Origin of the sequence: Ruegeria sp. HKCCD6157, assembly GCF_013110685.1 — a bacterium.
Lineage (GTDB): Bacteria > Pseudomonadota > Alphaproteobacteria > Rhodobacterales > Rhodobacteraceae > Ruegeria.
The window spans coordinates 740,299-795,477 of record NZ_WVRB01000001.1 but is presented as its reverse complement, the minus strand read 5'-3'; the positions used below and the strand labels follow the sequence as shown (position 1 = coordinate 795,477).

The following is a 55,179-nucleotide window of genomic DNA, read 5'->3' as shown; positions in this document are numbered from 1 at the left end:
AGCGCCTCAACCCCATCTTCGGCTTGGCGCATCCGCTTGGCACCTTCGAACTGGAAGGGCTTGGTGACGACACCGACGGTCAGTACACCCAGCTCACGCGCGGCTTGCGCGATGATCGGAGCAGCCCCCGTTCCGGTACCGCCGCCCATACCGGCGGTGATGAAGCACATATGAGCGCCGGCAAGGTGGTCCACGATCTGTTCGATGCTTTCCTCGGCGGCGGCTGCGCCTACGGTCGGGCGGGCCCCTGCCCCCAGACCTTCGGTGACTTTCACGCCCAGCTGCACCCGCGCCGAGGACTGGCTTTGTTGCAGTGCCTGTGCGTCGGTGTTGGCGACCACGAAATCAACGCCGTCCAACTGTTTTTCAATCATGTTGTTGACGGCGTTCCCGCCTGCGCCGCCAACGCCAAATACTGTAATCCGAGGCTTCAGTTCGTCGTGCCCGGGCATCGAAAGATTCAATGTCATGCTCTGTCCGCCTGTATTTATGTCCCGCCAAAGCGGTGTTTTTCTTACCTATCCTTGTTCGATTCTAGCGGCCTGATGCCAAAAGGTCACGTCAAAAATCGCGTTTTCCCACAAAATATGGAGGAAATAAGGCAGAAACCGGCGGCATTTCGCAGGTCATGCCAGATATAGCGGAAACAACGGCGACCATCACTAGACAACCGGCATGAACGCGAGGACACATTCGTTCATCACGCTCTGATCGACTGTCATCTACACTGCGGAAAACTGCTCAGGTCCTGCCGCGAGGCCTCTTTCGGGCCCTGTGGATATCTTGCGGGATAAATCGAAACGCTGCAACCGGTTTCTTCAGCTGAGCGGTGCATTTGGACAGTCCAGGCCGCGGTCCGTCATGGATCGCACTTCCTGTATTTCCCCATCGACGAATGAGGCAAGCCGAACCATTAAACGACCTTCATGCAAAAACGGCCACCAACAGACCGGAATGCCGTCCGGGTCATTGTCATACAGAAAACACAACTGACCGTTCGGCGTCGTGATCTGCCCGTAGACACAGCCCTGCCCCTCTTCGCGCCAGACCGACATGCGGCGGTTCAGGAATTGCTCGGTTCCCACCAGGCCACCGCTGCGGATTTCGTAGAATGTCAGAGTTTTGCCGACCGCCGCGTCCAGAAACGCCTCGGGCGTGATCATGGTCTGGGCCGAGGCCCAGCAAGGCAGCAGCGCCGCGCACAGAGCGCCCCCGCGCAGGTGTCTACCAGTTGTCACGGAACCACCGTACGGCGCGCTTGAACGGGCGCGCGGCATAGGTGTCGACCGGGATTTCAAAATCCCACCATTCATCCTGGGGATGGGCCGCGAACAGGCTGAGGCCGACAGCGGACGAGAATCCGGGCCCGGTGGCCGATTGCGGCAGGCCATGCACCCGCAAGGGGCGGCCCAGGCGCACGCGTTGACCGAGGATGCGCGTGGCCAGCCCGTCCAGCCCCATGATCTGGCTGCCGCCGCCGGTCAGCACGATCTGCTGGCTTGGCATATGTTCAAACCCGGCGGCGTCCAGCCGGACGCGGACCTCTTCAAGAATTTCCTCGACACGCGGGCGCATGATGCCGATCAGTTCGGCGCGGCTGACGGTGCGGCGGTCGTGTTCCCAATCGCCGGTATCACCACCGATATCAATCATATCCCTGTCGTCGGCCCCGGTGGCATGAACGCCGCCATTGAATGTCTTGATCCGTTCCGCCACGGCGGCAGGCACACCCAGGCCCATCGAGATATCGGCGGTCACGTGATCGCCGCCCATGCGCACGCAATCGGCATAGATCATGTGCTTTTTCATGAAGATCGACACGCTTGTGGTGCCGCCGCCCATGTCGATACAGGCCGCGCCCAGTTCCTGCTCGTCTTCGACCAGCGCCGAGATGCCCGAGACATAGGCCGAGTTGGCAATACCCGCGAGTTCAAGATCGCAGCGCTTGATGCAGCGCACGATGTTCTGGATCGCTGACGAATCCACGGTAAGCATATGCATGTCGACCGCAAGGCTCTGGCCCATCTGCCCGCGCGGGTCGATCAAGCCCGATCGGTTGTCGAGCGCGAAATTCACCGGTTGAGCATGCAGCACTTCGCGCCCGTCACCATAATCCGGCACGTCGCAGGCGTTCAGAACCCGGCCCACTTCGGCCTCGGTCACGATCTGACCGTCCAGATCGACTTGTGCATCCAGCCCGTAAGACCGCGGGTTCGCGCCCGAGAAACAGGCGATCACATGGTCGACGCGGATGTCGGCCATCTTCTGTGCGGCCTGAAGCGCGGTGCGGATGGCACGTTCGGTTTCCTGCATGGCGGTGACTTCGCCAAACTGGACACCCCGCGACCGGGTGGTCGCGGCACCGATGACGCGAAAACCGGTCTGCCCTGCCATGGAACCGATGGTATTGTCCTCGCTCAGCCGACCGGTTCCGTCAAAGCGCAGCACAAGACAGGCAATTTTCGAGCTGCCCACATCCAGAATCGCAATCACACCGCGTTGCAAAGCCTGCCGCCGCATCTGACGCATGGCGCGTTGGGACTGATAAAGATCGGTCATCATGGTCGTTACTGCCCGTTACTCACTGTCACTTTCGTGTTCCACCAGTCTTCGCTGGCGGCTTTGGTCATTCGGATGGTCGGACGCTGCCCGAGGCGCATGTCGACCACGGCCACGTCACGTTCCAGAAGGTCCTGCACCTCGTTCACCGCAAGCACGCGTTCCAGCGCACGCACCGGGCGTTCGGTCGGCAGCATGATGCGCTGACCGCGGTCCAGCACCAGATCCCAGCGCCGCTCTCCCACGCGCACCAAGCCGCGCACGCGGTTGCCCAGGCTGCGCGAAGTCCGCAGAAGCTCCAGCGCTTCTCCGACGTGATCGTCGGCGCCCGTCCCCGCGATCAGCGGCAGATCGGCGTGATCCTTGCGAGAGGTGGCTTCCTTGACATGCGCGCCTGTCTCATCCAGCAGTTCAAGCCCCTCGCGCGTTCGCCAGACGATGACCGGCTGCCGCTCCACCACATCGACTTGCAGGATGCCTCCGGGGCGAATCCGGACGGTTGCGGATTTCACCGGGTCCAGCCCGGTGATCGTGTCGCGGATCTGTTCCACATCCAGATCCCAGGAACTGATCGGGAAATCCAGCGGCACGATTTCGCGGATGTCTTCGGACAGGTCGGTTCCCGCCCCATCGATGGCCATCAGGTTGACCATGAATTCGGGGCGTTCCTGAATCGAAGTGCGCACATCGGCGATGTAAGCGGCAAGTGCGTCGCGACGCTCCTGCGAGGCAAAGAAAATGCCAACCGCGGCAGCGATGGCGCAGATCGGCAGGCCGACCTTGACACCAAGGCGAATGCCCGGCGTCAGCATCCAGCGTTGCAGCCGATAGCTGAGACGGGACGGCGCAGGGTCACTGCGTCTTGCAGAACGGGAAAACACACGCGCCCCGCGCAGGCGCAGAAGCGGTTCGGCCTCGTGCGTGTCCGTGTCGGCCGAGGCGAAATCGGCATCCGGCCCCGCAAGTGGTTTGCTGCGGTGGATTTCCAGTGAACGGCTTGCGGTCAGCGGTCGCATGAGGCGTCCTCCACCATCCAGGCGCAGAGCTGGCCGAATGTCATTCCAAGATGAGCGGCCTGCTCCGGAACCAGAGAGGTTGGCGTCATGCCGGGCTGGGTATTGGTTTCCAGCAGGAACAACCCATCGGCACCCTTGCTGTCATCCCAGCGGTAATCCGTGCGGGACACACCCTTGCACCCCAGCACGTTATGCGCCCGCACGGCATAGTCCATGCAGCGGTCGAAAATGTCCTGCGGAATGTCGGCGGGCAGGACATGCCACGAGCCGCCGGGCTTGTACTTGGCGTCATAGTCGTACCAGCCGCCATCTGTCATGATTTCAGTCACGGTCAGGGCGCGGTCGCCCATCACGGTCACGGTCAACTCGCGGCCTGCCACGTATTTCTCGACCATCACCTGATCGGGCATCGCCTCGTCCAGCTGCGGCGGGCCATTGGCATTTTCGTGGACGATGTAAATCCCGACGCTGGAGCCTTCGTTGTTGGGCTTGGCCACGTAGGGCGGTTCCATCACGTGAGCTTCGACCACCTCGACCTTGGGCACGATCACGCTGGGCACGACGGGCAGCCCTTCGGTCTGGTAAATCTCTTTGCTGCGCTGCTTGTCCATTGCCAGCGCCGAGGCCAGAACACCGGAATGGGTGTACGGGATACGCATCCATTCCAGCAGGCCCTGCACACACCCATCTTCGCCCCAGCGGCCATGCAGGGCGTTGAAAACCACATCCGGCTTGATGTCCACAAGGCGCGCGCAGAGGTCGGGACCTGCGTCCAGCTCGACCACTTCAAAGCCTTCTCCCACAAGGGCGGCCGCGCATTCGCGCCCAGAGCTGAGAGACACCTCGCGTTCCGCCGAGGGTCCACCCATCAATACCGCCACTTTGGGGTTTGTCCTGCTCGACATACCCAATGTGCGCCTCAATGTCCCCGGACCTTATGTGGTGGTCCGTACTGCGTTTATGCCTTTGATCCGTCGCCTGAATTTGCCTGTTATGGTCTGACGGTTGGGGCTTTATTCTGTCAGCGGATCACCGACCCGCATGATTTCCCACTCTAGCGTGATGCCGCTTGTTTCGTAAACCTTTTTTCGCACCTCTTCGCCAAGACCTTCGAGGTCGGCAGCGGTGGCCAAGCCGGTATTGATCAGGAAATTCGAGTGCTTCGGGCTCATCTGCGCACCGCCAAGCGTCGCGCCGCGCATTCCGGCGTCGTCGATCACTTTCCACGCCTTGAGGTCATGCACGTCATCCGCCTGCCCGGTCGAAGAAAACCCGGCTGGATTGCGAAAGGTCGACCCCGCACTGCGATCTTTGGTCGGCTGGGTTTCGTCGCGCTTTTTCAACTGCGCCGCCATACGGGCATGGAGATCTTGGGGATTGCCTGAAGGGCCCTCGAACACAGCCGAAATCAGCACTGCGCCTTCCGGCAGGTCCGTCTGGCGATAACGAAAATTCAACTCTTCGGGTGTCAGGTCCACAAGCTCGCCTTGCCGGGTGACAATCGTGGCCTTGCGCAGAACATCCGCCGTGTAGCTGCCGTAACAGCCCGCGTTCATCCGCACCGCGCCGCCGATCGAGCCCGGAATGGTGCGCAGAAAGGTCAGGTCGACACCGGCATCCGCCGCCTTGCGCGCAACATGCGCGTCCAGCGCAGCGGCTCCTGCGGTGACTGTGTTGCCCTCGACCGAGATAGTATTGAACCCGCGCCCCAGCCGGATCACCACGGCCCGCAGCCCCCCATCCCGAACGATCAGGTTCGAACCGACACCCATTGGAAAGACCGGGGTTTGTGCCGGCAGTTCCCGCAGGAACGCTTGCAGGTCTTCGATATCGGCAGGCTGGAACAGGTAATCGGCCGGGCCGCCAACGCGAAGCCATGTGAGCTCAGAGAGAGGCCGCGCCCGAGACAGGCGCCCTTTCGGAACGGGAAACGTTGTCATGCGTCTGCACGCACCGCCAGGCTACGTCCGCCCACACCGCCCATGATTGCAGCGAACAGAAAGGGAAGAACGCCGGCGGTCAGCCAGACCAGCGGGCCGAACGCCTGTTCTTCTTCGCCGGTGCCAATACCGGCCAGCACCACGATCAACGCCAGCCCGACGGCCGAGGCCAGACCGATCAGCCACAACAAGCCGCGCAGGCCCAGCCAACGGCCCGCCGTGAAACCGGCGGCGGCACCTAGCAGGAAAGAAAGAATTGGCAGATAGGCAAATGTGGCGACGGACGCCATGGCGGACCTCCTGAAACTGGCCGGTTATTCGTCAGCCGCCTTCATGCCCTGCATTTTCATCTTTGTCCAACGGGTCAGATAAATCACGGGCCAGCGCAGCACGGACATACCCATGGCCAGCACCAGCAAGCCGATCCACGGGCCGTTCTGATAGGTGACATACCCCAGAATCGGAATGCCCACGGCGATCAGGATATAGGCGCGTGTCCAGTGGTTGTCTTTGCTTGGGATCATTGCCAGCAGATTCGCGGAAACGCCCCACAGACCAGCAAGGGCGATGGACCAGTTCATTCCATGACCTCCCCTCGCACCCATTTTCGCCAGTAATACCGGATGGGGTTGCGGAACATCGAAACGAATCCGCCGAAGGCGAAAACCGACCAGAACCAACCGTGATCATAACCCAGCCAGACGATCAGAACCGGAGCGCAGATCAGCAGGGTCACGCCCGGTGGAAACTGCATTCGCATCGGCAAGAACGCCACGATCGTGGCGCAGATCACCCAAAGGGCGGCAAGGATCATCGAATAGTCCATCTGTCCCCTCCGAGGACATGCGGCGGCTGCGGGCATTTGCTACACCTTCAGGTTGTGCACCAAACAGAAGAGAAGTCAAACAGCTTGTTTTCGTTGCAATCTCTCAGGCAGACCATTGGCCCAGGCGCTGATTGTACCGGCCCCGAGGCAGACGACGATATCGCCTGGGCGGGCCTGCTCGCGCACAAGCCGCTCAAGATCGTTTTCGTCAAACAGCGCGCGGGCGTGGCGGTGGCCGTGACGGATCAGGCCCTGCACCAGATCGTCGCGCGATGCGCCTTCGATCGGGTCCTCTCCGGCGGCGAAGATATCGGCGATGGCCACGACGTCGGCGTCATTGAAGCAGGTGCAGAAATCGTCAAACAGGTTGGACAGGCGCGAGTAGCGGTGCGGCTGGTGCACGGCGATCACGCGGCCTTCGGTCGCCTGTCGCGCGGCCTTCAGGACTGCGGTGATTTCAACGGGGTGGTGGCCATAGTCGTCGATGATGGTGACACCGTCGACTTCTCCGACCTTGGTAAACCTGCGATTGACGCCACCGAAATTGGCCAGCGCGTCGCGAATTTCCGAGGCTTTCATGCCCAGATGGCGGGCAACAGCCACGGCGGACAAAGCGTTGGAAACGTTGTGGTCGCCGGGCATCGGCAAGGTGCAACCTTCAATCACCTTGTCTTCGTATTGCAGGTGAATGTCGAAATGCGCGACGCCGCCCTTGTAGGTCAGGTTCTCGGCCCGTACATCGGCCTGCGCGTTGAAGCCATAGGTGCGCACGCGGCGGTCGGTGATGCGGCCGACAAGCGCCTGCACCTCGGCATGGTCGGTGCAACACACGGCCAGCCCGTAGAAGGGGATATTCGAGACGAATTCATGGAAACCCGCGCGCAGTTTGTCGAAATCGCCCCAATGCTCCATATGTTCGGGGTCGATATTGGTGACGATGGCGATGGTCGCGGGCAGGCGGTTGAACGAGCCGTCGCTCTCGTCGGCTTCGACCACCATCCATTCGCCCTGCCCCATCCGGGCGTTCGAGCCGTAGGCATGGATGATGCCGCCATTGATCACGGTCGGGTCAAAATCCCCCGCCACCATCAGTTCGGCCATCATCGTGGTCGTGGTGGTCTTGCCGTGAGTCCCGGCGATGGCGATGTTGGATTTCAGCCGCATCAGTTCGGCCAGCATGTCAGCCCGGCGCACCACCGGAAGGCCGCGGGCACGGGCGCCGTCAAGCTCGGGGTTGCCCGGTTTGATCGCGGTCGAGACCACCACAACGGCTGCGTTTTCAAGGTTTTCCGCGCGCTGACCGACAAAGATTTCGGCCCCCAGTCTCGCCAGCCGGTCGGTGATCTTCGATGCCTTCAGGTCCGAGCCCTGCACCTGGTACCCCAGATTGAGCAGCACCTCGGCGATACCTGACATTCCGATCCCGCCGATCCCCACAAAGTGAATCGGCCCTACGTCCTGCGGCAGTTTGGTTGCTGGGTTCATGTGGTCTCCTTCTGCGCCAATTGTTCGACAAGAGCGGTCAGACGCTCGGTGGCGTCAGGTGCCCCGACGGACAAGGCGGCATGGGCCATTTTCTGTGCGGCTTCGGGGTTCGTGAGAACCGTGGTGATTTGCTGTGTCAGCGCGGGAACGTCAAGAGCCTTTTCCGGGATCATGATGGCCCCGCCCGCCTGCACCAAGCCCCGCGCGTTGGCTGTCTGGTGATCTCCGGCGGCGGCGGCAAAGGGGATCAGGATCGACGGGCGCCCGATGACCGAGATATCGGCAACACTGGACGCGCCAGACCGCGAGATCACCAGTTGGGCATCCGACATGCGACGGGGGACATCATCAAAGAAGGGCTGCACGTCGGCGCGGATGCCGTGTTCGTTGTAGAAGGCTGTGACGCGCTCGCCATCCTCGTCCCGGGCCTGATGTGCCACGCGGATGTGAGTGCGGATTTCTTCGGGCAGTGCGGCGATGGCACCGGGCACCACATCGCTGAGGATGCGTGCGCCTTGCGAACCGCCCATGACAAGGACCGACATCGGATAATCACCGGGTGGAATATAACCGGCCGCGGCGCGGTCCAGAACGGCGGACCGGACCGGGTTGCCGGTGTGGATGCCATGCGCGCCCTCGGGCAGGTCCGTGGGCCACACACCGCAGGCCACCTGCGCGACACGGGTGGCGAACAACTGGTTCACACGCCCCAGCACCCCGTTCTGTTCGTGGATCATGCGGGGGATTTTGAGCATGGTCGCAGCGCTCAGCGCCGGGATCGAGGGATACCCGCCGAAACCGACAACGACGTCGGGCTTGTCCCGCATCATCTGGAACACCATGCCAGCCACGCCACCGGCAATCTTGGGGCCGGCCATGGCCTTGGCCGCCAGACCGCCACGCGCGAAAGTGGCCGATGATGCCTCTACGATCTCGGTCGAATGCGGGAAACCACCGGTATAGCGGGCGCCGCGCGGGTCGGTAGACAGGCGCACACGCCAGCCCTTGTTCAGCATCGCCTCGGCCAGCGCCTGAGCCGGGAACATGTGCCCCCCGGTACCGCCAGCCGCAATCAACAGGTATGGAGTCCCCATTATCCTCGTCCGCGCAGAATTTCGCCAAGCTCGCCCTGTGGGCGGGTTCGGGTGAAGGCCAGCAGCATTCCGATCGCAATACCCCCTGCAATCAGGGATGAGCCGCCATAGCTGACAAAAGGCAGCGTCATGCCCTTCGCGGGCAACAGACGAACGGCAACACCCATGTTGATCATCGCCTGCACGCCGAACATGCAGGCCAGACCGGTGCCCGCCAGACGGATGAACATGTCGCGTTCCCGCATCAGGCGCAGCAACGAGCGTACCACGACCAACGAGTAAAGCGCGATGATGATCAGCACCAGGATCAGGCCGTATTCTTCGGCCGCGACGGCAATGATGAAATCGGTATGCGCGTCCGGCAGCGACCACTTGACCTGCCCCTCACCCACACCGACGCCGAACAGCCCCCCTTCGCGGATGGCGTTGGTGGCATAGCCCAACTGGGTGGTCGGATCGACCTCTTGATTCAGAAAGCCATCGATACGGCGGGCAAAATGTTCAGAATTGGAATAGGCGAACATACCGCCCAGAACAACAAACCCGGCCATTCCAACCAGCAGCAGCATCGGCGCCCCGGCGACAAAATACATCACCCCCCAGCCGAACAGGATCAGGCAGGCCTGACCGAAATCAGGTTGCATCACCAGCATGCCGACAATCGCCATGCACAGGGCAAATGACCAGATCCGCCCCGGCGGGCCGTTGATCTCTTGTGAAGCAGCCAGCAGCCATGCAGCAACGACGATGAAGCCGGGCTTCAGAAACTCGGACGGCTGAAGCGAGGCGAACCCCAGCGAATACCAGCGCACCGCGCCCTTGCCAAAGTCGGTCCCGAACACGGGCAGGAAAACCAGTGCCACGAAGGCCCCCAGGAAACCCAGCACCGCCAAACGACGCACCAGCGTCGGCGACATCATCGAGGTCAGAAGCATCGCAATCAGCGCCAATCCGCCGAAGATGGCCTGACGTTCGACATAGTGGAACGGATCGAACCCGTTTCGCCCGGCCAGCGGCGGCGAAGACGCCAGCCCCAGCAACAGACCGATGGCAAACAGGATCAGAACGCAGGACATCGTCCAGCGATCGATTGTGCGCCACCATTTCGGTAGAATCGGTTCTCCGCGCTGGTCCTGGACCGCGCCATACACCATCTCAGTCATGAGATACCGCCACTCTCTGCCTCGTCAACGCCCCGTTTTCGGGGTCTGGTTGAGACTCTACAGGGATTTTTGTGTTTGGGCTAGTAGGATGAAGCCACAAGGCATAAATCGACCTTCCAGGCCCAAAGCACCCCCGGCTGCACGTGGCGGCCTGTGGTTATTGCAGCTTTGGACACGCCGCTCAGCGGAGTGGCGCGCGTTGGTCCACAAGGCGGGTTGCTATGCGTTATTCCTTGATCGCATATCGGTCGGGTTCCTCAAACACGTCAATGACACGAGACCCCGCCTTGATGGTCCCTCCGTGCGCGACTCCACTTGGGATCGAGTAGCTGTCGCCGGGGCGGTAGATGCGGGTCTGGCCACCGATCGTGAGTTCAATTTCACCCTCAACCACCGTCCCCCATTGGGCACCATGCGAATGCAGGGGAAGCTCCATGTCTTTGAGAAAAGTGAAGAAAGCGACCAGCCCTGCATCTGATCGAATGACGGCCGTCTGCACCACATCTTCAGGAAAAGGCACATCCAGTTTTGGAAATGACGAAATAAATTCGGGGAATTGCATTCAGAGTTCCTTTTGCCAGTTTGTCTTGTCAAAACATCTTTGCGGTATGGCCACAGAATGTCAGTGCGCTGAAACTCTGGCAATCGCCCTGTCAGCCGACCTGAGATTTGCGAGAACGCGGCGAGCGCGCGCCGCGCGACTTCGGCATGGGCTCTTGCCATCTTGTTTAATCCACGCCATCCCCCGCGCATGACCTACGACACGATCATCCTTGGGGCCGGGGCTGCCGGCATGATGTGTGCGGCCCATTGCGGGGGGCGCGTGCTGGTGATTGACCACGCCAAGGCACCCGGCGAGAAAATCCGCATCTCGGGCGGGGGGCGCTGCAATTTCACCAACATGCATGCCGGGCCGGGCAACTTCCTGTCGCGAAACCCGCATTTCTGCAAATCCGCCCTTGCACGGTACACGCAATGGGATTTCATCGATCTGGTCGGACGTCACAACATCGCCTGGCATGAGAAAACCCTGGGCCAATTATTCTGCGATGGCTCTTCGAAACAGATCATCCGGATGTTGCTGGATGAAATGAGCAGTGCGGGAGCAGAGCTGTGGGTTCAAACCTCGCTGCGCGATCTGCGCAAGACCGAAAGCGGCTTTGCACTGGAGGTGGAACGTGACGGGCAAAGGCAGCACCTGACCTGCACCAATCTGGTGCTGGCAACAGGCGGGAAATCGATTCCCAAGATGGGCGCAACCGGGCTGGCCTATGACATCGCGCGCCAGTTCGGGTTGCGGATGACCGAGACGCGGGCGGCGCTGGTGCCGTTCACCTTCTCGGACGGGCGGTTCAAGGACCTGTCCGGCGTTTCACTGCCCGTGCGACTGTCGAATGATCGCGCCAGCTTCGACGAGGCGCTGCTGTTCACCCATCGCGGTCTCAGCGGGCCGTCGGTGTTGCAACTGTCGTCATACTGGCGCGAAGGTGAGGCAATCCGGGTGAACCTGATCCCCGACCTGCCCCTGCTGGATCTGTTGCGCGCACAGCGGCAAAGCGCGGGCCGCAAGGCGCTGACCACTGAACTGGCGCGGCATCTGCCGGCCCGGCTGGTCGATTATCTGTGCCGGGTCATTCCGATGTCCGGGAAGCTGGCGGATCAGTCGGACGCGAAACTGGCCGAGCTGACCTCGGCCCTGTCTGCGTGGCAACTGGTGCCGTCGGGGACCGAAGGGTATCGTACCGCCGAAGTCACCTTGGGCGGAATCGACACGGATGACTTGTCCTCGAAAACGATGGAGGCCGAGGATGTCCCCGGCCTCTATGCAATTGGTGAAGCGGTGGATGTCACCGGCTGGTTGGGCGGCTACAACTTCCAGTGGGCATGGTCGTCAGGCCATGCCGCAGGTGTTGCAATTGCCGCCGGGCGTTAGCCTACGACGTTGTAGCCGCGCCCGCGCATGCAGTTGCGCACGATCACTTCTTTGTTCTGGTTTTTATTGATGACGTCTGCGCCAGCGCCAACCAAGGCACCTGCCACGGCCGCGCGACCAAGATTGTCGCTGCTGTCCTGAACGATCCCGGTAACGGCCGCGGCACCCGCTGCGCCAATTGCTGCATTCCCGGCGGTAGAGCCATCAACGCTGCTCTGCGATGCCGCCAGTTGTTGGCATTGCTGTAGGTCCACGTTGTAGTTCGGACCGACCGGGCCGTCCACGATGGGCTGATAGTTGGCGCCCGTGTTGGTACAGGCTCCCGCAACAAGAATGGCAGGCAGGATCAGAGAAAGTCTACGAAATGGCATAGTCATAACCTCGTGTTGAATCTTGAGGCAGGCAAAACCAATAGTGATGCCGCGTCAAGCTGATAGCATCCAAGCTTGGCCCAGCCGGCGGTGTATTGCAAATGGCTATTCTGCCAGCCTGCGCCTGACTTGCGTTGCAAAGTCATCGCCGCGCTGTTCGAAATTGTCATATTGGTCGAAACTGGCAGCAGCCGGGGCCAGCAGCACAGTGTCGCCTGCCTCCGCATCTTCCATGGCCTGCGCCACGGCGGCCTCCATCGTCGTACAGACCTGCGTATCAGCCTCGAGCTGCATCGCAAAACTCGCGGCTTCGCGTCCGATCACATAGGCCTTGATGACCTCGCCCGTCGCCGTGTTCAGGGCTGATATGCCGCCCTCTTTCTCAAGACCGCCGCAAATCCATCGGATCTTTTTGAACGCCGTAAGCGCTTTCAGGGCGCTGTCGACATTGGTCGCCTTGGAGTCGTTGACATAGGTAACCCCATCGGCCTCGGCGATGATCTGGCTGCGATGCGGCAGGCCCGGATAGGAATGCAGCGCATCTTCGATCACGCGCGGGGCAAGGCCCAGCGACCGACAGGCGGCGTAAGCCGCGCAGGCATTCTGGTGGTTGTGTGCACCGGGCAGGCCCTTGATGGCACGCAGGTCGATAGACCCCGCCTGCCGCCCCTTGCGGTATTCCGACAGGAACCCTTTGCGCGCAAAGACCTGCCAGCCCGGCCCGGTCAGCTTCCGCGCCACCGAGATACGGATCACCCGGTCATCCAATGGCCCTTCGGCCAGTTGTCCGGCCAAAAACGCACCTTCGGTTTCGTCGACGCCAATGATTGCACGGTCAGGACCGCCTTCGGAAAAGAGGCGCCGCTTGGCAGCGAAATATCCCCCCATGCCGCCGTGGCGGTCCAGATGATCGGGCGACAGATTGGTGAACACCGCCACATCGGGGGTTAGAGCGCGGGCCAGCTCGGTCTGATAGCTGGAAAGCTCCAGCACCACGACCGAACCATCACCGCCCGGATCGATATCCAGAACACCGCGCCCGATATTGCCCGCCAACTGCGCCTCGCGACCTGCCTCGGTCAGGATATGATGGATCAAAGCGGCAGTCGTCGATTTGCCGTTCGAGCCCGTCACCGCGATCACGCGCGGAGGCGTGTCGTAGTTGTTCCATTCCGGTCCGGCAAAGGAGCGGAAGAACAGGCCGATGTCATTGTCCACCGGCACGCCTGCATCCAGGGCTGCCGCCACCACGGGGTTCGGTTCAGGATAGAGATGCGGAATGCCCGGTGAGACGATCAGCGAGGCGATGTAGTCAAATGCCCCATGCTTGCGCAGGTCGGCGCAGGTGAAACCCTCGCCTTCGGCGGTTTCACGGGCGGCCGGGTTGTCATCCCAGCACACCGGTTCCGCCCCGCCCGAGCGCAGCGCACGTGCAGTGGCCAGACCGGACCGGCCCAGCCCCAGAACGGCCACTTTCTGTCCTGAAAAGCCTTTGACCGGGATCATTTGTTAGTCACCGAAGTACCTGACGAGTACGATTACTATGGAAATAATAGTAAACACTACTATCGCGAGCGACCTCCACCCCATGTAGTTCACGAATTGCAGTTCTAAGCTCTCGCCTTTGCTCAAAACTTTCAGACCGGAATCATAAGTATAGGCAAGGCTCAAAAGAAAACCGGCAAAACAAATAAAAGCGCCAAACGCACAAGCCGCACCATACAAAGAAAAGGCAAATTTTTCAGCAAACCAAAGCGTTGCTATGCCGAACCCCAGCATTCCCCCAAATCCACGAGCGAAATTTGCAACCCGGCCTGAGTTTGTGCTCGAGTCTGTGAAGTCAAAATGCATCTTTTGTATTCCTCTACCTTACCTTCAACGTCGCCAAACCGATCATCGCCAGGATCAGCGAGATGATCCAGAAGCGGATCACGATGGTCGGCTCGGCCCAGCCTTTTTTCTCATAATGATGATGGATCGGGGCCATCAGGAAGACCCGTTTGCCCGTGCGCTTGAAGTAGAGGACCTGAATGATCACGCTCAGCGCCTCGACCACGAACAGGCCGCCGACCACGGCCAGAACCAGCTCGTGCTTGGTGGCTACGGCGATGGCACCCAGCGCGCCGCCCAGGGCCAGCGATCCGGTGTCACCCATGAACACCGCCGCCGGGGGGGCGTTGTACCAGAGAAACCCGAGGCCGGCCCCGAACAACGCGGAGGTGAATATGAAGATCTCACCGGTACCTGGCACGTAATGCACATCGAGATATTCGGTAAAGTCGACCCGACCGACCGCATAGGCGATCACGCCCAGGGTCGAGGCTGCGATCATCGCCGGCATGATGGCCAGCCCGTCCAGACCGTCGGTCAGGTTCACCGCATTGGCGGCCCCCACGATCACGACAATCGCAAAGGGGATATAGAAGATGCCCAAATTGACCAGCGTGTCCTTGAAGACGGGTACAGCCAGTTGGTTCTGCAAGGCTTCGGGATGGTGCAACGTCGCCCAAAGCGAGGCCAGCACGGCGATGATCACGCCCAACGCCAGACGCATCCGGCCCGAGACCCCTTGCGTGTTCTGTTTTGAAACCTTGGCATAGTCGTCCGCAAATCCGATGGCCGCATAAGACAAGGTCACAAAAAGAACCATCCAGACATACGGGTTGTCCAGCCGCGCCCAGACAAGGGTTGACGTGACCAGAGCTCCGACAATCAGCAATCCACCCATCGTCGGCGTGCCTGCCTTGGAAAAATGCCCTTCGGGGCCGTCGTCACGGATCGGCTGGCCTTTGCCCTGTTTCTTGCGCAGCACGTTGATCAGGGGTTTTCCGAAGATGAACCCAAAAATCAGCGCGGTCATGAAGGCACCGCCTGCGCGGAAGGTGATATACCGGAAGAGGTTCCAGAAATCCCCTCCGTCCGACAGAGCGGTCAACCAGTACAGCATGACAATACCTTTCTCACACGGGCGCGCGGGCATGTTCACCCATCAAGCGCGCCCCCTTGCCCCATTTTGCGCAGACCGTCAACAATCGCGGCCAACGCCATGCTGAGTGAGCCCTTGGCGAGCACCGTGTCTCCATCCCGGATCAAAGCAGGCAGATGTTCTGCCATTTCCGCACTGGTTGCGAACCAGAGCCCACGTTTCTTCTCGGGCAGCGCGCGGTGCATCGCCTGCATCAACGGCCCGATGCAATGAACCTGATCCACCCGCGCCATCGCCTCGATATCCGCCATGGCGGCATGCATGGCCTCTTCCTGGGCGCCCAGTTCCTTCATGTCACCCAGAAACGCAATGCGGCGGGTGCCTTTGGAGGCGGCCAAGACATCCAGCGCAGCCTCCATCGAGGTCGGGTTGGCGTTGTAGCTGTCATCCAAAAGCTCGATCTGCCCACCCCCTGACAATGGCAAGCTTTCGTGTACCCCACGCCCCTTGACGGGTGACCACGCACGCAGGCCCGCGATGGCCTGATCCAGATCGACCCCCAATTCGACGCAGGCCGCCAAAGCGCCAAGCGCGTTCATCGCGAAATGCGTGCCGGCGGAGTTCACCTCGAATTGGATCACGCGATCACCGACCAGTGCCCTTGCCTTTACTGCGTTGGACTCGGGTTGAACATCGGTCAGCCGGTAATCCGCCGCGCTGCGCCCAAAATCAACAATCCCGGCCCCCTGCGCCTGCGCTGTCTGGCGCAGGATGTCCGCGTGTTCGATATCTGCATTGACGATCGCAGCCCCGCCGGGTTCAAGCCCATCAAAGATCGCCGCTTTTTCCCGGGCAATACCAGCCACCGACTCGAAGGCCTCCAGATGCACCGCCGCCACGGTCGTCACCAGCGCCACATGCGGGCGGGCCTGTTCGGCGAGCGGGGCAATTTCACCGGGATGATTCATGCCGATCTCGATCACCGCAAATTCGGTGTCGCGGGGCATCCGCGCAAGGGTCAGGGGCACGCCCCAATGGTTGTTGTAACTGGCAACACTGGCGTGGGTTTTCCCTTGGGTTTCCAGAATTGTGGCCAGCATTTCCTTGGTCGATGTTTTACCCACACTGCCTGTCACACCGACCACGCGCGCATCCGTTCGGGCCCGTGCCGCTTTCCCCAGGGCCTCTAGCCCCGCCTGCACGTCGTTGACGATCAGCAGAGGAGCCCCGTCCGGTACATCGTCCGGAACACGGGAAACCAGTGCGGCGCCTGCTCCTTTTTCCAGCGCCTGTGCGACGAAATCATGCCCGTCCCGCGCCGCTTTCAGCGCCACGAACAGATCGCCGGGTCGAAGGGTGCGGGTGTCGATGGATACGCCATTTGCGGTCCAGTCGGTCGTCGCCTGACCGCCCGTCGCCGCGGCCGCTTCGGATGCAGTCCAGAGCGTCATGCGACCCTCCCGTCCAGCGCTGCAACGGAAATGCTGGCCTGTTCCACATCGTCGAAGGGCAGAACCTGATCCCCCACGATCTGACCGGTTTCATGCCCCTTTCCGGCGATCAGCAGCGCATCACCGGGTTGCAGCGCATCGATGCCGCGCAGGATGGCCTCGGCGCGGTCGCCGACTTCGGTCACGCTGGCGTCGCCTGCTGCCTCTGACGCGCCTGCCATCACGGCCGCGCGGATGACTGCGGGATCTTCGCTTCGCGGGTTGTCATCGGTGACAAAGACCACGTCTGCATGGTGGGCTGCCGCCCTGCCCATCAAAGGGCGTTTGCTGGCGTCGCGATCCCCGCCCGCACCGATAACGGCAATCAGACGGCCCATCACATGCGGGCGCAGCGCCTTGAGTGCCGTGGCAACAGCATCAGGCGTGTGGGCATAATCCACAAACACCGTCGCGCCATTGTCACGCGTGGCGGCCAGTTGCATCCGCCCGCGAACCGTCGTCAGATGGGGCAGAGTTTCGAACACCCGTTCGGGGCTGTCCCCGGCCGCGATCACCAGCCCACAGGCCAGCAGGATGTTTTCGGCCTGGAACCCGCCGATCAGGTCCAGGCGGGTCTGGAACGTTCGGCCCTGCCACGCAAAGCGCAGGTCCTGCCCCGTGGCGTCGAACCGCTGGTTGATCAGACACAGGTCGGCATCGCCCAGCCCCACCGTCAGCACCGACTGGCCGCGCATCTCGGCGATCCGCCGGACCTGGGCCCCTTTCGGGTCGCTCAGGTTGACGACGGCCGTTCCATCCTGCGGCAAAACCCGGTCGAACAGACCGGCCTTTGCGTTGAAATAGGCCTCGAAGGTTTCGTGGTAATCCAGGTGGTCCTGCGTGAAGTTCGAGAAACCGGCGGCAGTCAGGTGAACGCCATCAAGGCGGCGCTGTTCAAGGCCGTGGGACGAAGCCTCCATAGCGGCATGGGTCACGCCGTTCTCGGCCGCCTCGGCCAGACAGCGGTGCAAGGTGATTGGCTCGGGTGTGGTATGGGCCAGTGGCGCTGTCCACGCACCTTCAACCCCGGTGGTGCCGAGGTTGACGGCGGCGTGACCAAGCGCGGACCAGATCTGCCGGACGAAGGTGGAAACAGATGTTTTGCCGTTCGTTCCCGTTACGGCCACGATGGTTTGCGGCTGCGCGCCGAACCACAGCGCCGCGGCACCGGCCAGCGCCTGACGCGGGTCTTCCACCACGGCCAGCGCTGCGTCCGAAGCTGCCAGTTCGGCCTCGGCTATCTCTGCCCCTTCGGCATCGGTCAGGATCGCAGCGGCCCCCATGCGCAGGGCAAACTGGATGAACTCTGCGCCATGAACGCGGGACCCGGGCAGCGCGGCAAACAGGAAGCCCTCCTTCACCTCGCGGCTGTCAACGGCCAGACCAGTGATATCCGGGTTTGCGCCCTCTCTTGCGGTCAGGGCCAGCTGGCTGAGTTTCTTCGTCCTTGTGCCCATGACCCACCTCTTGCCGGACAGCCTAGTTTGAGGTCAGCGTTATAGCAGCGCCCGCCTCAGGCTCAAGCCGGGGACGCAACCCCAACAACGGTGCGACGCGTCCGATCAGTTCGGCGGCAACAGGCACGGCGGTCCAACCGGCCGTGCGGCGTTTTTCACCGTAGGCCACGATCGAAGGTTCGTCCAACGTCACGATCAGAACGTATTGCGGGTCGTAGGCCGGGAAGATCGTCGCGAAGGTGGCAATGACCTTGTCATCATAGTACCCGCCGCGCGGTTTGGGCTTGTCGGCCGTACCGGTCTTGCCCGCCACGTCATAGCCCTTGACCTCGGCGAAACTGGCGGTGCCGTCCGTTACCACTTTGCGCAGCATCTTTTGCGCCTGCCGTGCAGTGTTCTGCGACATGACACGAGGCCCGTATTGCGGGCCGTTCTGGCGCAGAATGGTCGGGCTGACGTAATGCCCGCCATTGGCAATCGCTGCGTATCCCGCGGCCAGATGCATCGGGCTGGTCGACAGGCCATGGCCATAAGAAATTGTCACGGTGCTGAGCTCGCCCCATTTTTTCGGTTTCAGCGGCACACCGCCCTTGGCCTCGACAATCTCGAATGGGGTCGGATCGAACATGCCAAGCGCGTCCAGAAACTCCTGCTGCCGTTTGGCCCCGATTTGCAAGGCCAGACGCCCCGTGCCTCGGTTCGAGCTGTGGACGATCACATCCGCCACGCTGATCTTGCCGTAATTTTTGCCGTTGAATTCGCCGATGGGAAAGCGGCCGATCTTCATCGGCCCGGACGTATCGATGATGGTGTTCGAATTCACCAATCCAAGTTCAACGGCCTGGGCCGCGGTGAAAATCTTGAAAACAGATCCCAGTTCATACACGCCTTGCACATAACGGTTGAACAGCGGGCTGTCCGAGGGGTCAAAGCCCGAGGTCGGCGGGCGCGGACGGTCATTCGGATCAAAAGAAGGCAGCGAAGCAGCGGAAATAACCTCGCCCGTATGCGCGTTCATCAGAACGGCCGAGGCCCCCTTGGCATTCATGATCTTCATACCGCCGTAAAGAACCTGTTCAACAGCGGCTTGAATCGTCAGGTCCAGCGACAGTTGCAGCGGCTTGTTGCCGTTGGCCGGATCGCGCAGATAATCGTCGAACTGCTTTTCCACACCGGCCACGCCGATCACTTCGGCGGCGCTGACGCCTTCACGACCAAAACCGGACCCGCCCAGGACATGAGCGGCCAGCCGCCCGTTGGGGTAAAGCCGCATTTCACGCGGACCGAACAGGATGCCGGGATCACCGATGTCGTGCACGGCCTGCTTCTGCTCGGGCGAAATGCGTTTCTTGATCCACAGGAATTTTCGGTTGCCGGTGAAGTCCTTGATAAGCCGCTCTTTTTCCAGATCAGGAAAAATCGCAACCAACTGCTCTGCAGCGGCGACGGGATCGATCATCAAAGGGGGCTGCGCGTAAACGGAATAGGTGTCCAGATTGGTGGCCAGTATGCGCCCTTCGCGATCGACGATGTTGGCGCGCTGCATGGCAATCGCCGCTCCCGGTGCGCTGGCCAGAGGCTCTTGTGCTTCCGAGGTCGCCAGCATGCCCATGCGGAAGCCGACAACGGAAAAAGCGCAGAAGAAGAACAGGCCCAGTACCAGCAGACGCCCTTCGGCACGGGCGCGGGCGCGATCTTTCATATCCTCGTGACGCTTGCGGATGTTCTCGCGCTCGATTGCCTTGGGGTTTTCGCCCCGCGCGCGGGCATCCAGGATTCGGGCCAGGGGGCGCAGAGGGGTGCGTGTCATGGAATTTGCACCTCGCCCAAAGCCTGAATGTCGGTGATGGCCTGCAATTCAATCGGATCAACGACGGGCAGGTCCGGGTCTTCGGCATAGGCGATCTGATCCGCGCGCCCGAACTGCTCGGCCCGCAACGGCAGCAGGCCAAGGCGTTCAAAGTTCAGGTCGGCCAGTTCGCGCAGCCTGTCCGGGCGGTTCAGATAGGCCCATTCCGCGTTCAGAACGGCCAAGCGCACCTGTGCCATTCCGATCTCGCGCTGCAAAGACTGGGTTTCCTTTACCACTTGCTGGGTTCGGTAGTTCTCCTGATAGGCCCACAACGCCAACCCGAACACGGACAGAGCAGTCAACACATACAAAACACTCTTCATCTTGCCCTTCCCCCCAGTTGCGGCATCCCGATAGCCCGCGCTTCAATTTCCCCCGCCGGAGCATCGGTTCGGATCGCCACGCGCAGTTTGGCCGAGCGCGCGCGCGGGTTTTCCTGCAATTCCCGTTCATCTGGCCCCACCGCCTTGCGGGTCTTCAGTGTGAATTGCGGCTGCTCCTGTTCAATCTCGGGCGCATAGCGGTTCGCGCGCCCCGTCTTGCCCGCGCGGGACTGGAAAAACCGTTTCACCATTCGGTCTTCAATGGAGTGGAAAGTGACAACGGCCAGTTGCCCGCCGGGCTTCAAAGCACGTTCAGCGGCCATCAGCCCCTGAAACAGCTCTTCATATTCTGCATTCACGGCGATCCGCAGCCCTTGAAAGCTGCGCGTGGCCGGGTGGGATTGACCCGGCTTGGGACGCGGCAGGCAGGATTCGATGATCTCGGCCAGACGCAGGGTTGTGGTGATCGGCTCTTCCGCGCGCGCTTTGACGATCGCCCTGGCAATCCGGCGGCTGGCGCGCTCTTCTCCATAGTGGAACAGAATGTCGGCCAGTTGCGCCTCGGTCGCGGTATTGACCAGATCGGCGGCGCTTTCGCCATCCTGGCTCATGCGCATGTCCAAAGGACCATCCTTCATGAAGGAAAACCCGCGATCGGCCTGATCCAGCTGCATCGAGGAAACGCCAAGGTCCAGAACAACGCCGTCTAGGTTCTGCGCATATTCATCCATACGAGAGAACACGCCGGGCTGCATCACCAGCCGATCACCATAGGCGCCCGCCCAGTCTGACGCCATCTCAAAAGCCAAGGGATCACGATCCACGCCGATCACCTTGTCGGCCCCGGCCTCCAGCAAGCCGCGCGTATAGCCCCCGGCCCCAAAGGTTCCGTCCAGCCACACGCCCGTGACCGGCGCCACCGCCGCCAGGAGCGAGCGCAGCAAGACAGGGATGTGAGGCGCGTCCGGTTGTGGGTGATCCGCGGCCGCCATGCCGTCACCTGCCCTCGACTTCATCGAGGAATTCCAGCGGATCAACATCGTCGCCAAGGCCGTCCAGCCATTCCTCGGTCGCCGCCAATTCCTCGGATTCGTAGGTCTCGGGCTTCCAGATCTGAAAAGTATCCCCGGCGGCAATAAAAAACGCCTCTGCCTCAAGACCAATCTTCTTGCGCAGCTTTGCCGGCAGGACCAGCCGCCCGGTTTCATCGACATTGGTCGGGAAGGACTGCCCGTGGAACAGGCGCTGCAACATCTTGCGCTTCATCGAACCGCGAGGCAGCGCGTCGATCTTGGCATCGACCTCGTCGATGGCCTGCATGGTATAGCATTCCAGGTATTTGCGGCGATGATCCCCGTAGACGATCACAAGCTCTGGATTGTCGCCGGGTTGCCAGTTGGGATCGGAGGACTCAAGCACGCGGCGAAACGAGGCCGGGATCGACACCCTGCCTTTCGCATCCACCTTATGGTGGCTTTCACCTCTAAACCTGCGCGCCAAGACGACTGTCCCTTTCGCTTGCGCCCCACTTGAAATTCGCGTTCCCCCCGGATGAAAAACGGCGGGTTGATCTGCTGCCACTGATCAACCCGCCGCATTGACCCGCTTTGCGGGATGTCCAGCTGCACGCGCCACCTGGGGGGATGTCTGCTCGCCCGCGCGCCGGATCTCTTGATTGATGAAAGCGAGATGCCTGTATGAAACCTGATTATTTTTGGTCGGGGTCGTTTGGTGCCCCTGCTGCCTCGTCCTCATCGGATGTATAAGGGATGCCATGGGAATTCATGGAAATCAACAGGAATTTTGCGAACCGTGTTCCATAAATCACGCTTCAGGAACAATACCACCATGAAACTTGAACGCAATAACACCAACTATAGGCCAGAGTAACACAACACCCCCTATATATAGATAATTTGAGGCTGAAATTTTTTTCCCACGATTTCCCAAAAAATCTAAAGAATTGCCATTCTGGATGGAAAAACCCGGCATCCTTGGGCAGCGATCTCGCAGAATCATTTGCTTTTCGCGCGCAGTTCCGACGGGACTTCGCCCCGACAACCGCATCGGCCCATGAAATCCCGTGGCGTACAGGCAATAAGCCCTGCGACCTGCGAAACCGATAAACTGGTCATTAGGGAACAGCTGAACCGCCGCGCGTTGCCTGGCGCTTCGGCCACACGCACGTCTTGAATTGTTTTGTTGCGCACAAATTCCAGCCAACACCGCTCAATTAAAGGGCAAGCCGTGGGAAGGCCATGTTTCCGCTGTCACCCGTTACCCTGGGGAAGGCCCAATGTTTCAAGGCGCATTTCGAGTTGAAGGAAAAAACTGAACCAATCTATGCGCTTGCTGCATAGCAGCATTGATGACGCGACCTATTGTGCAATCGCAGCATTTGCCTATTTTCAACCTCAAGCAAGGGCCGAGCGTAATCGGCAAAGCAAATGAATACGGATGATGAGCATGGCAGTCGCAAGCACACATACAGCCTCGAAGAGCGCACCGGCGTTCGGACTCGCAACTTTGATCGAAAACGCAAAGGCGCGTTTTGTCCGCTATCGTATGTATCGCCAGACCGTCAATGAGCTGGCAGGACTGTCGGACCGTGAACTGGCCGATCTGGGCCTACACCGGTCCATGATCCGCCGGGTGGCCATGCAGGCCGCCAACGATCACATCGCGCAATAAGCGCGCCACGAATACCGAGATCAGGCCCTTCCTCCTCCCTTAGGGTCTGTTATCAGCGGCAACGTCTCTCCTCCTCCCTGACGTTGCCGCACCAAATACCGGCCTCAACCCGCCGGATCCTGATACATCGAGGCTCTCCTCCTCCCTGCCTTGATGTTGAAAGCGCGCGGCGACGCCTTCCTCCTCCCTGACGTCGCCGCGTCTTCTCCATACCGGGCTCAACCCCGGGTTCGAATACATCGGGGCTCTCCTCCTCCCTGCTCTGATGTTGACAAGACGGCGGTTCCCCTTCCTCCTCCCTGGGAACCGCCGTTTTTTTGTTTTTCTGACATAGGTGTAAGATGGCCCTCTGATTTCTGATCCGGAGGATACAATGGCCGCCTATTTCATCGCGCAGATCGACATCCACGACCCGGATGGGTATCAGGATTATCTGGCGGGTTTCATGCCGATCTTCGACCGTCACAAAGGCCGCCTGCTCACGGTTTCATCGAAACCGGTCGAACGGATCGAAGGCGATTGGCCCGAAGGTGGCATTGTGCTGATGGAGTTTCCGGACCTTGCCGCGGCGAAAGCCTGGAAGGATGACCCTGATTACATCGAGCTGGCGAAGATCCGGCAAGCCACCGCCTCGACCGATCTGGTTCTGGTCGAAGGGCTATGACGCCTCAGAACGGGACGTCATCCTTGTTGGTCAGAAAACGCGAGACCACTTTCTTAGTGCCTGCCTTGTCGAATTCGACTTCGACCTTGTCGCCCTCGATCCCGACAACCGCGCCATAGCCGAATTTCTGGTGGAACACCCGTTCCCCCAGCGTGAAACTGGCCACGGCGGTCGCGTCGATCACCGTGTTGCGGGATTCGCGCGGTTGCGACATGCCGTATTGCCCCTGCCGCGCCTGCATCCGCCTCCAGCCCGGCGAGTTGTAGACATTCGCTTCGGCCGCGCGGGTCTCGATACCAGCCGACATCTGACTGTTGCCGTGTAACCCGGCCCCTTGCAAAACCTCAACGTGATCGTCCGGCAATTCGTCGATGAAGCGCGAGGGCATCGAGTTCTGCCACTGCCCGAACACCCGCCGGTTGGCGGCAAAAGAAATGGTACACACTTCTTCGGCGCGGGTGATGCCGACATAGGCCAGGCGCCGTTCCTCCTCGAGCCCCTTGAGCCCGGATTCGTCCATTGACCGCTGCGAGGGGAACAGCCCGTCTTCCCAGCCCGGCAGGAAGACGGCGGGAAACTCCAGCCCCTTGGCCGCATGCAGGGTCATGATCGAAACCTTGGCCCCGTCGCTGTCCTGTTCGTTGTCCATCACCAGACTGACATGTTCCAGAAACCCTTGCAGGTTCTCGAAATTGTCCAGCTGGTTCACCAGTTCCTTGAGGTTTTCAAGGCGCCCCGGTGCTTCGGGCGTCTTGTCGTTCTGCCAGTGGGCGGTATAGCCGGATTCGTCGAGAATGATCTGCGCAAGTTCGATATGCGTATGCTCGGGTGCGCCGAACCGCAGGGGTGAACCGTCATCGATCACCGAATCGTCGTCCACCTCGATCCGTGGCCCACGCGTCATCGCATTCCATCGCGCCAGACCGTCGATCAGTTCGCGCAGCGCCTTGCCGCCCTTGCCCTTGATCAGCCCGTTGTCGACCGCAATCCGAGCCCCTTCGACCAGTGACACCCCATTTTCGCGCGCGGTCATCTGGATCGTCTGCTGCGCCTTGTCGCCAAGGCCGCGTTTCGGCGTGTTTACGATTCTCTCAAACGCAAGATCATCCTCGGGGCTGACCACCAGCCGGAAATAGGCCATGGCATCGCGAATCTCCATCCGCTCATAGAATCGCGGGCCGCCGATCACCTTGTAGGGCAGACCGATGGTCAGAAACCTGTCTTCGAAGGCGCGCATCTGGTGGCTGGCGCGCACGAGGATCGCGATCTCATCAAGGTTCATCGGGCGAATACCGCGCGTACCGCCCTGCATCGCGTCGATCTCCTCGCCGATCCAGCGGGCCTCTTCCTCGCCGTCCCAATGGCCGATCAGGCGGACCTTGTGACCTTCCTCGACTTCGGTCCACAGCTCTTTGCCCAGGCGGTTTTCATTGCCGCGAATGACGTTCGACGCAGCCGCCAGAATATGCGGGGTCGAGCGGTAGTTCTGTTCCAGCCGCACCACATGGGCGCCGGGAAAATCCTTTTCGAACCGCAGGATGTTGCCCACCTCGGCCCCGCGCCAGCCATAGATCGACTGATCGTCATCGCCGACGCAGCAGATGTTCTTGTGCCCCCCGGCCAGCAGGCGCAGCCACAGATATTGGGCGATGTTGGTGTCCTGATATTCGTCCACGAGGATATAGCGGAACCAGCGCTGGTATTGCTCCAGCACATCCGGGTGGGTCTGGAAGATCGTAACCATGTGCAGAAGCAGATCGCCGAAATCCACCGCATTCAATTCGCGCAGGCGGGTCTGATATTGGGCATACAGCTCGGAACCCAACACAATACTTCTGCCGATCGCTCCGCTTTGAGGATTTTTGCGACTAAATTTGTATACCTTGTTGTCGGTTGTAACCTCATGTTCAGAGAAAAGGCGTTCACACCAAAGCTCAACGTCTTCCGAAGCTGGGACTTGGTCTGGATTCCAAGACTGGTTTTTCCATCCATCCACAATGCTCGCAAACCAACGTGGCGGATGTCGTTTCTCATCAACACTGACGGCTTGCATAACTTGTTTAATCAGGCGAATCTGATCGTCTTTATCCAGTATGGTGAAGTTCGACTTCAGATCGACCAGCTCTGCATGCCGGCGCAGCAGTTTGACGCAGATCGAATGAAAGGTGCCCAGCCACGGCATCCCCTCGGCGGGCTGTCCCAGCAGGCGGCCAACCCGTTCCTTCATCTCGCGCGCGGCCTTGTTGGTGAAGGTTACCGACAGAATCTCATTCGGACGCGCGCGCGCGGTGTTGAGAAGATGCGCGATCCGGGCGGTCAGAGCCTTGGTCTTGCCAGTCCCGGCACCTGCCAGCATCAGAACCGGGCCATCCAGACGCTCGACCGCGTCCCGTTGCGCCGGGTTCAGATCATCCAGATAGGGCGAAGGGCGCACGGCCATGGCCCGCGCCGACAGCGATGCGCCCTCGAAGGCGTCCATTTCGTCAAAACTGCTCATGGCCCCAAACTACGCCGGATAAGCGCGAAGGGAAAGGGTTTGTTCACGGCTTGTTCACAGACTTTTCGCACTTCTTCTTACATTCAATTCTAAACAAACACGCCACCGCGCTGCACCCCCGTTAACTCTCTGTCAAATCCTGACTGGGATGTTTGGCAGAGTGTTGTGGGAGCGGACAAATGAAACAGGCGGAACTGACGGGTCAATCCTCGAGGCTTAAAATGATAGGCGTGGCCCTGATGCTGCTTGCGCTGACGGCAGCAGCGGGCTGGGGGATCTACGCCGCCCCGGCGCCAGTGGTTGATCGCATGCTGGAAGCAGACCTGCGAAAGAACGCGATGCGGATGAGCCGCCAGGTCGAAAGCCATCTGTACGATCTTGAACAGGCATTCCGTTTTCACGCATTGACCGATCATGACCAGGAGTTTCTGGAGCTATTGCCCGAAACCACGGACATTTACCGCTTCAAGCTGTTCGATGCTTCGGGCCAGGTGTTCTGGTCGACCCGCGCAAGTGACGTCGGGTTCGTGAATACGAAACCCTATTTCCAGTCGATCGTCGCCGCCGGAGGGCTTTTTTACAAACACGAAGAGAAGCCGATTACCGAAGTTGAGTCCTTTGTTGGCGACAATTCCCGGGATACGGAACTGAGCAGCCGCCATGTGGCCGAGGTCTATACGCCAATCATCAAGGATGCGACGTTCATGGGCGCGATCGAGTTCTATTCCGACATAACCGACCTGCGGAACCTGTTCATCACGCGCGTTCGCCTGTCTCTGGCGCTGCTGAGCGGGGTCGCCCTGCTGGCGCTGACGACTGTCATCCTGATTGTCCATCGCACCAACCGTCGTCAGGTTCGCGACCTTCGCAAACGGGCCCAGAAAGAGAGGGAGCTGATGGACGAACAGCTGCGCCTGGCCCGAGAGGTCCGCCTGTTGGGTGAATTGAACGAATGGCTGCAATCAAGCCGGTCGCTGGATGAACTGTTCGACATGGTGTCTCGCTTCATGACCCACATCCTGCCAGAGGCCGAAGGCAGCGTGTATGTCTATTCAAACTCACGCGATGTGCTGGATGGCTGCGCCAGCTGGAACGGTGGAACTCATAAATCCCACATTCACCCCGAAGGTTGTTGGGGCTTGCGGCGCGGCCGGACCTACGAGTTCGGCGCATCCGAGATTGATTTTGTATGCGAACACGCCGAACCGCATGACGGGCGGCCCTATTTCTGCTTTCCCATTCTGGCCCATGGCGAAACCGTTGGTCTTTTGCATCTGCGGGCACTGGAGGGGCGCGAAGACTGCTTCAACAAGAGCCGCAAGCTGGCCCAATTATGCGCCGAACAGATCAGTATGGCGATCGCCAATGTCCGCATGCGGGATCAGCTTCACGACCAATCGGTACGAGACCCCCTGACCGGACTGTTCAATCGCCGCCATATGACCGAGACGCTGCGCAAGTCCATCAGCCGCAGCCAGCAGACGGGCGCCGCGCTAAGCCTGATCGCCGTGGACGTGGATCACTTCAAGAAGTTCAACGATACTCATGGGCATGATGCGGGCGACATGGTGTTGCGCGCCGTCGGCGCCGCCCTGGAACAAGGGTGCGACCGGGACGAAGTCGCCTGCCGCATCGGGGGTGAAGAGTTCATGCTGATCCTGCCTGACAACAGCCCCGAAGATGCCGTGACCCGCGCCGAACAACTGCGCCAGGCGGTTGAAGCCGTCACCGTACGATACGGCGAGAAGGCCTTGCCGCGCATTACGATATCGGTCGGGGTCGCACATTACCCGGCCCACGGCACCATGCCGCAGGACCTGATGCGCGCGGCGGACGATGCGCTTTATGTCGCCAAGGACAAGGGGCGCAACCAGGTGCATGTTGCAAGCGGCACCAGGAACCAGACCAAAAATGCGCCGCCTGAAAACCGGCAACCACCTAAGGATGCAGCTTAAAAAACTTGCCGAATCGCATGGCAGGTCGGATCAATCTGCATGGACTTGCACAGCACCTATCCCGGCATACCGGATCTGAAACACCGTGCGCGCCGTCGTCTGCCGCATTTCGTGTGGGAGTATATCGACAGTGGAACCGGGATTGAAACGACGCTGCACCGGAACCGCCAGGAGCTGGATGAGGTGCGCCTCTGCCCCTCGATCCTGCATGGCGAGCTGGACTTTGATACGTCAAAGTCGTTTCTCGACGCTTCGTATCCGCTGCCGTTCGGAATCGCGCCGATCGGAATGTCCGGGCTGGTCTGGCCCCGCGCCGAGCAACTGCTTGCCAGCGCGGCCGCAGAGGCGGGTATTCCCTATACCCTGTCGACCGTAGCCAGCCAAAGCCCTGAAGACATGGCACCGCATCTTGGGGACAATGCCTGGTTCCAGCTTTACCCGCCCCGGGATCCGGATATTCGAAAAGACCTGCTGAACCGGGTCCGCAAGGCCGGGTTCAAGACCCTGGTTCTCACAGCGGATGTTCCCGTCGCATCGCGCAGGGAAAGGCAGACACGATCGGGCCTGCGGCAACCGCCAAAGCTGACCCCGCGCATTCTGGCGCAGATCGCCCAAAGACCCGTCTGGGCGATGGGCATGCTGCGCAACGGTGTGCCGCACATGCGAACGCTGGACAAATATATCGAAAACCCCGGAAATCTGCCGCCCACGGCTCATATCGGTTACCTGCTTCGAACCTCGCCGAATCTGGACTATGTCAAATGGCTGCGCGACCATTGGGACGGTCCGCTTGTCCTCAAAGGTGTCCTGCGACCAGAGGATACGAGCAGGCTGGAACAGGTCGGTGTCGATGCCTTGTGGGTGTCGAATCATGGCGGCCGTCAATTTGATGCGGCCCCGGCCAGCATCGAGGTTCTGCCCTCTGTCCGGGATGCAACCCGCCTGCCCCTGATCTTCGACAGTGGTGTCGAAGGCGGTTTGGATATTTTGCGGGCCATGTCGCTGGGCGCAGACTTCGTGATGCTCGGGCGGGCTTTTTTGTATGGTCTTGCGGCACTTGGCGCGCGGGGACCTGCACATGTCATCGAGATTCTCAGGCAGGACCTGCATGCAAATATGGGCCAGATGGGCCTGGCAAGCCTGTGTCAGATTGAGAGTTAACGTTAAACATTTGATGCTGCGGCGCAGCAAAAGTATAAGGGCGCTGCGATCATAGGGCGTTTGCGAGCGATAACATGCCGGTTCTACCCAGAAGAACGGATATACCTGCGCGTATTCTCCGCCCAATAAGACGCCCATACACAAAAGACCGGGACCTATCATGACAGACTTCAACAAGATCCTGATCGCCAACCGCGGCGAGATTGCCATCCGCGTCATGCGCGCAGCAAACGAGATGGGAAAACGAACCGTCGCCGTCTACGCTGAAGAAGACAAACTGGGCCTGCACCGGTTCAAGGCGGACGAGGCGTATCAGATCGGTGAAGGCATGGGGCCGGTTGCCGCATATCTTTCGATCGACGAGATCATCCGTGTTGCCAAGCAATGTGGTGCCGACGCGATTCATCCGGGCTATGGCCTGCTGTCCGAGAACCCGGATTTCGTCGATGCCTGCGTCAAGAACGGCATCACCTTCATCGGCCCCAAGGCGGAAACCATGCGCGCGCTTGGCGACAAGGCCAGCGCGCGACGCGTAGCCATCGAAGCCGGCGTTCCGGTCATTCCTGCCACCGAAGTTCTGGGCGATGACATGGACGCGATCCGCAAGGAGGCCGCCGAAATCGGCTATCCGCTAATGCTCAAGGCGTCCTGGGGCGGCGGCGGGCGCGGCATGCGCCCGATCCAGTCGGAAGAAGAGCTGGAAGAGAAAGTGCTGGAAGGCCGTCGCGAGGCCGAGGCCGCATTCGGCAACGGCGAGGGTTATCTGGAAAAGATGATCATTCGTGCGCGCCACGTCGAGGTGCAGATCCTGGGCGACAAGCACGGTGAAATCTATCACCTGTATGAACGCGACTGCTCGGTCCAGCGCCGGAACCAGAAGGTCGTGGAACGCGCCCCTGCCCCGTATCTGAGCGACGAACAGCGCGCCGAGATCTGCGAGCTTGGCCGCAGGATCTGTGCGCATGTCAATTACGAATGTGCCGGCACGGTCGAGTTCCTGATGGATATGGACACCGGCAAGTTCTACTTCATCGAAGTCAATCCGCGCGTACAGGTCGAACACACCGTGACCGAAGAAGTCACCGGTATCGACATCGTGCAGGCGCAGATCCTGATCGCCGAGGGCAAGACGCTGGCCGAGGCGACGGGCATGGCCAGCCAAAAGGATATCCAGCTCAACGGCCACGCGTTGCAGACACGGATCACCACCGAGGACCCGCAGAACAACTTCATCCCCGACTATGGCCGGATCACCGCCTATCGCTCGGCCACCGGTATGGGCATCCGTCTGGATGGCGGCACGGCCTATGCGGGCGGGGTGATTACGCGCTATTACGACTCGCTGCTGACCAAGGTTACGGCCTGGGCCCCCACGCCCGAAAAGGCGATATCCCGGATGGACCGCGCCCTGCGCGAGTTCCGCATCCGCGGGGTTTCGACGAATATCGACTTCGTCATCAACCTGCTGAAGCATCCGACCTTCTTGTCGAACGAATACACCACCAAGTTCATCGACACGACGCCCGAACTGTTCACCTTCAAGAAGCGGCGCGACCGCGGCACCAAGGTTCTGACCTATATCGCGGACATCACCGTGAACGGGCATCCCGAAACCAAGGACCGCCCGCGCCCGCGCGCCGACCTGAAAGAGGCCAGGCCTCCGGCGCTGAAGGCCGAACCGCAGATGGGCACCCGCAACCTGCTGGAGCAGAAGGGCCCGCAGGCGGTGGCCGACTGGATGAAGGCACAGCGCCAACTGCTGATCACCGACACCACCATGCGCGACGGGCACCAGTCTCTGCTGGCGACCCGGATGCGCTCGATCGACATGATCAAGGTGGCTCCCTCCTATGCGGCGAACTTGCCGCAGCTGTTCTCGGTCGAATGCTGGGGCGGCGCGACTTTCGACGTGGCGTATCGGTTCTTGCAGGAATGCCCGTGGCAGCGCCTGCGGGACCTGCGCGAGGCGATGCCGAACCTGATGACCCAGATGCTGCTGCGCGGCGCAAACGGCGTGGGCTATACGAACTATCCTGACAACGTGGTGCAGGAGTTCGTGCGTCAGGCGGCGACAGGAATTGACGTGTTCCGTGTCTTCGACTCGCTGAACTGGGTCGAAAACATGCGTGTAGCAATGGATGCGGTCGTCGATAGCGGCAAGATTTGCGAAGGTACCGTCTGTTACACTGGCGATATTCTTGACCCGGATCGCGCCAAGTATGACCTGAAATATTATGTCGGCATGGCGAAAGAGCTGCGCGACGCCGGCGCGCATATTCTGGGCCTTAAGGACATGGCGGGCCTGCTGAAACCGGCCGCGGCCAAGATCCTGATCCGTGCGCTGAAAGAAGAGGTCGGGCTGCCGATACACTTCCACACCCATGACACCGCCGGTATTGCCAGCGCCACCATTCTGGCCGCGTCCGAGGCGGGCGTGGACGCAGTTGACTGCGCGATGGACAGCTTCTCGGGCAATACCAGCCAGGCGACGCTGGGCACCGTGGTCGAGGCGCTGCGCCATACCGACCGCGACACCGGGCTGGACATCAAGGCCATTCGTGAAATCAGCGATTACTTCGAGGCTGTGCGTGGCCAGTATGCGGCCTTCGAATCCAGTCTTCAGGCCCCTGCGTCCGAGGTCTATCTGCACGAGATGCCGGGCGGTCAGTTCACCAACCTCAAGGCGCAGGCACGCAGCCTGGGTCTGGAAGAACGCTGGCACGAAGTGGCCCAGATGTATGCTGACGTGAACCAGATGTTCGGTGACATCGTGAAGGTCACGCCGTCTTCCAAGGTCGTTGGAGACATGGCGCTGATGATGGTCAGCCAGAACATGACACGTGAACAGGTCGAGGACCCGAATACCGACGTGGCCTTCCCCGATTCGGTCGTGGACATGATGCGCGGCAATCTGGGTCAGCCTCCGGGCGGTTTCCCCGAGACCATCATCAAGAAGGTGCTGAAAGACGAGGTTCCCAACACGCAGCGACCCGGCAAGGACGTGCCCCCGGTCGATCTTGAAGCCACCCGCGCCGAGCTGTCCAAGCAGCTGGAAGGCAAAGAGGTCGATGACGAGGATCTGAACGGATACCTGATGTATCCCAAGGTGTTCCTGGACTACATGGGTCGCCACCGGATCTACGGCCCGGTTCGTACCCTGCCAACGCGCACCTTCTTCTACGGCATGGAGCCGGGCGAAGAGATCACCGCGGAAATCGACCCCGGCAAGACGCTGGAAATCCGGTGTCAGGCCATCGGCGAAACGGATGAAAAGGGCGAGGTCAAAGTGTTCTTTGAACTCAACGGCCAACCGCGCGTGATCCGGGTTCCGAACCGGCTGGTCACCTCGACCACGCAGGCGCGGCCCAAGGCCGAGGTCGGCAACCCGGATCATGTCGGTGCGCCGATGCCCGGTGTTGTTGCCACCGTCGCCGTAACAGCGGGCCAGCAGGTCAAGGAAGGCGACATGTTGCTGACCATCGAGGCGATGAAGATGGAAACCGGCATCCACGCCGAGCGCGATGCGACCGTCAAGGCCGTTCATGTGCAGCCCGGTGGCCAGATTGACGCAAAGGACCTTCTGGTCGAGCTGGAATAACCTGCCGAACCGGTTACAGTTCAAAGGGCCGCGCGGGAAACCGCGCGGCCCTTTTTCTATGCTGGAACGGAGACCCACCATGCTTGCTATCACCCCGATCTATGCGGCCCTGATCGCTATTCTTTACGTGGCACTCAGCGTCAAAGTGATCCTTCAGCGCCGCAGCGACAAAATCTCGGTCGGGGATGGGGGCAGCAAGTTGATGATCAAGGCGATACGGACACATTCCAATTGCGCCGAATACGCCCCTATCGCCCTTTTGCTGATCGCCATGGTGGAATTACAGGGCGCCGGAGGGTTGCTTGTGCATATACTGGGTTTGATGTTGCTGGCCGGGCGTCTGCTGCACGCTTACGGATTCGGGCGCACGCCCCAGATCGTCATCCTGCGGCAGGCTGGCATGAGCCTGACGTTCCTGGCCATTCTGGTTGCGGCCATCGCCAACCTGATTCTGGCGCTGTAGCTCGGTTGGCGGGTGTTATCCCGTCAGATCCGTAATCATCACATGGGGCGCTTTCGACAAAACGGGCGTGATCTGACCGTGTTCGTGATCGTCCGATTTCGGCATCGCGGTGACCAGCAAGATCATTGCGGCCAGCGCCATTATCTTCATGTCTGCAACAGAAATCATGAAAGCCCCTCTGCCTGTGTCCTTTTTTGATCCGTGTTTGAGATTGAACGGGCCAGATGCCGGGTTCCGTCGAAATATTTTTCCTCTATTTTGTGTTTTTCCGCTTGCAGCCCCGCGTGGGAATTTATAAATCCCTCCTCACTCAACGGCGCGGGCGTAGCTCAGGGGTAGAGCATAACCTTGCCAAGGTTAGGGTCGGGCGTTCGAATCGCCTCGCCCGCTCCATTGAGAGGTCTTCGGACCACATATGTATCTGATGCGGGCGTAGCTCAGGGGTAGAGCATAACCTTGCCAAGGTTAGGGTCGGGCGTTCGAATCGCCTCGCCCGCTCCAGATACAAAATTCTCCAGACATGCTGGTTCTTCACATGACATTGCGTCATTCTGGTTGCATTGCCCAACGCAGGATTCACCCATGTCTGATTACGTCATCCGCCCTCTTACCGTTGACGAGGTCCAAAAGGCCGTTGATTGGGCCGGGCGCGAAGGGTGGAACCCGGGGCATCACGATGCTCGTTGCTTCCACGGCACGGATACTCGCGGGTTTCTCGGGGGATTCCTGGATGGCGAAATGATCGCTTCCATCTCGGTCGTTCAGTATGATGACGCGTTTGCGTTCCTTGGCTTCTACATCGTCCGGCCCGCGTTTCGCGGATCGGGCCATGGGCTGAAAATCTGGAAGCACGCCTTGGAAAACTGCAAAGCGGGCAATATCGGCCTGGATGGGGTCGTCGACCAGCAACACAACTACCGCAGCTCGGGGTTTTCTTTCGCCTATAACAACTATCGTTTCACGGCGACCGTGGAGACGTTGAAGCAGGCTCTGACCCCATCAACCGGCGTTGAGCCCCTGACGGCGGCGTCCAAGGCTTTGTTCGCCTACGACCGGCACCTTTTTCCGGCCCGCCGCGACGCGTTCTTGCAGGGCTGGATTAGCGCGCCGGGCCATATGTCCCGCGTGTATTCCGAGGATGGTCAGATCAAGGGGTACGCAACGTTGCGCCCCTGCCGGACAGGGTACAAGATCGGGCCGCTTTTTGCAGATCGCGAGAGCATCGCCGAAGCCCTGCTGGCCGGTTTGCTGGAAACCGTGCCACCCCAACATTCACAGGACGCCGTTTTCATCGACATGCCTTTGCCCAACACGGCCGCGTTTGCGCTGGCCGCAAAGCTCGGGTTGGAAAAGGTGTTTGAAACGGCCCGGATGTATTCCGGCCGCGCGCCGGATATCGATCTGAGCCGTGTCTTTGGCGTCACCTCATTCGAACTGGGTTAAAACGCCTTGAACGTCATTGTGGTCAGCGAGCGTTCGATATTGGGAATCACCAGCAGGTGTTCGTTGATGAAATGGCCCACATCCTCGGTCTCGGGGATATAGAGCTTGAGCAGCAGATCATATTCACCGCTGGTGGAATACAGTTCAGAGTGGATTTCGCGCAGGGCGATTTCCTCGGCGACCTTGTAGGTGGTTCCGGGCTTGCAACGGATCTGGATGAAAACGCAGGTGGACATGGTTTGACCCTATCGGTTCGTGTTGTTGGCAAGCTGACACGGGGCCAAGCCGGGTGCAATCCCCTGCAACAGTTTGCAGCGATCGCAACGCGCGGTCTGGAAAACCCCGACCTTCCCCGTCTATAAGCGCGCCTGTAGCAAAAGGAATTCGCCCATGCGCAGCGCAAAGATCAGCCGCCAGACTGCCGAAACCGAAATTTCGGTCGAGATCAATCTGGATGGCACCGGCATGTATGACAACCAGACCGGAGTTGGCTTTTTTGATCACATGCTGGATCAGCTGGCGCGCCATTCGCTGATCGACATGACGATCAGCGCCAAGGGCGATTATCACATTGATGATCACCACACGGTTGAAGATACCGGCATCGCGCTGGGGCAGGCTTTGACGCAGGCTCTGGGCGACAAGAAAGGGATCCGGCGGTACGGAGAATGCCACCTACCGATGGACGACGCCCAGGTACGCTGTGCGCTGGACCTGTCGGGCCGCCCCTATCTGATCTGGAATGTGGATCTGCCGACGCAGAAAATCGGTGCGTTCGACACAGAACTTGTGCGCGAGTTCTTTCAGGCGCTCAGCACCCATGGCGGCATCACGCTGCATATCGACCAGCTGCACGGTTTCAACAGCCACCACATCGCCGAGGCCGCCTTCAAGGCCGTCGCGCGCGCGCTGCGCGACGCTGTTGAAACTGATCCGCGCAAGGCAGATGCGATTCCGTCGACCAAAGGCGCGTTGTAAATGCTGACCGCCATTATCGACTACGAAAGCGGCAACCTGCACTCGGCGGAAAAAGCGTTTCAGCGCATGGCGCAAGAGGTCGGCGCCGGTGAGGTTGTCGTCACCTCGGACGCGGATGTTGTGGCACGCGCCGATCGCTTGGTTCTGCCCGGCGACGGGGCGTTTCCGGCATGCGCTGCCGAATTGCGTGGGCACAAGGGCATCTATGACGCGATGGTCGAGGCGGTCGAACAGAAAGGCCGCCCGTTTCTGGGCATCTGTGTGGGGATGCAGTTGATGGCAACCAAGGGCCATGAATACAGCGAAACGGATGGTCTGGGCTGGATCGCCGGCGATGTCGTCAGGATCGAGCCGTCAGACACATCGCTGAAAGTGCCCCATATGGGCTGGAACGATCTTGTTCTGGACAGCGATCACCCGGTGTTCAACGGGGTGAAATCCGGCGATCACACCTATTTCGTCCACTCGTACCACTTCCGGGTGTCCGACCCGGCACAGCGATTGGCTTATGTGGACTACGGGCAGGAGGTCACGGCCGTGATTGGCCGTGACACGATGGTTGGAATGCAGTTTCACCCCGAGAAAAGCCAAGACGTCGGCCTGCGCATGCTGGGCAACTTCCTGACCTGGAAACCCTGAGGCTTACTGAACACGCGTCCAGGTTTGACCGCGACAGATCAGACCGCCCGCCACGCATCCCTTGACGGTCAGTTTGTTCTGGCCGTCCAGTGACATTTTAGAATTGTAGGTTTTGTCCCGGTCCGGTGCCCAGATCTTGCCGCTGTCATAGCTTCCGCCGCCATCGGGCACCATGTCCCAAATGATCTGTTTGCCCAGGTTTTCATATTCCAGCTGCTCGTTGCCATCCGCATCAAAGGCGCTGTCGATGGTTCCGCAGATCGCACTGCCGCATCCGGAAATCGTCACGTGCAGATAGCCGCCGGTATCACCGGGTGCAGTCTTCCACAGACCATCGACGGGATCCGCAGCCATCGCGCTGGTCGCAAGAAACATAAAACCCGCTGCAAACGTAAATTTCTTCATGATTGTCTCCCTGTTTTGATGGCAGTCTGACCCGGCAGCCAGCGGCGGGCAAGAATGACCCAGCGTCGCGTTGCATCCCCTGCCCCGCCTGTGCGATATCCCGCGCGTGCAACACAGAAATAGGGCCGCCCGACATGATCCTCTACCCCGCCATCGACCTCAAAGACGGCAATGCCGTGCGCCTGCTACGTGGTGAAATGGACAAGGCCACCGTGTTCAACGAAGACCCCGCCGCGCAGGCCCGCGCCTTTGTCGAGGCCGGGTGCGAGTGGTTGCATCTGGTCGATCTGAACGGCGCTTTTGCAGGTGAGCCGGTCAACGCCGCCCCGGTCGAGGCGATTCTGAAAGCCTGCGACGTGCCCGCGCAATTGGGAGGCGGCATCCGCGACATGGCCACCATCGCGACCTGGATCGACAAAGGTCTGGCGCGCGTGATTCTGGGTACGGTCGCGGTCGAGAACCCCGATCTGGTGCGCGAAGCGGCCAAAGCCTTTCCCGGCAAGGTCGCCGTGGGCATCGACGCGCGCAACGGTCTGGTTGCCACCAAGGGTTGGGCCGAAGAAACCGACGTTCAGGTCACCGATCTGGCCCGCAGCTTCGAAGACGCGGGCGTCGCCGCGATCATATACACCGACATCAACCGTGACGGCGCGATGCAGGGTCCCAATGTCGAGGCCACCGCAGAGCTTGCCAGAACGGTCGATATTCCGGTCATCGCATCTGGCGGCGTGTCCTCGATCGCCGATCTGATCGCCCTGCGCGATTGTGGCGCAGCTTTGAACGGTGCCATTTCCGGCCGTGCGCTTTATGATGGAGCGATTGATCTGAAAGAGGCTCTGACCACGCTCAGAGGATAGCGCAATGTTTCAATCGCCGGTAAAGCGTTCCGAACTGTCCGCGCACAGCCTGCTGAACGAACGGTTGAAATCCGGCGACTTTCTGGACTGCTTCAGCGTTGACTCCAATCTTCCACCGCGCCGTGCCGCGGAAATCATCACCGCGTTCCCCGGATGGGCGATGGCACTGGTTCGGCTGCGCGGCCAGCTGGTGACACCGTTTGGCCTCAGCACGACCGGCCCGGATGCTGGCGACAAGCTGGGGATCTTCCCGGTCGAACATGATGACAGGACCGAGGTGATCGCAGGATTCAACGATCGCCACCTGGATTTCCGGGTTTCCGTCCTGTCGGAAAACGGCCGCATCTCGCTGGCCACGTGGGTCCGACGCCATAACCTTGGCGGGCGCCTCTACCTGGCTGCGATCCTGCCATTTCACATCCTGATCGCGCGAAACGCGCTTGCGCGTGTGAAAAGCGCAAGCACATGACCCAAAAGGTCTTAACCCGCGGCCGCAGCGGTCAACTTGGCGAGCGCACCGCGCATCTTCTCGATTACAGGTGACTTTTCGACGTCATCCAGCTCGTCCATCGTTTCCTTGGGGTCTTCATAGGCCAACCAGACCTGACCGTTCCCATCCTCATACGCCTGCACCTTGAGCGGCAGGAACAACCCTGCACGCGGATCGATCTGCATGGCCGGCGTGCCCAGCGCAGGATTGCCGAAAATCAGCACTTGATTGGCCGGAATGGGCGTACCGACCTTTTCCGCCCCGGCTGCGTGGTCGATGCGGGCGAAGACAGTGGCCCCTGCGTTTCCAACCGCCGCTTCCAGCGCATCCAGCGCCTCGGCTACGGATTTGTTCGTTTGAACTTTGATGATGTCGTCAGCCATGGCGGCCAAAGCCCCTCCGAGCGAAAAAATTGAAGCAAGTATCAAGCTACGCATATCGGTATTCCTTCTGTAATATTCACTCCAATTCTCACAGGTTTTGGAAATCTGACAATCACAAGTCTGGCATCAGCAAAGCTTTGCCAGAATTGAAGGCGCCCATTTTACCCTTGCTTTCGAGAACAATCCGACCAGAAGCCAAACATTTTACTGTGTTGAGCCATAATTCGGGCGGAATCCCCGCTTAACTCCTTCGTCAAACACAACAACCCGGGTGGCAAACGTGAGTATTTCCAACCTAGACGTTCCCAAGACGTCCAGATTCGGATCAGCAACCATTGCGATCTTCTGCGCGGCGATTTTCACGAGCGCCAGTCTGCTGTTCTTTGTCCAGCCGCTTTTTGCCAAACTGGTTCTTCCAAAAATCGGCGGCGCCCCGGCGGTCTGGACGACCGCTATGCTGTTTTTCCAAGTGGTGCTGATACTCGGGTATGTTTACGCGCACCTGTTGACCAAGTTTCTGCCCTTGCGCTGGCAGATCATCACCCATTTTGCCTTTTGGGTGGCGGCGCTGACTTTCCTGCCGCTGTCCACCAGCGAAAGCTGGAGCTATGACGCCTCGACCTCGACCGCGCTGCAAACGCTTGGCCTGTTCGCCGTGGGTGTGGGTGTACCCTTTGCAGTATTGTCGGCAAATGCGCCCCTGTTGCAGGCCTGGTACGCCAGGTCGGGCGGGCCTTCGGCGGATGATCCGTATTTCCTTTACAGCGCCAGCAATGTCGGATCCTTGCTGGCGTTGTTGGCCTTCCCCCTGGTTGCGGATCCATTTTTTGGCGCGGCCGAGATCAGCCGTGCCTGGCTGGTCGGCTTCGTGCTGTTCGGCGCGCTTTTGCTTGGCAGTGGCATGATCGCCTTGCGGGGTTCACGGCACACGAAGCCGTCGGCCCAATCGGCACTGAAGGCCAGTTTCCCGACCCTACGACAGATCACTGTCTGGGTGTTCGTCGCCTTCATTCCCTCTTCCTTGATGCTGTCCTTCACAACGCGGGTCAGCACGGATCTGGGTGCTCTCCCGTTGATCTGGGTTGTTCCGCTGGCGGTCTATATCCTGTCCTTCATCATCGCGTTTGCCAAATGGAAGCGCCTGACGCTGGACGCCTTGAACCTGCCCATGCTGGCGGCGCTGGCGGCGGGTGTCGTACTGGTGTCCAAGGTGGTCAGCGAGCATGACGCGCCGGCGGTTATTCTGCTCTATGTTCCGGTGTTGTTCATCATCGCCCTTTTTGCGCACCGCCTGCTGTACGACATGCGCCCGTCAGCCGAGCAATTGACCATGTTCTACATCGCCCTTTCCGTGGGCGGAGCAATTGGCGGGCTGTTCAACTCGATCCTTGCGCCGATTGCCTTCACACGTGAGTTGGAGGCGCCAATCACCATGATCCTGGCCGGAGGATTGTTTCTTGTCCGCGCGCCGGGATTTGCCCTTCGCCATGTCATCATGGGCATCGCGGCAAGTGTTTTCATCCTCGTCATCGCAGGTACGACACGCGGCGTCGCGGCGCTGAGCGCGGACATCCCGCGTGCAGGCGCCCTGTTCGCGCTGATATTCGCGGTGCTGTACCTGTTCCGGGCACAAGCCATGCGCATCCCTGTGGTTCTTACCGTCGTTCTGCTGCCCGCATTTGCGGTAAAGAACAATCCGGTGTTCGAAGATCGCAGCTTTTTCGGCGTGCATTCGGTGTATTCAAGCGAGGGCTACCGCGTCTACAAGAACGGCACCACGGTGCATGGCTGGCAACGCGAATCCGAATATGGCACTCGACCCACACCGCTGTCCTATTATCACCCCGAAGGACCGATGGCGCAGGTCATCACGTCGGACTTCGGCATGCAATCCGACAGCATCGGAATTGTCGGTCTTGGAACAGGTGCACTGGCCTGCTATCGGCAGCCTGCGCAAAACTGGGACTTCTTCGAGATCGACGCGACCGTTGACCAGATCGCACGCGACTCTTCGCTGTTCACCTATCTGTCGGAATGCACGCCCGATTCCGAGACCCATCTGGGTGATGCCCGGATCGTTCTGAAGCAAAAGCCTTTTGCCTTCGATATCCTGGTTTTGGATGCGTACAGCTCGGACGCGATTCCGCTTCACCTGATCACACGCGAGGCGGTAGAGATGTATACCAGCCGCCTGGCCGATGATGGGGTTTTGGTGTTCCACATCACAAACCGGTTCTACGATCTGGTCCAGCCTTTGGCCCGAATTGCCGACAGCCTGAACCTGACCGCTGCGCATCAGCGGCTGGCCGTGGGTGAAGAGCAGGTCGAAACCGGAGCCGCCACCAGCAGCGTTGTGATCCTGAGCCCCGACAAATCCCGAATTGAGAGTTTTGCGCAGGATGGAAACTGGCAAATCGTCGAAACCGACGGCGCGCTGCCATGGACCGATGACAAGGCAAACCTGCTTTCGGCACTGAAGCTGCTGAAGAACCGGGATCACTAAGCCCCCCGCTCCGCCCATGGCCCGTGCTACCAGGGCCGTGGGCGGCAAAACGTCTGTGGCATCGGCGGCGCTTTGCCGGTAAAGGTCCGGCAACGAAGGACGATCAGATGCTGAAGACCCGGATTATTCCCTGCCTTGATGTTGCCGATGGCCGCGTGGTCAAAGGCGTGAATTTCGTCGGTCTGCGCGATGCGGGCGATCCCGTGGAATCGGCCAAGGCATATGACGCCGCAGGCGCGGACGAAATCTGTTTTCTGGATATCCACGCAACCCACGAAAACCGCGGCACCATGTTCGATGTGGTACAGCGCACCGCCGAGCAGTGCTTTGTACCTCTGACAGTTGGTGGCGGGGTTCGCACCAAGGATGATGTCCGCGCCCTGTTGCTGGCGGGGGCAGACAAGGTCAGCTTCAACTCGGCAGCCGTTGCCAATCCCGACGTGATCGCGGAATCGGCAGATCAATTCGGCAGCCAGTGCATCGTCTGCGCCATCGACGCCAAGACGGTCAGCCCCGGAAAGTGGGAGATTTTCACGCATGGCGGCCGCAAGCCAACAGGTATTGATGCGGTCGCGTTCGCAAAAACCGTTGTCGCCAAAGGCGCCGGAGAAATCCTGCTGACCTCGATGGACCGCGACGGCACCAAGGCTGGCTTCAACCTGCCCCTGACCCGTGCGATTTCCGATGCAGTGGACGTGCCCGTGATCGCAAGCGGCGGTGTCGGCAATCTGGATCATCTGGTCGAAGGCGTCACCCAAGGTGGCGCGAGTGCGGTGCTTGCAGCCTCGATCTTCCATTTCGGAGAATACACGATCCGCGAAGCCAAAGAGCATATGGCCGCCGCTGGCATTCCGATGAGGCTGACATGAGCATTCTGCACGACCTTGCTGCCACGATTGAGGCGCGTAAAGGGGCTGATCCCGATTCAAGCTGGACAGCCAAGCTGCTTGCAAAGGGTCCCGAGAAATGCGCCGAGAAATTTGGTGAAGAAGCCATCGAAGCCATCATCGAAGCCACGAAGGGCGATCAGGCCAAGCTGACCGCCGAAGCAGCAGACGTGCTGTATCACCTTCTGGTCATGCTGACCGCGCGAGACGTGGCGCTGGAGGATGTTCTGGCCGAACTTGCGCGCCGTCAGGGCATCAGTGGCATTGCCGAAAAGGCCGCCCGCCCCAAAGGGTAACGGCCGGGTTCCGCGCCGCCGCAACGCCCGCTATACTTGGGCGTCAGAATGGCAGGCCGAGGGCGCGACATGATCCGAATTTTGATGCTTGTGGCAACGCTTGCCATCGTTGCGGCATGTGCGGCGCCTCCCGCATCGACCGGGGACGAGGTACAACGCCTGACTACCGAGATTCAGCGTCTTGGCCCGGATATCGATCCGGAAGAAGCCCGCCGGGCGGCGCAAGTCGCCTATTCCTATACCGCGCAACTGGTGGACGAATACCAGATCACCGACCCGCCGCTGATCCACAATGCGAAGGTCAACAAGGGATTGCGCCCGCGTGGTCTGTGCTGGCATTGGGCCGAGGATATCGAGCGTCGTCTGAAACAGGAAAACTTCCAGACGCTGGAATTGCACCGCGCCATCGCCAACGCCGACAATCCGCTGAGGATCGACCACAGCACCGCGATTATCAGTCGCAAGGGAGACTCGCTGTATGAGGGCGTCGTGCTGGACCCGTGGCGCTATGGCGGGGTGTTGTTCTGGTCACCTCTGGTCGAGGATACCCGATATGACTGGGTGCCACGTGACGTGGTGCTGGAAAAACGACGACAGGAACAGGTTGCCCGCCTGAAACCCTATCAGCCAGCAACGCCCTAAAGCTTGGACGAGATGATCCCGGTGGAAAACCCACCCATGCGTAGCTCGCCAAACAGGCGCTGATACTCGATCTTCGGACAGCGGTTCATCACGACGTCCACACCGCGGGCCTTGGCCTTGGCTGCCGCTTCAGGGTGTTCAACCCCGATTTGCATCCAGATCGTTCCGAGGGACGGGAACACCTCCAACGCTTCGTCCACAATGGGCGGCACGGATTCGGACCGTCGGAAGATGTCTACCATGTCCACGGGTTCGGATATCTCCGAAAGGTTGCCGCGTACCCTTTGGCCAAACAGGTCTTTCCCGGCATGGCCCGGATTGACCGGGATCACGTTGAACCCTTTCAGCGACAGGTAGCGGGCGACGTAATAGCTGGGCCGCACCGGGTTCATGGACACTCCGACAACGGCAACGGTCTTGGTGCGTTGCAGAATAGCTCTCAGCTGCTGATCGGAATAGTCTGGCATACCCTATCCTTAGCAGGGTTCCAAAAAGAAAAAAGCGCCCAAGAAGCCTTGGGCGCCAGTTGTTGGAACGAGGGACAGTGAAATGACCCGCGGCAGTTCCATTCCGCGGTCATTGTGACATTTAGGCATATATTTGGTAAAAAAAAGAGGGGCAGCGCATTTTTATGATGACTCTTCACAATTAGCTGATTCTCGCTTACTCTCGATAAAGGATTGCCGGCCAGTTTTCTTCAGCCAACTCAATGTATTCTGTCTGATCCTGCTGCCAGATTTCCTCGATCTCGATCGAATGCGTCAGGTACAGACGACCATCCACGACCTTCCAGGCCTTGGGGTCCGAGCTCTTCAGAACTCCCATCGCCATCGCATATGAACAATACCCGCCGAACTGCGGCGCGAAAGCACGGGGATTGCTTTCGAACAGCTCGCGGTTTTCCTGCGAGGTGAAATGCCACCTCGCCCCTTTCCACATCACGGAATTCTCGGGCATGCCCATGATCGGCGTAGAACCGTCGAAAAAGGACACGGCATCATACCCGGCCAACGCCACCCCTTCGGTGGTGTAGTAAACGGGCCTTTCCTGCGCATACGTGGCAGGCGCCAGAAAAAAAGCGCACAGCGCGCCAAGTGTGGAACGTCGGGTCAGCATTGCCATGTCAGAATCTGAAATCACTGGGGTATCAAGATGCAATTTTTTGCTGCATGCGGAACCCCTGTTGACGTGGATGTGAACGATCTTCACCCAAAAACGGTCAATCGAAAATGTCTTCGATCACATCCCAGGCTTCATCGAACACGCGCGAGAACATGCTCTTTTTCTTCTTTTTTCGCTTGGTCTTCCGTGGAGGGGCATGAGAAACCGCAGATCGCACCGTTTTGGCAGGCGCAGCCTTCCGCTTGGGCAGCATCTTCAGATCATGCAAAGGTGCGCCACAACTGGAACAGCTCAGCTCGTGCCGTTCTTTGCCCCTCAGGACCAGCGCGGCCCGGGTCCCGCAGTAGCAGCAGGTCGCAATTTTGGATGGACCGGAAATAACGCTCTCCTTTTTGTCAGGGCCGGGATGCATATAAGGCGATTGCCGCGGCATTTGAGACGTTCAGCGATCCGAATCCCCCGGCTGCGTCAATTTTCACCAATTGATCCACGGTTTCCTTCGTCTTTTGGCGCAATCCCGGGCCTTCCGCCCCCAGAACAAGTGCGACGGGGCGGTCCCGACTGTCGCTCAGCGCGCCTTCGATCGTTACCTCTGCTTCACCGTCCAGCCCAAGGACCAGAAATCCCATATTCTGTAGTTCTACAATTGTGTCGGCAAGGTTGCGCATCCGCAGATAGGGTTGACGCTCCAGCGCGCCGCTGGCGGTTTTTGCCAGGGCCCCAGTCTCGGGCGCGGAATGATGGCGGGTGCCTATGACGGCACTGGCACCCAGAACTTCGGCCGAGCGTAGAATCGCCCCGACATTGTGCGGGTCCGTAACGCGGTCCAGAAGGATGACGCGTGGGTTTTCTCGACCGATGCAATTTTCGGCCAGACCGCCCCAATCCAGCGGCTTTACCTCCAGCGCGGCACCCTGGTGCACCGAGCCTGCATCGATGGGTGCCGTAAACTTGCGCGGATCAGCCATCTCGGGCTCGATCCCAGAGAATTCAATCGCTTCCGCCAGCTTGTCCCGCGCATTGCGCGTTACGATCAGGCGCAGTTTCTGCCGATTGGGGTTCATCAAAGCGTCGCGAACTGCATGCAGACCGAACAGCCAAACGGTTTCAGCAGCCGCGGCCTTGCGTGCCTGTTCCTTTTCAACGACCCATTTGGGTTTCTTCATTTTTCAGGCCTCCGGGCCGGGAATTCGGTTTCCTGCGCCAAAGCGAAATTTTCCTGTTGACGCTCCTTTGGTGCGCTAGTAATCACGCCTCCACGTCAGGTGCAACGCCTGACAGTGGGCGACAGGCCGCAAGGTGTGGCAGGGGACTGTAACTCCCTCGCGGAGACGCACGCCTGGTTCGATTCCAGGGTCGCCCACCATCTTTCCCGTAGAATTCAAAGATGGCCAGAACGCATTGCCCGCGCGTGCTCACGTGCATGCTTTTGCGCAATAACGGCCGCAAAGACTCGTAAAAGTTGCGAAACCGGGCATCGCCCGCTAGTCTGTTAACGTATTTGCGAGGGACATGTTATGAGACTGCTTTTGGCGGCACTTGCCGTTTGTGTCGCAGGCGCAGCGAGTGCGCTGACTATTACATTTGACAATAACTTTCCGAATGATCCTCAAAGCGGGCTGACAACGTTTCAAGGAACCAGCCAAGGTTTCACTTTTGACTATGCACCCGTCTACAACTTTGGAAATCAGATCAACTTGCACGACGACAACGGTGTGCTGTCAACGGTGGTGCAGGCCGTAAACGGGACGAAGTTTACGGCACAATCCGTGGATCTGTCAGGATTGTCGCGTGTGTTCAAGACCGGATCCGGCCCTTCACCCGCACTTGGAACGCAGGCCTACAACCAGTGGCTCAAGGCGGGTACTGCGACAGTTCCAACCCTGACATTTTCGGGGCTTCTGAACGGTGCCACAGTTGCGACGCAGACGTTCGGACCTTCGGCTTTGAACACTTTTGGTTTCTCCAGTGGGTTCACGGCCATTGATCAACTGTTGATCACGCTGAACGTCCCCAACGCGGTCAAATTCCCCTTTGGCCTTGGGTCGAACACCGTTTGGTGCGACCAATGGTGTGGCGAATTCAACGTGGATAATTTGCAGGTTGCACCGGTCCCCCTGCCCGCAAGCGGGCTGCTTTTGATTGGGGCCGTTCTAGGCCTGTTCGGATACCGCAGGCTTAAGACAACCTAGTTGCACCCAACATCAAAAAACGGCGCTGCTTGTTGGTCAGCGCCGTTTTTTATCTTTTAATCAACTATTTGGAAGGTTCTATTCCGCCGCCGGGCGCAGTTCCGAGACCTTGTTGAACCACGCCTCGATTGCATCCAGATCCGCCGGAAGGGCTTCCGCTGCACCATCCGCGAAGGTTTGAAATTTCTCTTCGTTCAAACCGTTCACGCCGACCAGAACCGGGATATCCATTGCCAGCGCTTCGCCGATCACGGGGCGGAATCCACGCCCATCGGATTCATGCTTGCCGAATTTGTTGATGATCAGCAATTGGGGCGCGCCCTCCAGCGAGGCGGTCACATATCCCACCGCCTGTTCCAGCGCTGCCGGGTCCAGACGGCAGCCGCGCGACTGGGTGCCCAGCGACTGTGAAATGCGGATGGTTTCACCGTCGGGCAGCACGCGCAAGTCCATATCGCATTTGCTGCTGTCGGCGCATTCCGTGTTTGTTTGCACGACACCGGCCAGTTTTGCTCCGGACGCCAGCAGGCGGTCCGCAACGGCGCTCAGCAGGCGGTCCGTCGCGCCGCGATCGGTGGTGGTGACATAGGCCAGATGCATCTTGGACCTCTTGTAATTCGTTTGTGACGTTTCAAATAGCACGCAAGGCACCGCCCGGCCACTCCCTCGTTTACGGAAGCGGGGACAGGCCAATCACAGGGGCGTGCAGGTGAAGCAGAACCGCATAGGCGGCCAGCGCGGCCAGCCACACCCCGGGACGCGGCCAGGGACGCGGTGCGCGCAGTGAGAACCGCGCCGTGTTGCGGGACAAGCGGACCCATTCAAAGCCCATTTCCCGCGACTTGCGCCGGTCGACAAGGGCCATGCCCATGACCGCGAAACCGGCAAACAGGCCGAACAGAATCACATGTGACAGGCTGCCATTGGCAAGAAGATGTGCCACCGCCCACAGCATCAGCGCGGCTAGGATCGGGTGTCGGGTGGTGCGCAGGATACCGGGCTGTTCTGGGTCAAAGGGCCGATTGCCCAGCCCTCCGAACGAAAACGGGTTCTGAATGATCAGCCCCGCGACAGCCAGCCAGCAGACCACCGGCATGATCAGAACCGGCGCCCAGCGCAAAAACGCAAATGGCGGGATAACCTCGACATAAGGAGCGTTGGCAGCGGCGATGATCAACCACGCCAGGACGGCCAGCGACAGAACCGAATAGGCCGTGAAATACCCCCGGCGTCCGAGTGTATCGATCAGCCATCCGCGTATGGTGGGCCGCACCGGAATCGCGTGGCTGAGAAGGAATGTGACGAGCGCTGCAAGGAATAGGACCCAACCGGTCATGGTGATCTCCGCTTTATTGGGATCGGTCTAGATCAGGACGGAACGGGTATCCTTGTCCAAAATCAAGTTCGGCGCAGGGGCGATGCATCGCCTCTGCCCTGTTTACAACCCAAGCGCCGCGCGGCGTTCTTCGGCAAAGCCCTGCACGATGCGATCGGCAATCAACGCCAGAATCGCCATCGCGGCCCCGGCCGAAATGCCAAGCCCCACATCCGCCTGACCCAGCGCCAGATAGATCGACTGCCCCAGACCCGTGGTGCCGATCAGGGCGGCGATCACCAGCATCGCAAAGGCATAGAGGATGGTCTGGTTCAGCCCCAGCAGGATCGTGGGCGCGGCATAGGGCGCGCGCACGTCGCGCATGATCTGCCACTCGGTCGCACCGCTTGAGATCGCGGCCTCCATCATCTCGTCCGGCGTGTTGACCAGCCCGTGCCGCGTGTAGCGGATCATGGGCACGATCGCATAGGCACAGATTGCCAGAAAGGCCGAGAACTCTCCGATCTGGAACACCATGAGAACCGGGATCAGGAACACGAACAGAGGGATTGTCTGCAACATGTCGCAGATCGGACGGACCACTTTCCACACCGGCTCCCAGACCGCGCTGGCAAGGCCGATCAGGCCGCCGACCACGGCACAGGAAAACACCGCCGCACCGCTCAGGTAAAGCGACAAGAGCGCTCTCTCCCACAGGCCCGAAACGAGGATGGTGCAAAGCAGCCCCACGCACAGCGCCGCCAGACGCCACCCACCTGCGACCCAGCCCAGCGCGGCAGCGCCGGTCAGGACAAAGGGCCATGGCAGGTTGGCAATGCCGGTTTCCAGCATTCCAATCAGGATCAGGACGATCAGACCACCCGTCAGCCGCCCACGCCATGCCATCAACAGCGCGATCCCGGCACCTGCGGCAAACAAGCCCCAGCTCATGCCCGCCGTCCACTGGAAGCCCCAGGTGAAGGGCAGAACCGCCTGATCCAGACCGATCCGCAAAGGCAGCAGCACATAGAAAAGCGAGTTGTTCTTGAGCGCATCCAACCACGGGCCATTGGCCTGAGTGAACGCGGTCAGGCCGCTGTCCACGGCCTCGGCCATCGGATCCAGCAAGGTCAGTTCGGATGGGTTCGGCAACCACGCCCAGAAGGCGGCGGTGAAGACCACGGCGAAACCCAACATCGCCCAGACAACCCGGCTGTCATAACGTTTGCGCTCGGTCGCCAAGGTGCCGCTCATACGATCTATGACGACGGCAAAGACCACGATGACCAGACCCGCCATCAGAGACTCCCCGAACTGCGCCTTGCGCATGGTCAGCAGAACCTCCCAGCCGATGTCGTTGAACCCGCCGATGACGGCGGCAATGATGACCATCGACAAGGCCGCCATCAGACATTGGTTCACACCGACCATGATCTGCGTCGTGGCGGCGGGAATTTCGACCTGAAACAGTTGCTGAAACCGCGTGCCTCCGGACATGATCGCGGCCTCTTTGATCTCGGGCTCGACCCGTTCCAGCCCCAGCATCACGTTGCGCGCCATGGGCGGCGCGGCATAGATGGCCGAGGCGATCAGACCGACGACGGGGCCAAAGCCAAAAAGCAACAACAACGGCGTCAGATACGCAAAAGTTGGCACCGTCTGCATGACATCCAGAACCGCCTGAACGAAGGATTTCACCCGCGGCACCTCGTTGGCGAGGATGCCGATGCCGCCACCCAGTATCAACGCCACCGGAACGGACACTGCGACCAAAGCCAGTGTGTTCATGCTCTCAGCCCAGTAACCCGACGCCAGGACAAAGCTGAGGCCCAGAAAGCCCAGCGCCGCCATGGGCAAACCGCCCAAGTACCAGCCCAGCGCGGTCACGATCCCGATCAGAAGGGGCCATGGCGTGTTGCCAAGCACGAAATTCGCCCAGTTCATCGGATAGGTCATCATATCCGAGAACAACCGCATCGCCGGTTTGATCAGGTTCAGAAACCAATCCAGAAACGCGCCCACCCATTGGGTTGCAGGCAGCTCCCACGCGGCGGGCCATTTGACCAGCCATGGGGCGATGCCCTCAAGTGCAAGGCAAACCGCACCGACGACAACCGTGATCACGGCGGCCTTGGCGCCCGCCGTCAGCCGCGCGCCGTGCTGCGTCGGAACCTCAGTTACGGCGGTCATGTCTCGTCCACCTGAAGCGCGGCAGCCAGATCGGACGGGTGCACCGTGCCAACGACATTGCCATCGGCATCCCGCACCGGCACGGGTTCATAAAGCTCCATGCAATGGGCCAGGGCCGCGTCCAGTGTCATCGACGTGGTCAGGCCGGGATCGTCCGGGCCGCACTCTGCCTCGCTTCGCATGACCGAGGCGACCTTGGCGTGCTGCCCCTTGGCGACATCTTTCGAGAACTCGCGCACGTAATCGTCCACGGGTCGCAGGACGATATCCGTTGGCGTGCCGATTTGCACGATCTTGCCGTCCCGCATGATGGCGATGCGGTCTGCCAGCTTCAGCGCTTCCTGAATATCGTGCGTGATGAAGACGATGGATTTCTTCAACGTCGCTTGAATGCGCAGGAATTCATCCTGCAACTGGCGACGGATCAGTGGATCAAGCGCCGAGAACGGTTCGTCCAGAAACCAGATGTCAGGGTTTACGGCAAGACTGCGGGCGATACCCACCCGCTGCCGCTGCCCGCCGGAAAGCTGTCGCGGGAAGCTGTCTTCGCGCCCTTCCAGACCGACCAGCGAGATCACTTCCTGCGCACGGTCCAGCCGTTCCTTTTTGCCCACGCCCTGCACGCGCAGAGGATATGCGACGTTTTCAGCCACGGTCATGTGGGGGAACAGGCCGAAATGCTGGAACACCATGCCCAGTTTTTTCCGGCGCAGCTCGGTCAGGGCCTTTTTCGAGGCGCCTATGACATTCTCACCATCCACCCGAATTTCACCACCGGTGCCGGGCAGCAGTTGCGAGATACAGCGGATCAGCGTGGATTTGCCCGAGCCCGACAGGCCCATGATGACGAACAATTCGCCTTCCCTGACCTCGAAATTGGCATCTTGAACCGCCGGAATGAACCCGTTTTCCCGCAGGTCTGCGGCGGCCTTGTCAGCGTCATTCCCTGACCGAGACAGCGCGTCGGTCAGGGCTTTGTCAGCGCCCGGGCCAAAGACCTGCCAGAGATTCCGGCAGGCAATGGCTGGCATAGTCGTGTCAGTCACCTAAGTGGCTCACTTGGTCGCCGCGTCGACAACAGGACGCCATTTGTCATCGTTCTCGGCCATCCATGCGGCGACAACTTCTTCGACCTGGCCGCCGTCAACATCGATCGCGCCCATCATCGGCTGCTGGTCTTCGACCGCCAGTTGATAGTTGGACAGGATTTCATAGGCGGCGGGCCACTTTTCTTCCAGGCCGCTCCAGCCGGCTTTGAAGATGCGCGATGGCGAAAAGTCGCAATCGTTTACCGCGTTCGGGTTCGGACCCCACGCCGGATCGTTAAAGCATGCCTCTTCACCTGCGGGCAGTTCAACGAACTGCACGTCATAGGCAGACATCGCCCAGTGCGGCTGCCAGAATGTGATCAGCAGCGGCGACTTACGCTCGGTCGATGCGCGAAGTTCAGCGATCAATGCGCCCTCGGAACCGGCGGGGACAGCCTTGAACGGCAGCTCAAGGCCGGCCATGCGATCCGCACCGGGTGTGCCCCAGTCGGCCGGATAGTCGACCAGACGGCCACCGGGCAGAGTTTCCGCCGTGGCGAACACCTGCGCGCAGTCTTTCAGCGCTTCCCACGCCGGCAATCCGGGGCACAGATCAGCGACATGCGCCGGGTATGCGATACCTTCCTTGGCATCCAGGCCAAGATCGCCGATTTCGACAACCGTGCCTTCCTCGATCTTCTTGGCGTATTCATCCGAAACATTGGACGACCAGATTTCAAGCGTCGCGTCGATGTCTCCATCGGCCAGCGCCTGGAACTGGTTCATCATGCCGGCGGTCACATATTCCACGTTATAACCAGCGGCCTTGAGCATTTCACCCGCCACATGCGTGGTCACGTGCTGACCGGTCCATTCGTTGATCGCCAGTTTGATCGGCTCGTCCACGGCCCCCATATCCGCCGCATGCGCCGCACCGGCAACGGTTAGGGCCATAAGGCTTACACTCAGTTTTTTCATGGATTTTCTCCCTGTCTTATTTGTTTTGCCCACCCCGGCAGGGGTTTCCCGCCGGTATCTTTGTCTGATGACAATACCATGCCGCAACATGCACAAATTTGGTCGGAAAAGGAAAGTGATCAGTTTGTAACTGCGCAGCTTTCTTGCCGCTGATGCGTAGATTTTCCCCCGCAGGCGCCGCAAGGACCCCTGCCCGACCCGTCAATATCCCCCGCCCCGGGGCACGGAATGTTGACTGACGAGTCAATCACAAACCGTTTTGAACCCGTTTGTCGAGGATTTCTTTGACAGTTCAGTGTTTTTTCTTGTTCGGGCCGAGTTTCATTTCCGGTCGGGTGGCTTTCGAACACCGAAAATTCCCATTGCAAATGGAAGGCAAAACAAAACACTCTTCCTAAGACAGCTTTGAGGTTGGGTTCATGCGTTCATTTGACGAGATCTTTGATATTGCCGCCTCTCGCCACGGTGGGGTCGAAGCCTTTGAAGCACAGCTGACCAAGCCCAAAAGCCACGAAGAACTGGCGGCGATGCCCGACGACCGGTGGCTATCGATCATCACGAAATGCGTCTTTCAGGCCGGTTTCAACTGGAAGGTCATCGAAAACAAATGGGATGGATTCGAGGCCGCCTTTGACGGTTTCGATGTGGGCCGGTGTGCGTTCATGGATGATGAAAAGTTCGATTCCCTGCTGCAAGACACACGCATTGTCCGAAATGGAACCAAGATCGCAGCAATGCGGGACAACGCGGCGTTCCTTTTGGAACTGCGCGACGAAGGCGGCGCGGGCCAGGTTCTGGGGGGCTGGCCCTCTGATGACTATGTCAACCTTTTGGCCATGCTGGCCAAACGCGGGTCTCGTCTTGGCGGGGCTTCGGCGCAATATGCGATGCGTTTTGCGGGCCGCGACAGTTTCATTCTGTCGCGGGACGTCACCGCCCGTCTGATCGCCGAGGGCGTGGTCGACAAACCCGCCACGTCGAAAAAAGCCATGGCGGCGGTGCAATGGGCCTTCAATTCCTGGATGGATCAATCCGGGCGGTCTTTGACGGAAATCAGCCGGGTTCTGGCCATGAGCCTGTGAAAACGGTTTGCGGATCGCAAGCAGAGGACTAGGATTCACCTCATGGTTCTGCGCGTATTCCTGTGTGCTCTTTTATTGCTGTCCTCTTGCGGCCGTCCATTGACAAAGCAAGAGCGCGACTTTGCGGATGCCATTCAGGGCGAAACCCTGAATCTTGACAGCGTGCGATTGGTCCAAGGTGCGCCGGTTGCCAATGTGACGTATTTCCGCGAAGAGCGGCCACGTCTGGCCTGCCGCGAGCGCATCCTTCCTCCGGTAGAACCTGGGCCGGTGACAGGCAAGCCAGCCGCCGTGGCCCTGTTCAACAAGGTCTATTTTGCGCGCGACTGGTATCTGGAAGACTACATGTCCGATTTTCCGGATCAGATGAACCTGGTGGCTGCGATGCTGCTGGCCCATGAACTGACGCATGTCTGGCAGTGGCAGAATCGCCGGACCACCGGTTACCACCCGTTGCGAGCAGCGGCGGAACATGGTGGGCGCAGCGACCCGTATCTTTTTGACCTCGAAACCTCGCCGGACTTCCTGTCCTACGGGTTTGAACAGCAGGGCGCCATCGTCGAGGAATACGTTTGCTGCCGTGCGCTGGACCCTCAGGCCACCCGAACCAAACGGCTGCACAGGATGCTGAGCGCGCATTTTGATCTGTCCCCGCTTCCGCAAAAAGGGCGAGAGCGCGCAATCTTGCTTCCTTGGAGCGAGGCCGAGATCGACGGGATTTGCAGCGGAACCTAATTCTGCTGCAAGGTCTCCAGATAGGCCACCAGATCCACGATGGGCTGGCTCGTCAGAATTGGCTGACCCTGCGGCGTTTTCATGGATGTGTCCTGCCCGTCAAAATAAGGACCATAAACCGGCATTGGGCTACCATGGCTGACCAGCGGATCCCGACCATCAATGCGGGAGACAACGCGGGCAGTCGGGAACACGCCCTCTTCGTTGGACAAAGCGGTCAGATCGCTCGGTTGAACCACCAGCACGGCTGCCATCGGACCTTGGCCCATCGCGTCGATTCCGTGGCAGGTCGCGCAATGGTGCATATAGAGTTCCTCTCCGGTCTTCGCGTCCTGAGCCCAGGCGGCCTGCGAGGCAGCAGCCGAAACCCCAAGAACCATTACACTGATTGTTGCCTTGAACATCGTATCCTCCTGCCTGGATTGGCATTTGCAGGGTTGCCCGATGACCGTCTTGGCGCAATGATCCAGATCAACGAAAAAGGTACAGAGGTTTCGGGCAATGACACAATACGCCGCCATCATGCTGGCCGCCGGATTTGGAATTCCGATCCTGGCCGCGCTCAATGCGGCGCTGGGAAAAGTCATCGGGTCGCCAACTGCGGCAGCCGTTGTGCTGTTTGCGATCGCCTTCATCGCCTCGGCCTTGGTCATGGCGCTGTTTCCCGGATTTGCGGCCTTGTCCAAGATTGCCAATGCGCCGAAACACCTGTTGCTTGCAGGTGTCCTGATTGCGTTCTATGTCCTGTCGATCACCCATGTCGCACCACATTTTGGGGTGGGCAATGCCGTGTTCTTTGTGCTGCTCGGGCAATTGATCAGCGCTGCGGCCATCGACCATTTCGGCCTGTTCGGCGCACAGGTCGAACCGCTTACGCTTATGCGGATGGGCGGGATCGCCGTCATGGCCATTGGCGTTGCGATCACTCAACTGGCCTGAGCACCCCGCCTTCAAGCCGAACCATCCGGTCCATGCGCGCCGCAAGGTCAAGATTGTGCGTTGCTATCAACGCCGACAACCCTTCGTCCCGCACCAGCTTCATCAGTGTATCAAAGACCTGATCCGAGGTTTCGGGGTCCAGATTGCCCGTCGGTTCATCCGCCAACAAAACACGGGGCGCATTCGCCAAGGCCCGGCAAAACGCCACCCGCTGCTGTTCCCCACCAGAGAGTGCGGCGGGGCGATGGCTGGCGCGTGCGGCCACACCGACACGGTCCAGCAGATCCAGCGCTCGGGCCTGTGCGGCCTTGTCCGGTACACCATTGGCCAGTTGCGGCAGGGTGATGTTTTCCAATGCCGTGAATTCCGGCAGCAAGTGGTGGAATTGATACACGAACCCGACATCCTGCCGACGCAGTGCGGTTCTGGTCCGGTCGCCCTTGCCCGATACGTTCTGCCCGCCAATTTCAACGGTTCCTTCGTCGGGCATGTCCAGCAGACCGGCGATATGCAGAAGCGTTGACTTACCTGCCCCAGAAGGCGCGACCATCGCTACGGCCTCACCCGCGCGCAGATCCAGATCAACTCCGCGCAGGACCTGCACCTCGCCC

At 60.0% G+C, this 55,179-nt stretch carries 59 protein-coding genes and 3 tRNA genes (2 of these 62 cut by a window edge); 23 read left to right on the top strand and 39 right to left on the bottom strand.

All coding sequences use genetic code 11. The features are described 5' to 3' along the window. The 13 genes from ftsZ to GS612_RS03625 form a co-directional block, all read right to left on the bottom strand. On the bottom strand, window positions 1–470 hold the start of the coding sequence (gene ftsZ, locus GS612_RS03685) for a cell division protein FtsZ (protein ID WP_171639111.1). 1,135 nt of this gene lie to the left of the window's left edge; the window shows 470 of its 1,605 coding nt (coding positions 1–470); it begins with the start codon at window positions 468–470; its stop codon lies beyond the left edge, outside the window. 348 nt (window positions 471–818) lie between these two features. Then, on the bottom strand, window positions 819–1,238 hold the full coding sequence (locus GS612_RS03680; protein WP_171639110.1) for a hypothetical protein: 420 nt from the start codon (window positions 1,236–1,238) through the stop codon (window positions 819–821). Continuing rightward, window positions 1,225–2,559, bottom strand: a complete 1,335-nt coding sequence (gene ftsA / locus GS612_RS03675; RefSeq protein WP_170344711.1) for a cell division protein FtsA — start codon at window positions 2,557–2,559, stop codon at window positions 1,225–1,227. The genes GS612_RS03680 and ftsA overlap by 14 nt, the downstream gene beginning before the upstream one ends. 8 nt (window positions 2,560–2,567) lie before the next feature. Continuing rightward, the gene (locus GS612_RS03670) at window positions 2,568–3,575 is read right to left on the bottom strand and encodes a cell division protein FtsQ/DivIB (RefSeq protein WP_171639109.1); all 1,008 of its coding nucleotides are present in this window, start codon (window positions 3,573–3,575) and stop codon (window positions 2,568–2,570) included. Next, window positions 3,563–4,480 (bottom strand): D-alanine--D-alanine ligase, encoded by a 918-nt coding sequence (locus GS612_RS03665; protein ID WP_171639108.1) that lies wholly within the window; start codon window positions 4,478–4,480, stop codon window positions 3,563–3,565. The genes GS612_RS03670 and GS612_RS03665 overlap by 13 nt, the downstream gene beginning before the upstream one ends. Before the next feature lie 108 nt (window positions 4,481–4,588). Continuing rightward, a complete protein-coding gene (gene murB, locus GS612_RS03660) occupies window positions 4,589–5,515 on the bottom strand; it encodes a UDP-N-acetylmuramate dehydrogenase (RefSeq protein ID WP_171362493.1) in 927 nt (308 codons plus the stop codon). Continuing rightward, window positions 5,512–5,805: a hypothetical protein gene (locus GS612_RS03655; RefSeq protein WP_152458656.1), complete on the bottom strand. Its 294-nt coding sequence runs from the start codon at window positions 5,803–5,805 to the stop codon at window positions 5,512–5,514. Before GS612_RS03655 ends, murB begins: the two co-directional genes overlap by 4 nt. Window positions 5,806–5,829: 24 nt before the next feature. Beyond that, window positions 5,830–6,096, bottom strand: coding sequence for a DUF2484 family protein (locus GS612_RS03650; protein WP_171114920.1), 267 nt, complete (start codon window positions 6,094–6,096; stop codon window positions 5,830–5,832). After that, window positions 6,093–6,341 carry a DUF2484 family protein gene (locus GS612_RS03645; protein WP_152458658.1) on the bottom strand — a complete coding sequence of 83 codons (249 nt, stop codon included), beginning with the start codon at window positions 6,339–6,341 and terminating at the stop codon, window positions 6,093–6,095. The genes GS612_RS03650 and GS612_RS03645 overlap by 4 nt, the downstream gene beginning before the upstream one ends. A gap of 75 nt (window positions 6,342–6,416) precedes the next feature. Beyond that, window positions 6,417–7,826: a UDP-N-acetylmuramate--L-alanine ligase gene (gene murC / locus GS612_RS03640; protein ID WP_171639107.1), complete on the bottom strand. Its 1,410-nt coding sequence runs from the start codon at window positions 7,824–7,826 to the stop codon at window positions 6,417–6,419. After that, window positions 7,823–8,920 (bottom strand): UDP-N-acetylglucosamine--N-acetylmuramyl-(pentapeptide) pyrophosphoryl-undecaprenol N-acetylglucosamine transferase, encoded by a 1,098-nt coding sequence (locus tag GS612_RS03635; protein WP_152458660.1) that lies wholly within the window; start codon window positions 8,918–8,920, stop codon window positions 7,823–7,825. Before GS612_RS03635 ends, murC begins: the two co-directional genes overlap by 4 nt. Then, window positions 8,920–10,083, bottom strand: coding sequence for a putative lipid II flippase FtsW (gene ftsW / locus GS612_RS03630; protein WP_152458661.1), 1,164 nt, complete (start codon window positions 10,081–10,083; stop codon window positions 8,920–8,922). Before ftsW ends, GS612_RS03635 begins: the two co-directional genes overlap by 1 nt. A gap of 226 nt (window positions 10,084–10,309) precedes the next feature. After that, the gene (locus GS612_RS03625; protein WP_171231257.1) at window positions 10,310–10,645 is read right to left on the bottom strand and encodes a cupin domain-containing protein; all 336 of its coding nucleotides are present in this window, start codon (window positions 10,643–10,645) and stop codon (window positions 10,310–10,312) included. Between the two features lie 189 nt (window positions 10,646–10,834). Here GS612_RS03625 and GS612_RS03620 point away from each other — a divergent pair, with 189 nt between their 5' ends. Next, entirely contained in the window at window positions 10,835–12,016 is a 1,182-nt protein-coding gene (locus tag GS612_RS03620) for an NAD(P)/FAD-dependent oxidoreductase (protein WP_171639106.1), read from the top strand. On the opposite strand, the gene GS612_RS03615 is transcribed toward GS612_RS03620, so the two are convergent. The 10 genes from GS612_RS03615 to mraZ form a co-directional block, all read right to left on the bottom strand. Next, entirely contained in the window at window positions 12,013–12,387 is a 375-nt protein-coding gene (locus GS612_RS03615; protein WP_245217959.1) for a glycine zipper family protein, read from the bottom strand. The genes GS612_RS03620 and GS612_RS03615 overlap by 4 nt on opposite strands. A gap of 105 nt (window positions 12,388–12,492) precedes the next feature. Next, window positions 12,493–13,893, bottom strand: coding sequence for a UDP-N-acetylmuramoyl-L-alanine--D-glutamate ligase (gene murD / locus GS612_RS03610; RefSeq protein ID WP_171639105.1), 1,401 nt, complete (start codon window positions 13,891–13,893; stop codon window positions 12,493–12,495). Between the two features lie 3 nt (window positions 13,894–13,896). Continuing rightward, the gene (locus GS612_RS03605; RefSeq protein WP_171639104.1) at window positions 13,897–14,238 is read right to left on the bottom strand and encodes a hypothetical protein; all 342 of its coding nucleotides are present in this window, start codon (window positions 14,236–14,238) and stop codon (window positions 13,897–13,899) included. Between the two features lie 13 nt (window positions 14,239–14,251). Further along, complete coding sequence (mraY, locus tag GS612_RS03600) at window positions 14,252–15,334, bottom strand: phospho-N-acetylmuramoyl-pentapeptide-transferase (RefSeq protein ID WP_152458667.1); 1,083 nt, start codon at window positions 15,332–15,334, stop codon at window positions 14,252–14,254. A 35-nt stretch (window positions 15,335–15,369) separates the two neighbouring features. Next, a complete protein-coding gene (gene murF / locus GS612_RS03595) occupies window positions 15,370–16,764 on the bottom strand; it encodes a UDP-N-acetylmuramoyl-tripeptide--D-alanyl-D-alanine ligase (protein ID WP_171639103.1) in 1,395 nt (464 codons plus the stop codon). Beyond that, window positions 16,761–18,260 carry a UDP-N-acetylmuramoyl-L-alanyl-D-glutamate--2,6-diaminopimelate ligase gene (locus tag GS612_RS03590; protein WP_171639102.1) on the bottom strand — a complete coding sequence of 500 codons (1,500 nt, stop codon included), beginning with the start codon at window positions 18,258–18,260 and terminating at the stop codon, window positions 16,761–16,763. Before GS612_RS03590 ends, murF begins: the two co-directional genes overlap by 4 nt. Before the next feature lie 22 nt (window positions 18,261–18,282). After that, entirely contained in the window at window positions 18,283–20,070 is a 1,788-nt protein-coding gene (locus GS612_RS03585; protein ID WP_171639101.1) for a penicillin-binding protein 2, read from the bottom strand. Then, the gene (locus GS612_RS03580; protein ID WP_152458671.1) at window positions 20,067–20,435 is read right to left on the bottom strand and encodes a cell division protein FtsL; all 369 of its coding nucleotides are present in this window, start codon (window positions 20,433–20,435) and stop codon (window positions 20,067–20,069) included. The genes GS612_RS03585 and GS612_RS03580 overlap by 4 nt, the downstream gene beginning before the upstream one ends. Next, window positions 20,432–21,427, bottom strand: a complete 996-nt coding sequence (rsmH, locus tag GS612_RS03575; RefSeq protein ID WP_171639932.1) for a 16S rRNA (cytosine(1402)-N(4))-methyltransferase RsmH — start codon at window positions 21,425–21,427, stop codon at window positions 20,432–20,434. The genes GS612_RS03580 and rsmH overlap by 4 nt, the downstream gene beginning before the upstream one ends. A 4-nt stretch (window positions 21,428–21,431) precedes the next feature. Continuing rightward, a complete protein-coding gene (gene mraZ / locus GS612_RS03570; RefSeq protein WP_171639100.1) occupies window positions 21,432–21,935 on the bottom strand; it encodes a division/cell wall cluster transcriptional repressor MraZ in 504 nt (167 codons plus the stop codon). 966 nt (window positions 21,936–22,901) lie between these two features. Between mraZ and GS612_RS03565 the strand changes: the two genes are divergently transcribed. After that, window positions 22,902–23,126 carry a DUF1127 domain-containing protein gene (locus GS612_RS03565; RefSeq protein ID WP_171639099.1) on the top strand — a complete coding sequence of 75 codons (225 nt, stop codon included), beginning with the start codon at window positions 22,902–22,904 and terminating at the stop codon, window positions 23,124–23,126. A 373-nt stretch (window positions 23,127–23,499) separates the two neighbouring features. After that, window positions 23,500–23,790, top strand: coding sequence for a DUF1330 domain-containing protein (locus tag GS612_RS03560; RefSeq protein ID WP_171639098.1), 291 nt, complete (start codon window positions 23,500–23,502; stop codon window positions 23,788–23,790). Between the two features lie 4 nt (window positions 23,791–23,794). Here GS612_RS03560 and GS612_RS03555 read toward each other — a convergent pair whose 3' ends face one another. Further along, window positions 23,795–26,287: an ATP-dependent helicase gene (locus tag GS612_RS03555; protein ID WP_171639097.1), complete on the bottom strand. Its 2,493-nt coding sequence runs from the start codon at window positions 26,285–26,287 to the stop codon at window positions 23,795–23,797. A gap of 179 nt (window positions 26,288–26,466) precedes the next feature. Here GS612_RS03555 and GS612_RS03550 point away from each other — a divergent pair, with 179 nt between their 5' ends. From GS612_RS03550 to GS612_RS03535, 4 genes are all read left to right on the top strand, one after another. Beyond that, entirely contained in the window at window positions 26,467–28,242 is a 1,776-nt protein-coding gene (locus tag GS612_RS03550; RefSeq protein ID WP_171639096.1) for a diguanylate cyclase, read from the top strand. A 39-nt stretch (window positions 28,243–28,281) separates the two neighbouring features. After that, complete coding sequence (locus GS612_RS03545) at window positions 28,282–29,403, top strand: alpha-hydroxy acid oxidase (RefSeq protein WP_171639095.1); 1,122 nt, start codon at window positions 28,282–28,284, stop codon at window positions 29,401–29,403. A 160-nt stretch (window positions 29,404–29,563) separates the two neighbouring features. Next, entirely contained in the window at window positions 29,564–33,001 is a 3,438-nt protein-coding gene (locus tag GS612_RS03540) for a pyruvate carboxylase (RefSeq protein WP_171231245.1), read from the top strand. 79 nt (window positions 33,002–33,080) lie between these two features. Continuing rightward, window positions 33,081–33,464 (top strand): MAPEG family protein, encoded by a 384-nt coding sequence (locus GS612_RS03535; protein WP_152458679.1) that lies wholly within the window; start codon window positions 33,081–33,083, stop codon window positions 33,462–33,464. A gap of 15 nt (window positions 33,465–33,479) precedes the next feature. Here the strand turns inward: GS612_RS03535 and GS612_RS03530 are convergent, their stop codons facing one another. Then, window positions 33,480–33,632 (bottom strand): hypothetical protein, encoded by a 153-nt coding sequence (locus GS612_RS03530; protein WP_171114892.1) that lies wholly within the window; start codon window positions 33,630–33,632, stop codon window positions 33,480–33,482. 150 nt (window positions 33,633–33,782) lie between these two features. Between GS612_RS03530 and GS612_RS03525 the strand changes: the two genes are divergently transcribed. The 3 genes from GS612_RS03525 to GS612_RS03515 all read left to right on the top strand — a co-directional run bounded on the left by GS612_RS03525 (window position 33,783) and on the right by GS612_RS03515 (window position 34,907). Then, window positions 33,783–33,857, top strand: a tRNA-Gly gene (locus tag GS612_RS03525). 33 nt (window positions 33,858–33,890) lie between these two features. Then, window positions 33,891–33,965 (top strand) — tRNA-Gly (locus GS612_RS03520). A gap of 81 nt (window positions 33,966–34,046) precedes the next feature. Further along, window positions 34,047–34,907: a GNAT family N-acetyltransferase gene (locus GS612_RS03515; protein WP_171639094.1), complete on the top strand. Its 861-nt coding sequence runs from the start codon at window positions 34,047–34,049 to the stop codon at window positions 34,905–34,907. On the opposite strand, the gene GS612_RS03510 is transcribed toward GS612_RS03515, so the two are convergent. Next, window positions 34,904–35,143 carry an Lrp/AsnC family transcriptional regulator gene (locus tag GS612_RS03510; RefSeq protein ID WP_050602861.1) on the bottom strand — a complete coding sequence of 80 codons (240 nt, stop codon included), beginning with the start codon at window positions 35,141–35,143 and terminating at the stop codon, window positions 34,904–34,906. The two genes, GS612_RS03515 and GS612_RS03510, sit on opposite strands and share 4 nt — an antisense overlap. A gap of 154 nt (window positions 35,144–35,297) precedes the next feature. On the opposite strand from GS612_RS03510, the gene hisB reads away from it, so the two are divergent. Together hisB and hisH are read left to right on the top strand one after the other, a co-directional pair. Then, window positions 35,298–35,885: an imidazoleglycerol-phosphate dehydratase HisB gene (gene hisB / locus GS612_RS03505; protein WP_152458681.1), complete on the top strand. Its 588-nt coding sequence runs from the start codon at window positions 35,298–35,300 to the stop codon at window positions 35,883–35,885. Continuing rightward, entirely contained in the window at window positions 35,886–36,524 is a 639-nt protein-coding gene (hisH, locus tag GS612_RS03500) for an imidazole glycerol phosphate synthase subunit HisH (RefSeq protein WP_152458682.1), read from the top strand. A gap of 3 nt (window positions 36,525–36,527) precedes the next feature. Here the strand turns inward: hisH and GS612_RS03495 are convergent, their stop codons facing one another. Beyond that, entirely contained in the window at window positions 36,528–36,929 is a 402-nt protein-coding gene (locus GS612_RS03495; protein WP_171639093.1) for a DUF2147 domain-containing protein, read from the bottom strand. A 134-nt stretch (window positions 36,930–37,063) separates the two neighbouring features. Between GS612_RS03495 and hisA the strand changes: the two genes are divergently transcribed. Both hisA and GS612_RS03485 read left to right on the top strand, forming a co-directional pair. Next, window positions 37,064–37,786, top strand: coding sequence for a 1-(5-phosphoribosyl)-5-[(5-phosphoribosylamino)methylideneamino]imidazole-4-carboxamide isomerase (gene hisA, locus GS612_RS03490; RefSeq protein WP_171639092.1), 723 nt, complete (start codon window positions 37,064–37,066; stop codon window positions 37,784–37,786). Window positions 37,787–37,790: 4 nt separating this feature from the next. Continuing rightward, window positions 37,791–38,255: a DUF2867 domain-containing protein gene (locus GS612_RS03485; RefSeq protein ID WP_171639091.1), complete on the top strand. Its 465-nt coding sequence runs from the start codon at window positions 37,791–37,793 to the stop codon at window positions 38,253–38,255. An 11-nt stretch (window positions 38,256–38,266) separates the two neighbouring features. On the opposite strand, the gene GS612_RS03480 is transcribed toward GS612_RS03485, so the two are convergent. Further along, window positions 38,267–38,659, bottom strand: coding sequence for a DUF302 domain-containing protein (locus GS612_RS03480; RefSeq protein WP_171116471.1), 393 nt, complete (start codon window positions 38,657–38,659; stop codon window positions 38,267–38,269). 280 nt (window positions 38,660–38,939) lie between these two features. On the opposite strand from GS612_RS03480, the gene GS612_RS03475 reads away from it, so the two are divergent. From GS612_RS03475 to GS612_RS03460, 4 genes are all read left to right on the top strand, one after another. Further along, window positions 38,940–41,162: a fused MFS/spermidine synthase gene (locus GS612_RS03475; protein ID WP_371809279.1), complete on the top strand. Its 2,223-nt coding sequence runs from the start codon at window positions 38,940–38,942 to the stop codon at window positions 41,160–41,162. A gap of 107 nt (window positions 41,163–41,269) precedes the next feature. Further along, entirely contained in the window at window positions 41,270–42,031 is a 762-nt protein-coding gene (gene hisF, locus GS612_RS03470; protein ID WP_171114883.1) for an imidazole glycerol phosphate synthase subunit HisF, read from the top strand. Beyond that, a complete protein-coding gene (locus tag GS612_RS03465; RefSeq protein WP_171639090.1) occupies window positions 42,028–42,345 on the top strand; it encodes a phosphoribosyl-ATP diphosphatase in 318 nt (105 codons plus the stop codon). The genes hisF and GS612_RS03465 overlap by 4 nt, the downstream gene beginning before the upstream one ends. A gap of 69 nt (window positions 42,346–42,414) precedes the next feature. Further along, complete coding sequence (locus tag GS612_RS03460; RefSeq protein ID WP_171639089.1) at window positions 42,415–42,987, top strand: hypothetical protein; 573 nt, start codon at window positions 42,415–42,417, stop codon at window positions 42,985–42,987. Here the strand turns inward: GS612_RS03460 and GS612_RS03455 are convergent. The 4 genes from GS612_RS03455 to rlmB all read right to left on the bottom strand — a co-directional run bounded on the left by GS612_RS03455 (window position 42,984) and on the right by rlmB (window position 45,275). After that, window positions 42,984–43,454, bottom strand: a complete 471-nt coding sequence (locus GS612_RS03455) for a CoA-binding protein (RefSeq protein WP_171639088.1) — start codon at window positions 43,452–43,454, stop codon at window positions 42,984–42,986. The genes GS612_RS03460 and GS612_RS03455 overlap by 4 nt on opposite strands. 196 nt (window positions 43,455–43,650) lie before the next feature. After that, window positions 43,651–44,109 carry a YHS domain-containing (seleno)protein gene (locus GS612_RS03450; protein WP_171639087.1) on the bottom strand — a complete coding sequence of 153 codons (459 nt, stop codon included), beginning with the start codon at window positions 44,107–44,109 and terminating at the stop codon, window positions 43,651–43,653. A gap of 97 nt (window positions 44,110–44,206) precedes the next feature. Continuing rightward, window positions 44,207–44,521, bottom strand: coding sequence for a hypothetical protein (locus tag GS612_RS20485; RefSeq protein ID WP_253283489.1), 315 nt, complete (start codon window positions 44,519–44,521; stop codon window positions 44,207–44,209). After that, on the bottom strand, window positions 44,505–45,275 hold the full coding sequence (rlmB, locus tag GS612_RS03445; protein ID WP_171639086.1) for a 23S rRNA (guanosine(2251)-2'-O)-methyltransferase RlmB: 771 nt from the start codon (window positions 45,273–45,275) through the stop codon (window positions 44,505–44,507). The genes GS612_RS20485 and rlmB overlap by 17 nt, the downstream gene beginning before the upstream one ends. A 116-nt stretch (window positions 45,276–45,391) precedes the next feature. On the opposite strand from rlmB, the gene GS612_RS03440 reads away from it, so the two are divergent. Both GS612_RS03440 and GS612_RS03435 read left to right on the top strand, forming a co-directional pair. Beyond that, window positions 45,392–45,475: transfer RNA gene (locus GS612_RS03440), tRNA-Tyr, on the top strand. Between the two features lie 151 nt (window positions 45,476–45,626). Further along, complete coding sequence (locus tag GS612_RS03435) at window positions 45,627–46,301, top strand: VPLPA-CTERM sorting domain-containing protein (RefSeq protein ID WP_171639085.1); 675 nt, start codon at window positions 45,627–45,629, stop codon at window positions 46,299–46,301. Between the two features lie 78 nt (window positions 46,302–46,379). On the opposite strand, the gene GS612_RS03430 is transcribed toward GS612_RS03435, so the two are convergent. The 5 genes from GS612_RS03430 to GS612_RS03410 all read right to left on the bottom strand — a co-directional run bounded on the left by GS612_RS03430 (window position 46,380) and on the right by GS612_RS03410 (window position 51,812). Continuing rightward, a complete protein-coding gene (locus tag GS612_RS03430) occupies window positions 46,380–46,901 on the bottom strand; it encodes a DUF2478 domain-containing protein (RefSeq protein WP_171114871.1) in 522 nt (173 codons plus the stop codon). A gap of 70 nt (window positions 46,902–46,971) precedes the next feature. Further along, window positions 46,972–47,637 (bottom strand): NnrU family protein, encoded by a 666-nt coding sequence (locus GS612_RS03425; RefSeq protein WP_171639084.1) that lies wholly within the window; start codon window positions 47,635–47,637, stop codon window positions 46,972–46,974. 102 nt (window positions 47,638–47,739) lie between these two features. Further along, window positions 47,740–49,806, bottom strand: coding sequence for a proline/glycine betaine ABC transporter permease (locus tag GS612_RS03420; RefSeq protein WP_171639083.1), 2,067 nt, complete (start codon window positions 49,804–49,806; stop codon window positions 47,740–47,742). Then, window positions 49,803–50,852 (bottom strand): glycine betaine/L-proline ABC transporter ATP-binding protein, encoded by a 1,050-nt coding sequence (locus GS612_RS03415; protein WP_152458697.1) that lies wholly within the window; start codon window positions 50,850–50,852, stop codon window positions 49,803–49,805. The genes GS612_RS03420 and GS612_RS03415 overlap by 4 nt, the downstream gene beginning before the upstream one ends. 9 nt (window positions 50,853–50,861) lie before the next feature. Next, window positions 50,862–51,812 carry an ABC transporter substrate-binding protein gene (locus tag GS612_RS03410; protein ID WP_171639082.1) on the bottom strand — a complete coding sequence of 317 codons (951 nt, stop codon included), beginning with the start codon at window positions 51,810–51,812 and terminating at the stop codon, window positions 50,862–50,864. Between the two features lie 419 nt (window positions 51,813–52,231). Here GS612_RS03410 and GS612_RS03405 point away from each other — a divergent pair, with 419 nt between their 5' ends. Both GS612_RS03405 and GS612_RS03400 read left to right on the top strand, forming a co-directional pair. Then, entirely contained in the window at window positions 52,232–52,894 is a 663-nt protein-coding gene (locus GS612_RS03405) for a DNA-3-methyladenine glycosylase I (RefSeq protein WP_171639081.1), read from the top strand. Window positions 52,895–52,936: 42 nt separating this feature from the next. After that, a complete protein-coding gene (locus GS612_RS03400) occupies window positions 52,937–53,629 on the top strand; it encodes a hypothetical protein (protein WP_171227873.1) in 693 nt (230 codons plus the stop codon). Here GS612_RS03400 and GS612_RS03395 read toward each other — a convergent pair. Continuing rightward, window positions 53,626–54,033, bottom strand: coding sequence for a cytochrome c (locus GS612_RS03395; RefSeq protein ID WP_171167173.1), 408 nt, complete (start codon window positions 54,031–54,033; stop codon window positions 53,626–53,628). The two genes, GS612_RS03400 and GS612_RS03395, sit on opposite strands and share 4 nt — an antisense overlap. A 97-nt stretch (window positions 54,034–54,130) precedes the next feature. Between GS612_RS03395 and GS612_RS03390 the strand changes: the two genes are divergently transcribed. Then, window positions 54,131–54,568: a DMT family transporter gene (locus tag GS612_RS03390; protein ID WP_171205394.1), complete on the top strand. Its 438-nt coding sequence runs from the start codon at window positions 54,131–54,133 to the stop codon at window positions 54,566–54,568. Here the strand turns inward: GS612_RS03390 and GS612_RS03385 are convergent. Beyond that, window positions 54,552–55,179, bottom strand: partial view of an ABC transporter ATP-binding protein gene (locus GS612_RS03385; protein WP_152458702.1) — the 3' portion only. It continues 59 nt past the right edge of the window; the window shows 628 of its 687 coding nt (coding positions 60–687); the start codon falls outside the window, past its right edge; the stop codon is at window positions 54,552–54,554. The genes GS612_RS03390 and GS612_RS03385 overlap by 17 nt on opposite strands.

Excerpts from the sequence above, each read along its gene's own strand:
- GS612_RS03620 (WP_171639106.1), top strand. The coding sequence starts at position 10,835 with ATGACCTACGACACGATCATCCTTGGGGCCGGGGCTGCCGGCATGATG.
- GS612_RS20485 (WP_253283489.1), bottom strand. The coding sequence starts at position 44,521 with ATGCATCCCGGCCCTGACAAAAAGGAGAGCGTTATTTCCGGTCCATCC.
- GS612_RS03495 (WP_171639093.1), bottom strand. The coding sequence starts at position 36,929 with ATGAAGAAATTTACGTTTGCAGCGGGTTTTATGTTTCTTGCGACCAGC.
- murC (WP_171639107.1), bottom strand. The coding sequence starts at position 7,826 with ATGAACCCAGCAACCAAACTGCCGCAGGACGTAGGGCCGATTCACTTT.
- GS612_RS03435 (WP_171639085.1), top strand. The coding sequence starts at position 45,627 with ATGAGACTGCTTTTGGCGGCACTTGCCGTTTGTGTCGCAGGCGCAGCG.
- rsmH (WP_171639932.1), bottom strand. The coding sequence starts at position 21,427 with ATGGCGGCCGCGGATCACCCACAACCGGACGCGCCTCACATCCCTGTC.
- hisH (WP_152458682.1), top strand. The coding sequence starts at position 35,886 with ATGCTGACCGCCATTATCGACTACGAAAGCGGCAACCTGCACTCGGCG.
- GS612_RS03635 (WP_152458660.1), bottom strand. The coding sequence starts at position 8,920 with ATGGGGACTCCATACCTGTTGATTGCGGCTGGCGGTACCGGGGGGCAC.
- GS612_RS03585 (WP_171639101.1), bottom strand. The coding sequence starts at position 20,070 with ATGACACGCACCCCTCTGCGCCCCCTGGCCCGAATCCTGGATGCCCGC.
- GS612_RS03565 (WP_171639099.1), top strand. The coding sequence starts at position 22,902 with ATGGCAGTCGCAAGCACACATACAGCCTCGAAGAGCGCACCGGCGTTC.
- GS612_RS03485 (WP_171639091.1), top strand. The coding sequence starts at position 37,791 with ATGTTTCAATCGCCGGTAAAGCGTTCCGAACTGTCCGCGCACAGCCTG.
- murD (WP_171639105.1), bottom strand. The coding sequence starts at position 13,893 with ATGATCCCGGTCAAAGGCTTTTCAGGACAGAAAGTGGCCGTTCTGGGG.
- hisA (WP_171639092.1), top strand. The coding sequence starts at position 37,064 with ATGATCCTCTACCCCGCCATCGACCTCAAAGACGGCAATGCCGTGCGC.
- rlmB (WP_171639086.1), bottom strand. The coding sequence starts at position 45,275 with ATGAAGAAACCCAAATGGGTCGTTGAAAAGGAACAGGCACGCAAGGCC.
- GS612_RS03425 (WP_171639084.1), bottom strand. The coding sequence starts at position 47,637 with ATGACCGGTTGGGTCCTATTCCTTGCAGCGCTCGTCACATTCCTTCTC.
- GS612_RS03550 (WP_171639096.1), top strand. The coding sequence starts at position 26,467 with ATGAAACAGGCGGAACTGACGGGTCAATCCTCGAGGCTTAAAATGATA.
- GS612_RS03465 (WP_171639090.1), top strand. The coding sequence starts at position 42,028 with ATGAGCATTCTGCACGACCTTGCTGCCACGATTGAGGCGCGTAAAGGG.
- GS612_RS03510 (WP_050602861.1), bottom strand. The coding sequence starts at position 35,143 with ATGTCCACCTGCGTTTTCATCCAGATCCGTTGCAAGCCCGGAACCACC.
- hisF (WP_171114883.1), top strand. The coding sequence starts at position 41,270 with ATGCTGAAGACCCGGATTATTCCCTGCCTTGATGTTGCCGATGGCCGC.
- murF (WP_171639103.1), bottom strand. The coding sequence starts at position 16,764 with ATGACGCTCTGGACTGCATCCGAAGCGGCCGCGGCGACGGGCGGTCAG.
- GS612_RS03410 (WP_171639082.1), bottom strand. The coding sequence starts at position 51,812 with ATGAAAAAACTGAGTGTAAGCCTTATGGCCCTAACCGTTGCCGGTGCG.
- GS612_RS03395 (WP_171167173.1), bottom strand. The coding sequence starts at position 54,033 with ATGTTCAAGGCAACAATCAGTGTAATGGTTCTTGGGGTTTCGGCTGCT.
- GS612_RS03670 (WP_171639109.1), bottom strand. The coding sequence starts at position 3,575 with ATGCGACCGCTGACCGCAAGCCGTTCACTGGAAATCCACCGCAGCAAA.
- GS612_RS03555 (WP_171639097.1), bottom strand. The coding sequence starts at position 26,287 with ATGAGCAGTTTTGACGAAATGGACGCCTTCGAGGGCGCATCGCTGTCG.
- GS612_RS03430 (WP_171114871.1), bottom strand. The coding sequence starts at position 46,901 with ATGCATCTGGCCTATGTCACCACCACCGATCGCGGCGCGACGGACCGC.
- GS612_RS03560 (WP_171639098.1), top strand. The coding sequence starts at position 23,500 with ATGGCCGCCTATTTCATCGCGCAGATCGACATCCACGACCCGGATGGG.
- GS612_RS03615 (WP_245217959.1), bottom strand. The coding sequence starts at position 12,387 with ATGCCATTTCGTAGACTTTCTCTGATCCTGCCTGCCATTCTTGTTGCG.
- GS612_RS03655 (WP_152458656.1), bottom strand. The coding sequence starts at position 5,805 with ATGGCGTCCGTCGCCACATTTGCCTATCTGCCAATTCTTTCTTTCCTG.
- GS612_RS03530 (WP_171114892.1), bottom strand. The coding sequence starts at position 33,632 with ATGATTTCTGTTGCAGACATGAAGATAATGGCGCTGGCCGCAATGATC.
- GS612_RS03590 (WP_171639102.1), bottom strand. The coding sequence starts at position 18,260 with ATGGGCACAAGGACGAAGAAACTCAGCCAGCTGGCCCTGACCGCAAGA.
- GS612_RS03665 (WP_171639108.1), bottom strand. The coding sequence starts at position 4,480 with ATGTCGAGCAGGACAAACCCCAAAGTGGCGGTATTGATGGGTGGACCC.
- GS612_RS03650 (WP_171114920.1), bottom strand. The coding sequence starts at position 6,096 with ATGAACTGGTCCATCGCCCTTGCTGGTCTGTGGGGCGTTTCCGCGAAT.
- GS612_RS03605 (WP_171639104.1), bottom strand. The coding sequence starts at position 14,238 with ATGCATTTTGACTTCACAGACTCGAGCACAAACTCAGGCCGGGTTGCA.
- GS612_RS03480 (WP_171116471.1), bottom strand. The coding sequence starts at position 38,659 with ATGGCTGACGACATCATCAAAGTTCAAACGAACAAATCCGTAGCCGAG.
- GS612_RS03625 (WP_171231257.1), bottom strand. The coding sequence starts at position 10,645 with ATGCAATTCCCCGAATTTATTTCGTCATTTCCAAAACTGGATGTGCCT.
- mraY (WP_152458667.1), bottom strand. The coding sequence starts at position 15,334 with ATGCTGTACTGGTTGACCGCTCTGTCGGACGGAGGGGATTTCTGGAAC.
- GS612_RS03450 (WP_171639087.1), bottom strand. The coding sequence starts at position 44,109 with ATGGCAATGCTGACCCGACGTTCCACACTTGGCGCGCTGTGCGCTTTT.
- hisB (WP_152458681.1), top strand. The coding sequence starts at position 35,298 with ATGCGCAGCGCAAAGATCAGCCGCCAGACTGCCGAAACCGAAATTTCG.
- GS612_RS03405 (WP_171639081.1), top strand. The coding sequence starts at position 52,232 with ATGCGTTCATTTGACGAGATCTTTGATATTGCCGCCTCTCGCCACGGT.
- GS612_RS03420 (WP_171639083.1), bottom strand. The coding sequence starts at position 49,806 with ATGACCGCCGTAACTGAGGTTCCGACGCAGCACGGCGCGCGGCTGACG.
- GS612_RS03545 (WP_171639095.1), top strand. The coding sequence starts at position 28,282 with ATGGACTTGCACAGCACCTATCCCGGCATACCGGATCTGAAACACCGT.
- GS612_RS03645 (WP_152458658.1), bottom strand. The coding sequence starts at position 6,341 with ATGGACTATTCGATGATCCTTGCCGCCCTTTGGGTGATCTGCGCCACG.
- ftsW (WP_152458661.1), bottom strand. The coding sequence starts at position 10,083 with ATGACTGAGATGGTGTATGGCGCGGTCCAGGACCAGCGCGGAGAACCG.
- GS612_RS03390 (WP_171205394.1), top strand. The coding sequence starts at position 54,131 with ATGACACAATACGCCGCCATCATGCTGGCCGCCGGATTTGGAATTCCG.
- GS612_RS03400 (WP_171227873.1), top strand. The coding sequence starts at position 52,937 with ATGGTTCTGCGCGTATTCCTGTGTGCTCTTTTATTGCTGTCCTCTTGC.
- GS612_RS03515 (WP_171639094.1), top strand. The coding sequence starts at position 34,047 with ATGTCTGATTACGTCATCCGCCCTCTTACCGTTGACGAGGTCCAAAAG.
- ftsA (WP_170344711.1), bottom strand. The coding sequence starts at position 2,559 with ATGACCGATCTTTATCAGTCCCAACGCGCCATGCGTCAGATGCGGCGG.
- GS612_RS03580 (WP_152458671.1), bottom strand. The coding sequence starts at position 20,435 with ATGAAGAGTGTTTTGTATGTGTTGACTGCTCTGTCCGTGTTCGGGTTG.
- GS612_RS03460 (WP_171639089.1), top strand. The coding sequence starts at position 42,415 with ATGATCCGAATTTTGATGCTTGTGGCAACGCTTGCCATCGTTGCGGCA.
- GS612_RS03540 (WP_171231245.1), top strand. The coding sequence starts at position 29,564 with ATGACAGACTTCAACAAGATCCTGATCGCCAACCGCGGCGAGATTGCC.
- GS612_RS03455 (WP_171639088.1), bottom strand. The coding sequence starts at position 43,454 with ATGCCAGACTATTCCGATCAGCAGCTGAGAGCTATTCTGCAACGCACC.
- GS612_RS03535 (WP_152458679.1), top strand. The coding sequence starts at position 33,081 with ATGCTTGCTATCACCCCGATCTATGCGGCCCTGATCGCTATTCTTTAC.
- murB (WP_171362493.1), bottom strand. The coding sequence starts at position 5,515 with ATGACAACGTTTCCCGTTCCGAAAGGGCGCCTGTCTCGGGCGCGGCCT.